This window comes from Streptomyces sp. NPDC088387 (genome assembly GCF_044753385.1).
Classification (GTDB): domain Bacteria; phylum Actinomycetota; class Actinomycetes; order Streptomycetales; family Streptomycetaceae; genus Streptomyces.
In genome coordinates this window covers 625126-681437 of sequence record NZ_JBIVNC010000004.1, presented here as the reverse complement: position 1 = coordinate 681437, position 56312 = coordinate 625126, and the positions used below count along the sequence as shown (strand labels likewise).

54 protein-coding genes and 3 pseudogenes (1 of these 57 running past the window's edge) are annotated in these 56312 nt (G+C 71.4%); 28 read left to right on the top strand and 29 right to left on the bottom strand.

All coding sequences use genetic code 11. The annotated features are described in order from the left end of the window. Positions 1-288, top strand: partial view of an ATP-binding protein gene (locus tag ACIQAC_RS14645; protein WP_402190550.1) — the final stretch only. 1146 nt of this gene lie to the left of the window's left edge; only the last 288 of its 1434 coding nucleotides appear in the window; the start codon falls outside the window, past its left edge; it ends in the stop codon at positions 286-288. A 338-nt stretch (positions 289-626) separates the two neighbouring features. Here ACIQAC_RS14645 and ACIQAC_RS14640 read toward each other — a convergent pair whose 3' ends face one another. The 3 genes from ACIQAC_RS14640 to ACIQAC_RS14630 are packed head-to-tail and all read right to left on the bottom strand — an operon-like array spanning position 627 to position 2390. Continuing rightward, positions 627-1274, bottom strand: coding sequence for a hypothetical protein (locus ACIQAC_RS14640; protein ID WP_402190548.1), 648 nt, complete (start codon positions 1272-1274; stop codon positions 627-629). Beyond that, positions 1274-1786: a SigE family RNA polymerase sigma factor gene (locus ACIQAC_RS14635; protein WP_402190547.1), complete on the bottom strand. Its 513-nt coding sequence runs from the start codon at positions 1784-1786 to the stop codon at positions 1274-1276. Before ACIQAC_RS14635 ends, ACIQAC_RS14640 begins: the two co-directional genes overlap by 1 nt. A 49-nt stretch (positions 1787-1835) precedes the next feature. Continuing rightward, positions 1836-2390, bottom strand: coding sequence for a hypothetical protein (locus tag ACIQAC_RS14630; protein ID WP_402190544.1), 555 nt, complete (start codon positions 2388-2390; stop codon positions 1836-1838). A gap of 272 nt (positions 2391-2662) precedes the next feature. Here ACIQAC_RS14630 and glgA point away from each other — a divergent pair, with 272 nt between their 5' ends. The 15 genes from glgA (at position 2663) to ACIQAC_RS14555 (ending at position 15371) form a co-directional block, all read left to right on the top strand. Beyond that, complete coding sequence (glgA, locus tag ACIQAC_RS14625) at positions 2663-3853, top strand: glycogen synthase (protein ID WP_402190760.1); 1191 nt, start codon at positions 2663-2665, stop codon at positions 3851-3853. A gap of 114 nt (positions 3854-3967) precedes the next feature. Further along, complete coding sequence (locus ACIQAC_RS14620) at positions 3968-5197, top strand: low temperature requirement protein A (protein ID WP_402190541.1); 1230 nt, start codon at positions 3968-3970, stop codon at positions 5195-5197. Continuing rightward, complete coding sequence (locus tag ACIQAC_RS14615; protein WP_402190538.1) at positions 5194-5664, top strand: nuclear transport factor 2 family protein; 471 nt, start codon at positions 5194-5196, stop codon at positions 5662-5664. The genes ACIQAC_RS14620 and ACIQAC_RS14615 overlap by 4 nt, the downstream gene beginning before the upstream one ends. Before the next feature lie 148 nt (positions 5665-5812). Further along, positions 5813-6259, top strand: coding sequence for a nuclear transport factor 2 family protein (locus ACIQAC_RS14610; RefSeq protein ID WP_402190535.1), 447 nt, complete (start codon positions 5813-5815; stop codon positions 6257-6259). Next, a complete protein-coding gene (locus ACIQAC_RS14605; RefSeq protein ID WP_402190532.1) occupies positions 6259-7293 on the top strand; it encodes an ankyrin repeat domain-containing protein in 1035 nt (344 codons plus the stop codon). Before ACIQAC_RS14610 ends, ACIQAC_RS14605 begins: the two co-directional genes overlap by 1 nt. 82 nt (positions 7294-7375) lie before the next feature. Further along, on the top strand, positions 7376-7684 hold the full coding sequence (locus tag ACIQAC_RS14600; RefSeq protein ID WP_402190530.1) for a muconolactone Delta-isomerase family protein: 309 nt from the start codon (positions 7376-7378) through the stop codon (positions 7682-7684). 52 nt (positions 7685-7736) lie between these two features. Next, positions 7737-8438: an SDR family NAD(P)-dependent oxidoreductase gene (locus ACIQAC_RS14595; RefSeq protein ID WP_402190527.1), complete on the top strand. Its 702-nt coding sequence runs from the start codon at positions 7737-7739 to the stop codon at positions 8436-8438. After that, complete coding sequence (locus ACIQAC_RS14590; protein ID WP_402190524.1) at positions 8432-8923, top strand: nuclear transport factor 2 family protein; 492 nt, start codon at positions 8432-8434, stop codon at positions 8921-8923. The genes ACIQAC_RS14595 and ACIQAC_RS14590 overlap by 7 nt, the downstream gene beginning before the upstream one ends. 52 nt (positions 8924-8975) lie before the next feature. Continuing rightward, on the top strand, positions 8976-9488 hold the full coding sequence (locus ACIQAC_RS14585; protein ID WP_402190521.1) for a nuclear transport factor 2 family protein: 513 nt from the start codon (positions 8976-8978) through the stop codon (positions 9486-9488). Between the two features lie 34 nt (positions 9489-9522). Further along, positions 9523-10767 carry an MFS transporter gene (locus ACIQAC_RS14580; RefSeq protein WP_402190518.1) on the top strand — a complete coding sequence of 415 codons (1245 nt, stop codon included), beginning with the start codon at positions 9523-9525 and terminating at the stop codon, positions 10765-10767. 203 nt (positions 10768-10970) lie between these two features. Continuing rightward, entirely contained in the window at positions 10971-12593 is a 1623-nt protein-coding gene (gene mdlC / locus ACIQAC_RS14575; RefSeq protein ID WP_402190516.1) for a benzoylformate decarboxylase, read from the top strand. Between the two features lie 53 nt (positions 12594-12646). Continuing rightward, the gene (locus ACIQAC_RS14570) at positions 12647-13162 is read left to right on the top strand and encodes a cupin domain-containing protein (RefSeq protein ID WP_402190513.1); all 516 of its coding nucleotides are present in this window, start codon (positions 12647-12649) and stop codon (positions 13160-13162) included. 46 nt (positions 13163-13208) lie between these two features. Continuing rightward, a complete protein-coding gene (locus ACIQAC_RS14565; RefSeq protein WP_402190510.1) occupies positions 13209-14147 on the top strand; it encodes an NADP-dependent oxidoreductase in 939 nt (312 codons plus the stop codon). Positions 14148-14177: 30 nt separating this feature from the next. Beyond that, a complete protein-coding gene (locus ACIQAC_RS14560) occupies positions 14178-15017 on the top strand; it encodes an NAD(P)H-binding protein (protein WP_402190507.1) in 840 nt (279 codons plus the stop codon). Positions 15018-15077: 60 nt separating this feature from the next. Continuing rightward, positions 15078-15371 carry an antibiotic biosynthesis monooxygenase family protein gene (locus tag ACIQAC_RS14555; protein ID WP_402190504.1) on the top strand — a complete coding sequence of 98 codons (294 nt, stop codon included), beginning with the start codon at positions 15078-15080 and terminating at the stop codon, positions 15369-15371. Between the two features lie 78 nt (positions 15372-15449). Here ACIQAC_RS14555 and ACIQAC_RS14550 read toward each other — a convergent pair whose 3' ends face one another. The 19 genes from ACIQAC_RS14550 to ACIQAC_RS14460 all read right to left on the bottom strand — a co-directional run bounded on the left by ACIQAC_RS14550 (position 15450) and on the right by ACIQAC_RS14460 (position 38410). After that, the gene (locus tag ACIQAC_RS14550; protein ID WP_402190501.1) at positions 15450-16442 is read right to left on the bottom strand and encodes an SMP-30/gluconolactonase/LRE family protein; all 993 of its coding nucleotides are present in this window, start codon (positions 16440-16442) and stop codon (positions 15450-15452) included. A gap of 510 nt (positions 16443-16952) precedes the next feature. Beyond that, the gene (glgB, locus tag ACIQAC_RS14545; protein WP_402190757.1) at positions 16953-19217 is read right to left on the bottom strand and encodes a 1,4-alpha-glucan branching protein GlgB; all 2265 of its coding nucleotides are present in this window, start codon (positions 19215-19217) and stop codon (positions 16953-16955) included. Further along, a complete protein-coding gene (locus tag ACIQAC_RS14540) occupies positions 19136-21169 on the bottom strand; it encodes an alpha-1,4-glucan--maltose-1-phosphate maltosyltransferase (protein ID WP_402190498.1) in 2034 nt (677 codons plus the stop codon). The genes glgB and ACIQAC_RS14540 overlap by 82 nt, the downstream gene beginning before the upstream one ends. Before the next feature lie 322 nt (positions 21170-21491). After that, positions 21492-22262, bottom strand: coding sequence for a P-loop NTPase (locus tag ACIQAC_RS14535; protein ID WP_402190495.1), 771 nt, complete (start codon positions 22260-22262; stop codon positions 21492-21494). A 57-nt stretch (positions 22263-22319) separates the two neighbouring features. Next, positions 22320-23573, bottom strand: coding sequence for a PP2C family protein-serine/threonine phosphatase (locus ACIQAC_RS14530; RefSeq protein WP_402190492.1), 1254 nt, complete (start codon positions 23571-23573; stop codon positions 22320-22322). A gap of 11 nt (positions 23574-23584) precedes the next feature. Further along, positions 23585-24157: an ATP-binding protein gene (locus ACIQAC_RS14525; protein ID WP_402190490.1), complete on the bottom strand. Its 573-nt coding sequence runs from the start codon at positions 24155-24157 to the stop codon at positions 23585-23587. 16 nt (positions 24158-24173) lie between these two features. After that, positions 24174-24485 (bottom strand): anti-sigma factor antagonist, encoded by a 312-nt coding sequence (locus ACIQAC_RS14520; protein ID WP_402190487.1) that lies wholly within the window; start codon positions 24483-24485, stop codon positions 24174-24176. Positions 24486-24520: 35 nt separating this feature from the next. After that, positions 24521-26626 carry a glycogen debranching protein GlgX gene (glgX, locus tag ACIQAC_RS14515; RefSeq protein ID WP_402190485.1) on the bottom strand — a complete coding sequence of 702 codons (2106 nt, stop codon included), beginning with the start codon at positions 26624-26626 and terminating at the stop codon, positions 24521-24523. Positions 26627-26637: 11 nt separating this feature from the next. Next, the gene (locus ACIQAC_RS14510) at positions 26638-26979 is read right to left on the bottom strand and encodes an STAS domain-containing protein (protein WP_402190483.1); all 342 of its coding nucleotides are present in this window, start codon (positions 26977-26979) and stop codon (positions 26638-26640) included. Further along, positions 26976-28823: an AGE family epimerase/isomerase gene (locus ACIQAC_RS14505; RefSeq protein ID WP_402190481.1), complete on the bottom strand. Its 1848-nt coding sequence runs from the start codon at positions 28821-28823 to the stop codon at positions 26976-26978. Before ACIQAC_RS14505 ends, ACIQAC_RS14510 begins: the two co-directional genes overlap by 4 nt. A gap of 3 nt (positions 28824-28826) precedes the next feature. Further along, positions 28827-29426: a DJ-1/PfpI family protein gene (locus ACIQAC_RS14500; protein ID WP_402190478.1), complete on the bottom strand. Its 600-nt coding sequence runs from the start codon at positions 29424-29426 to the stop codon at positions 28827-28829. Positions 29427-29429: 3 nt separating this feature from the next. Continuing rightward, positions 29430-31067: a thiamine pyrophosphate-binding protein gene (locus ACIQAC_RS14495; protein WP_402190476.1), complete on the bottom strand. Its 1638-nt coding sequence runs from the start codon at positions 31065-31067 to the stop codon at positions 29430-29432. Between the two features lie 86 nt (positions 31068-31153). Continuing rightward, positions 31154-31990: a type 1 glutamine amidotransferase domain-containing protein gene (locus ACIQAC_RS14490; protein WP_402190474.1), complete on the bottom strand. Its 837-nt coding sequence runs from the start codon at positions 31988-31990 to the stop codon at positions 31154-31156. 84 nt (positions 31991-32074) lie between these two features. Next, a complete protein-coding gene (locus ACIQAC_RS14485) occupies positions 32075-32776 on the bottom strand; it encodes an EthD domain-containing protein (protein WP_402190472.1) in 702 nt (233 codons plus the stop codon). Positions 32777-33092: 316 nt separating this feature from the next. Continuing rightward, complete coding sequence (locus tag ACIQAC_RS14480; protein ID WP_402190470.1) at positions 33093-34502, bottom strand: maltokinase; 1410 nt, start codon at positions 34500-34502, stop codon at positions 33093-33095. Continuing rightward, positions 34499-35701: an IS701 family transposase gene (locus ACIQAC_RS14475; RefSeq protein WP_402190468.1), complete on the bottom strand. Its 1203-nt coding sequence runs from the start codon at positions 35699-35701 to the stop codon at positions 34499-34501. Before ACIQAC_RS14475 ends, ACIQAC_RS14480 begins: the two co-directional genes overlap by 4 nt. 314 nt (positions 35702-36015) lie before the next feature. Then, entirely contained in the window at positions 36016-36717 is a 702-nt protein-coding gene (locus tag ACIQAC_RS14470) for an SDR family oxidoreductase (protein ID WP_402190465.1), read from the bottom strand. 57 nt (positions 36718-36774) lie between these two features. Further along, entirely contained in the window at positions 36775-38124 is a 1350-nt protein-coding gene (locus ACIQAC_RS14465; protein ID WP_402190755.1) for a sugar phosphate nucleotidyltransferase, read from the bottom strand. Positions 38125-38167: 43 nt separating this feature from the next. Then, positions 38168-38410, bottom strand: coding sequence for a hypothetical protein (locus ACIQAC_RS14460; RefSeq protein WP_402190463.1), 243 nt, complete (start codon positions 38408-38410; stop codon positions 38168-38170). 183 nt (positions 38411-38593) lie between these two features. Between ACIQAC_RS14460 and ACIQAC_RS14455 the strand changes: the two genes are divergently transcribed. Continuing rightward, entirely contained in the window at positions 38594-39469 is an 876-nt protein-coding gene (locus ACIQAC_RS14455; RefSeq protein ID WP_402190460.1) for a LuxR C-terminal-related transcriptional regulator, read from the top strand. A 60-nt stretch (positions 39470-39529) separates the two neighbouring features. Here ACIQAC_RS14455 and ACIQAC_RS14450 read toward each other — a convergent pair whose 3' ends face one another. Continuing rightward, entirely contained in the window at positions 39530-40423 is an 894-nt protein-coding gene (locus tag ACIQAC_RS14450) for a transketolase (RefSeq protein ID WP_402190458.1), read from the bottom strand. A 424-nt stretch (positions 40424-40847) separates the two neighbouring features. Here ACIQAC_RS14450 and ACIQAC_RS14445 point away from each other — a divergent pair, with 424 nt between their 5' ends. From ACIQAC_RS14445 to ACIQAC_RS14410, 8 genes and pseudogenes are all read left to right on the top strand, one after another. After that, on the top strand, positions 40848-41753 hold the full coding sequence (locus ACIQAC_RS14445; RefSeq protein ID WP_402190455.1) for a hypothetical protein: 906 nt from the start codon (positions 40848-40850) through the stop codon (positions 41751-41753). Positions 41754-42241: 488 nt separating this feature from the next. After that, entirely contained in the window at positions 42242-44185 is a 1944-nt protein-coding gene (locus ACIQAC_RS14440) for a helix-turn-helix domain-containing protein (RefSeq protein ID WP_402190452.1), read from the top strand. 157 nt (positions 44186-44342) lie between these two features. Next, complete coding sequence (locus tag ACIQAC_RS14435) at positions 44343-45140, top strand: hypothetical protein (RefSeq protein WP_402190450.1); 798 nt, start codon at positions 44343-44345, stop codon at positions 45138-45140. 228 nt (positions 45141-45368) lie between these two features. Next, positions 45369-45992: pseudogene (locus tag ACIQAC_RS14430) on the top strand (sigma-70 family RNA polymerase sigma factor); the annotation flags it as partial. A 378-nt stretch (positions 45993-46370) separates the two neighbouring features. Further along, positions 46371-46751, top strand: coding sequence for a sortase-dependent protein (locus ACIQAC_RS14425; RefSeq protein ID WP_402190447.1), 381 nt, complete (start codon positions 46371-46373; stop codon positions 46749-46751). Next, a complete protein-coding gene (locus ACIQAC_RS14420; protein WP_402190445.1) occupies positions 46748-47389 on the top strand; it encodes a class F sortase in 642 nt (213 codons plus the stop codon). Before ACIQAC_RS14425 ends, ACIQAC_RS14420 begins: the two co-directional genes overlap by 4 nt. 130 nt (positions 47390-47519) lie before the next feature. After that, the gene (locus ACIQAC_RS14415; protein WP_402190753.1) at positions 47520-48011 is read left to right on the top strand and encodes an RNA polymerase sigma factor; all 492 of its coding nucleotides are present in this window, start codon (positions 47520-47522) and stop codon (positions 48009-48011) included. Further along, the gene (locus ACIQAC_RS14410) at positions 47995-48504 is read left to right on the top strand and encodes a hypothetical protein (RefSeq protein ID WP_402190442.1); all 510 of its coding nucleotides are present in this window, start codon (positions 47995-47997) and stop codon (positions 48502-48504) included. The genes ACIQAC_RS14415 and ACIQAC_RS14410 overlap by 17 nt, the downstream gene beginning before the upstream one ends. 144 nt (positions 48505-48648) lie before the next feature. Here ACIQAC_RS14410 and ACIQAC_RS14405 read toward each other — a convergent pair whose 3' ends face one another. The 3 genes from ACIQAC_RS14405 to modA are packed head-to-tail and all read right to left on the bottom strand — an operon-like array spanning position 48649 to position 51496. Continuing rightward, positions 48649-49746, bottom strand: a complete 1098-nt coding sequence (locus tag ACIQAC_RS14405) for an ABC transporter ATP-binding protein (RefSeq protein ID WP_402190440.1) — start codon at positions 49744-49746, stop codon at positions 48649-48651. Beyond that, complete coding sequence (gene modB, locus ACIQAC_RS14400; RefSeq protein WP_402190437.1) at positions 49743-50654, bottom strand: molybdate ABC transporter permease subunit; 912 nt, start codon at positions 50652-50654, stop codon at positions 49743-49745. The genes ACIQAC_RS14405 and modB overlap by 4 nt, the downstream gene beginning before the upstream one ends. Then, a complete protein-coding gene (gene modA, locus ACIQAC_RS14395) occupies positions 50651-51496 on the bottom strand; it encodes a molybdate ABC transporter substrate-binding protein (RefSeq protein WP_402190434.1) in 846 nt (281 codons plus the stop codon). Before modA ends, modB begins: the two co-directional genes overlap by 4 nt. Positions 51497-51859: 363 nt before the next feature. Between modA and ACIQAC_RS14390 the strand changes: the two are divergent. The 3 genes and pseudogenes from ACIQAC_RS14390 to ACIQAC_RS14380 form a co-directional block, all read left to right on the top strand. Beyond that, positions 51860-52069, top strand: a pseudogene (locus tag ACIQAC_RS14390) (hypothetical protein); the annotation flags it as partial. A gap of 9 nt (positions 52070-52078) precedes the next feature. Continuing rightward, positions 52079-53026 carry a LysR substrate-binding domain-containing protein gene (locus ACIQAC_RS14385; RefSeq protein ID WP_402190431.1) on the top strand — a complete coding sequence of 316 codons (948 nt, stop codon included), beginning with the start codon at positions 52079-52081 and terminating at the stop codon, positions 53024-53026. 115 nt (positions 53027-53141) lie between these two features. Further along, positions 53142-54301 (top strand): annotated as a pseudogene (locus ACIQAC_RS14380) (NAD-dependent formate dehydrogenase). Positions 54302-54429: 128 nt separating this feature from the next. Here the strand turns inward: ACIQAC_RS14380 and ACIQAC_RS14375 are convergent. From ACIQAC_RS14375 to ACIQAC_RS14365, 3 genes are all read right to left on the bottom strand, one after another. Continuing rightward, positions 54430-54822: a molybdopterin-binding protein gene (locus tag ACIQAC_RS14375; RefSeq protein ID WP_402190429.1), complete on the bottom strand. Its 393-nt coding sequence runs from the start codon at positions 54820-54822 to the stop codon at positions 54430-54432. A gap of 75 nt (positions 54823-54897) precedes the next feature. Further along, a complete protein-coding gene (locus ACIQAC_RS14370) occupies positions 54898-55659 on the bottom strand; it encodes a formylglycine-generating enzyme family protein (RefSeq protein WP_402190426.1) in 762 nt (253 codons plus the stop codon). 118 nt (positions 55660-55777) lie between these two features. After that, positions 55778-56269 carry an NUDIX domain-containing protein gene (locus ACIQAC_RS14365; protein WP_402190424.1) on the bottom strand — a complete coding sequence of 164 codons (492 nt, stop codon included), beginning with the start codon at positions 56267-56269 and terminating at the stop codon, positions 55778-55780. Positions 56270-56312: the final 43 nt, after the last annotated feature.

Below are 56312 nucleotides of genomic sequence, written 5' to 3'. Positions count from 1 at the left end.
GGGAGTGAGCCGATCGAGATCTCCGTGGCTGGGCCTGCGCGGCGTGGGGCGATCAAGGTGGAGGTGCTTGATCGGGGGCCCGGGATTACTGAGGGGGATTTGTTGCGGGTGTTTGATCGGTTTTATCGGGCGCCGGATGCTCGGGCGTTGCCGGGGTCTGGGTTGGGGCTTTCTATTGTGCGGGAGGTTGCGATTGCGCATGGGGGGGCGCCGTTTGCGTATCGGCGGGAGGGGGGTGGGTCGGTTATTGGGTTCACCGTCGGTGGGGTGGGGCCTGCGGTCGGCTAGCGGAATTGGGTGCGGGTCGGTGGGGGGTTTTGCGCAGGTCCCCGCGCCCCTGAGAAGCCGTTCGGCTGCGGGCCCGGTGGGGGCTGGTCGCGCAGTTCCCCGCGCCCCTTAGAGGCGGCTTCGCCGCCATGGTGGTGGGGGCTGGTCGTGCCCGCGCGGCGGAGCCGCATATCGATACGGTCCCGCGTCCCTGAGAGGCGGCTTCGCCGCCATGGTGGTGGGGGCTGGTCGCGCCCGCGCGGCGGAGCCGCATATCGATATGGTCCCGCGCCCCTTAGAGGCGGCTTCGCCGCCATCGTGGTGGGGGCTCGGTACCGCCTTGTGTGCCTGGAAGCTTTCTATGGCGGGGTGGGGGTGAAGTGGGTTAGTTCTTTGCCCTGGGTGTTGTAGAGGGTGATTTTGTTGATGGTCAGGGTTTTGTGGAGGGGGAGGGCTGTGTACCAGGCGCCCCAGGTTGGGGTGCCGGGGAGGTGGATTGTTGATGCGGTTTGCTTGCCGGTGTTGGTGGTTACGACGATTCTGACGTCCTTTGTGGGTGTGGCGTAGGTGCCCGAGAGGAAGTAGTGGTTGCCCAGGGTTTCCATTGTTGCGCCGATGCTTGTGGTGCTCGGGGCGCTTTGGAACTGGTGGTCCATTTCCGGGGTGGACCAGTGTTTGCCCTCCTTGGTGAGCCAGAGTTCGACGCCCGCGCCGGCCGCGATCCGCTCACCCGGTGCCACCACCCGCACGGTGTCCAAGGGGGGCGGGGGCGTCGCGACCCCGGTCCGTTCCGTGGGGGTGGGTTCGGGGAGGGTCGCGCGGACGCCGGTCACGGCGAGGGGGGTCAGGAGCAGGGCGCAGGCGAGGGTCAGGGTTGTGGTGCGGCGGCGTTGTCTCGCCCGGCCTGTGCGTTCGATGGCCGCCAGCGGGGCGGGGGACGGGGTGATGGCCTGCGCCGCCTCGGTGAACGCCGCGCGCAGTTGCTCGGCCTCGGAAGTCCGGGACATCAGCGCTTCGCCTCCTGGAGGGTGAGGTGGGGATGGGCGCGCAGGGCCTCCAGCCCGCGCCGGGCATGTGTCTTGACGGTCCCGACCGAGCAGTTGAGCACCTCGGCGATCTCCTGCTCGGTCAGGTCCTCCCAGTAGCGCAGCACCACCACGGCACGCTGGCGCGCGGACAGCGCCGCGAGCGCCTGGACGAGTACCGCACTGCGCTCGACCGCCTCCGCGTGCCCACCGTGCGACCGGTGCACCGACTCCGGCAGGAACGGCATCAGCAGGTGCGCTATCCGTCTTTTGCGCACCCGGCTGATGTTGTTGTTCACCAGTGCCCGGCGCACGTAGGCGTTGATCTCGTCGCGCGGGATCCTGCGCCACCGCGCGTACACCTTGGCCAGCGTGGTCTGGACGAGGTCCTCGGCCTCGTGGAAGTCGCCGGTGAGCATATGAGCCGTCCGCACCAGGCGGGGCCAGGCCGCGGTGGCGAACTCGGTGAAGTCGGCCTGGCTCTCGTGCGTCACGACAACCGATCCTTCGAGGGGAGGGAGGGGAGAGGAGGAAGGGGAGGGGCTACGGGTGGCTCGGTGTGAACGTCGTGATCTTGTTTCCCTGCCTGTCGTAGAGCGTGATCTTGTTGATCGTCAGGGTGTCGTGGAGGGGGACGTCCGTGTACCAGACGCCCCAGCCCGGGTTGCCGGGCAGGCGGATCGCCGACGCGGTGACCCTGCCGTCGCTGGTGTTCACGACCACCCGGACCGCCTTCTGCCCGGTGACGTAGATGCCCGAGAGGAAGTAGCGGTCGCCCAGCGTCTCCATCGTCACGCCGATGCCGGGGGTGTTCAGGTCGATGTTGCCGTCGGTCACGCTCCGGAACTGGTGGTCCATCTCCGGCGTCGACCAGTGCTTGCCCTCCCCGGTCAGCCAGAGTTCCACGCCCGCCCCGGCCACGACCTGCTCACCCGGTGCCACCACCCGTACCTCGGTGGAGGGGGTTTGGGTCTGGGTGTGCGTGGTGGGCGGCGCCGGGTGTGATGCCACCGCGTGGGCCGTCGTCGGGGTCGCCGTCAGGGCTGCCGCGAGCAGTACGGCCGCCAAGGACTTCTTCGTTGCTGTCGTCCGGGTCATGGGTCTGGGGCTCCTTGTGGGTCGTTGCGAGCAGTGGACAGGGGGAGGGCGCCTCTCCACCCCTCGTAACCCCGTCCACCCCCGGTCCGGATGACACGGTTCCCCAGGTTTCCCCTAGCGTGCCCCTGGGGGAGTCGGCGGGAATGGCCCCGTCACCCCCGGCGGCGGCCGAATGCGGGCCGTCTCCCAAAGGAGTCGGGAATGGGTGCGGTTGACGCCGCCTTGAGGAAAAGCGCGGGCCGGGATCGTAGACCTCAGGAAGTCGGATGAAGATACGCGTCGATCTGCTCACCAAGGAGTATCCGCCGGAGATCTACGGCGGCGCCGGAGTCCATGTCGCGGAACTCGCGAGAGAAATGCGGGAATTGGTCGACCTGCGCGTGCGCTGTTTCGGCGCGCCGCGGGACGAGGGCGGTGTGTTCGCCTATCAGGAGCCGCGGTTGGGCGAGGGCGCCAATCCCGCACTGCTCACCCTCGGCGCCAATGTGGCCATGGCCGCCGGATGCGCGGGCGCCGAACTGGTACACAGCCACACCTGGTACGCCAACGCAGCCGGGGAACTCGCCAGGACGCTGTACGGGATTCCGCACGTCGTCACCACCCACAGCCTGGAGCCGCTGCGGCCCTGGAAGGCCGAGCAACTGGGCGGCGGATACGCGTTGTCCTCGCGGGTCGAGCGGACCGCGCTGGAGAACGCGGACGCCGTCGTCGCCGTGTCCGGGGCCATGCGGGACGACGTACTGCGTGTGTACCCGGCTGTCGACCCGGCGCGCGTGCACGTCGTGCACAACGGCATCGACACCTCCGTACACGGGCCCGACTCCGGCACCGACGCCCTGCTGCGGCACGGCGTCGACCCCGGGCGCCCCATCGTGCTCTTCGTCGGCCGCGTCACCCGGCAGAAGGGTCTGCCCCAACTCCTGCGCGCCGCCTTCGACATCGACCCGGGCGCGCAGCTCGTGCTGTGCTGCGGACAGGCCGACACCCCGGAGATCGCCGCCGAGACCGCCGTACTCGCCGACGAACTGCGCGACCGGCGTGGCGGTGTGGTGCGGATCGACGGCATGCTCGACGCCCGGTCGCTGCGGCAACTGCTCACCCACGCCTCCGTGTTCGTCTGCCCGTCCCTCTACGAGCCGATGGGCATCGTCAACCTGGAGGCCATGGCGTGCGGTACGGCGGTCGTGGCCACCGCCACCGGCGGGATACCGGAGGTCGTGGTCGACGGCGAGACCGGGCTGCTCGTGCCGATCGAGCAGGAGCGGGACGGCACCGGGACACCGCTGGACGAGAAGCGGTTCGCCGCCGATCTCGCCGCCGCCGTCAACCGGCTGCTCGCCGAACCCGAGTCGGCGCGGGCCATGGGCGCGGCCGGACGGGCCCGGGCCGAGCGGCGGTTCGGCTGGGACCTGGCCGCCAAGCGGGTGCACGAGGTCTACCAGGAGGTGCTGGCCCGGCGCTGACCGCGCGGGGCGTGGCGGCCCTGGCCGGATGAGTTCGTACGGACTGCCCCGACCTCAGGGAGTCCGTTCGAACTCTTTGACCTGCCCACCGGGGCGGCCGTTACGTTCGCGGACATGTCGGAAGCGCACTCCCCGTCGACCGCGCCGCACGGCGAGACGAGGGTCACCACCCTGGAGCTGTTCTTCGACCTCGCCTTCGTCTTCAACTTCACCCAGCTGGCCCGTCTGCTCAGCCGGGACATGACCCCACGGGGCCTGCTCCAGGTCCTGCTGATCTTCTGGCTGCTGTGGTGGATGTACGGCGGCTACGCCTGGCTGACCAACCATCTGCCGCCGCACCGCAAGAGCCACCGGCTGCTGCTCCTGCTCGGCATGTGCTCGTTCCTGGTGCTGGGCCTCGCCACGCCCAACGCCTTCCACGGCGACGGTGTCGCCTTCGGCGTGGGCTATCTGCTGATCGTCGGCGTGCACGCGGCGCTGTTCGCCTTCGGCGGGCCCAGCGCTGCCCGCAACATGCTGCGGATCGCGCCGTTCCACACCGTCGCCGCCGTACTGATCATCGTGGGCGGCGCCCAGGAGGGCCCGTGGGAGTACGCCCTGTGGGGCGGGGCCGTCCTGCTGGAGGTCGTCGCGCCGATCGTCACCGGGGTCTCCGGGTTCCAGCTGCGCCCCGGGCACTTCGTGGAACGCCACGGACTGCTGATGATCATCGCGCTCGGCGACGCGTTCCTGGCGCTCGGCATCGGCACCGACGGCGGCCAGGCCGGACTGTCGGTGCTCACCACCGCCGTACTGATCTTCATCATCCCGGCCTGTCTGTGGTGGGTGTACTTCGACGAGTCCGAGAAGGCCCGCCGCGCCGAACTCGCCCTGGAGAAACAGGCCCCCCACCAGCGCTCCCGGCTCGCACTGAGCGCGTTCTTCTACGCCCACGTGCCGATGCTGCTCGGGCTGATCCTGATCGCCGCCGCGGTGAAGAAGACCATCGCGCACCCCTACGCGCCGCTGGACGCCGCGCCCGCGGTCGCCCTGGCCGGCGGTGTCGCGCTCTACCTCGCCGGCATCGCCTGGTTCCACGGACTGCTGGGGATCGGCCCCCAGCGCTTCCACCTCGCGGCCTCCGTGCTCGCCATGGGCGCCGTCGCCGTCGGGCAGTACGTCTCCGCCGTCGCCGAGGTCGTCACCCTCGGCCTGCTCATCGTCGCCGCACTGGTCAGCGAGCACCGCTGGTCACGGCAGATCGACCGGTACGCGCCACACCTGGCCGCCGGCGAACCCGCACCGACCCCGTCCACCCCCCTGCCGCCGCGTATCGGCGCACAACCGGAGGTACACCGCTCATGAGTTCCGTGGCCGACCGCCTGGACATCATCGACACCTGCACCCGTATGGCCTGGTTCATCGACACCCGCGAATGGGACTCCCTGGAGAGCGTGTTCGCCGACGAGGTCACCCTCGACTACACCAGCCTCAACGGCGGCGAGCCCGCCGTCGTCACCGGCAAGGGCCTCGTCGGCGCCTGGTCGGGGCTGCTCGGCAAGTTCGACACCACCCAGCACCTGCTCACCAACTACCTCGTCGACGTCGACGGGGACACCGCGGTCGCCACCGCCATGTTCCAGGCCACCCACCGCATGCCGAACGACCACGGCGGGCCGCTGTGGACGCTCGGCGGCAAGTACCGCTTCGACCTCGTGCGCACCGCCGCCGAGGGCTGGCAGATCAGCGCCATCGTCATGACCGCCACCTGGGCCGACGGAAACCAGCAGCTGCTGACCCGCGCCGCACAGGCGCAGAGCGCCGAAGGCTGACGCGGGCCGGCCCGTATTCCACCGCGCCCGTTCTGAGGTCAGGAAGTCAACCATCCATTCCTTGCGGCCCGTCGGGCCGTCCGCGAATGATATTTCCGGGAATTCCTGCGCGGCCATTCGGCACCTCAGTACCTGTCGAGGAGACGTCATGAGCAATCCGACCGAAGAGACCAGGAAAGTCGCCCAGCAATGGTTCGACGCACTTACCGGCGGTGATTTCGAAACCGCGTTGAACACGCTGGACGAGAACGTCGAGTGGATCAACTACACGCCGATTCCCGGCTACAACGACGACATGAAGTGGATCGGCACGGTCCAGGGCAGGGAGGCCGTCCTCGGCACCCTCCAGATCTTCACCGGTGCCGTCGACGTCAAGTTCGAGAAGCTGGTCAACCTGGTCGTCGACGGCACCCAGGCCGCCGGTGTCATCCAGGAGGTCTCCGTCGTCAAGGAGACCGGCGTGGAGTTCCAGATCGAGTTCATCCAGTGGCTCACGGTGCGGAACGGCAGGATCGTGCGCTGGAAGTCGTACACCGACCCCTCGTCGATCATCCGTGCCCTGCGTGGCGACCACACCGGCGAGGTGGCGGCCTGATGAGCACCGAACTGATCACCGCCGTACGCAACCGCAACACCGCCGCCGCCGAGCGGCTGCTGTCGGCCGGAGCGAGCCCGGACGCCCGGGAGAACGTCTCCGGACTCACCGCGCTGATGATCGCCGCCGGCCAGGCCGACGCGCCGACCGTGCGGGCGCTCATCGGCGCCGGCGCGGACGTGCTGACCGCCGAGCCGCGCGCGGGCGCCACCGCACTGCACAAGGCGTGCCAGGGCGGCAGCCTGGACGTGGTGCGCGCGCTCGTGGAGGCCGGTGCCTTCGTCGACGCGGTCGCCCCGACCACCGGGCACACCGCGCTGATGGACGCCCTCTGGTACAAGTACCCGGACATCGCCGCGTACCTGCTGGACCAGGGCACCTCGCTGAAGGTGTACACGCACTACGGCTTCTCCCTGGAGGAGCACTTCCAGTACGAGCTGAACGTCAACACGTTCGGCAAGGACAAGCTCCTTGAGGCCGAGCGGCACCTGAAGGACCGGCGGGCCGGCGACGACGCCGCGATCGCCCGTCAGGAGCTGATGGCCGCGACCGCCGAGGGCGACACCGAGCGGGTGCGCAAGCTCCTGGACGACGGCGCCGAGGTCGACGAGCGCTACCCCAACGTCGGTGGCTTCAACGACAGTCACACCCCGCTGCTCGTCGCCTCCCGCGACGGCCACGGCGAGATCGTGCGGCTGCTGCTCGCCGCGGGCGCCGACGTCAACGCCGTCGAGCCCACCTTCGGCGCGGTGCCGCTGCACAAGGCCGTCTACAACGGGCACGCCGACATCACCGCCGACCTGGTCCGCCAGGACGGCATCGACCTCGACTTCGTCGGCGCCACCAACGGCTACTCGCCGCTGCACGACTCGCTCTGGCACGGCTACGAGGAGTGCTCGCGCACCCTCGTCGAGGCCGGCGCCCGGCTCGACCACGTCGCGCACGACGGCAAGACCCCGCTGGACCTGGCCGTCGAGGTGTTCGGCGACGGCCACGCGCTCACCACGCTGATCCGCGACCGCGCGGCCCAGTAGCCCCAGCAGTCCATCAGCTTCAGCAGCCCCCCACAGTCCTCGCACCACACCCCGAACGTCCCTGATTGACGGGAGTCGTCCCATGCTCTTCTACGTCCAGATGAAGTGGAAGCACGAAGGCCGCCTCACCCTCGACGAGCTCTGGGAGCTCGAACAGGAGGAGGCCGAGCACGCCCAGGAGACCCTGGACTCCGGTTTCTGTGTGGGCATCTGGAAGGTCGCCGCGCAGAAGCGCGTCATAGCGATCATCGAGTCGCCCGACGCCGAGGAACTGGACCGCACCGCGCTGGGCCGGCTCCCGATGCGCGAGTACCTGGAGTTCGAGCAGGTCTGGCCGCTGCGCGACTACCTGGGCTTCGCCGAGGACGTCAAGCAGCGCTACAAGGTCTGACCCGGCCCACCCCAGTCTCCGAACCCCGTACACAGCAAGGGAGTTGGCGCGCGTGAGCCGGTCCAGGACCCGCACCGCACTCGTCACCGGCGGCAACCGGGGCATCGGCATCGAGATCTGCCGGCAGCTCGCCGACGCCGGGCTCCAGGTCGTCCTGGCCGCGCGTGACACCACGCGCGGCCGGGAGGCGGCCCGCCGGCTCAAGGGCGACGGCGGCCGGGTCCGGGTCGAGGAACTCGACGTCACCAGCGGGGCGAGCGTCACGGCGTGCGCGGAGCGGCTCGCCGACGCCGGCATCGAGATCGACGTACTCGTCAACAACGCGGGCGTCTATCCGACGGACTCGTTCTTCGCGCTCGACGAGGCCGGCTTCAGGGACGCGCTCGACGTGAACCTGATGGGCGCCTTCCACACCAGCCAGGCCTTTGTGCCCGCGATGGCGAAGCGCGGCTGGGGACGGGTCGTCAACGTCTCCTCCGGGCTCGGCGCCATGACCGACAACGTGCCCTCGCCGCCCGCGTACGGCGTCTCCAAGGCGGCGCTGAACGCGCTCACCCTGGTGGTCTCGGCCGCCGCCGGGCCCCGTGTGAAGGTCAACGCGGCCTGCCCCGGCTGGGTGCGCACCGACATGGGCGGCTCCTGGGCGCCGGTGAGTGTGGAGAAGGGCGCGGACACCGCGGTGTGGCTCGCCCGGCTTCCCGACGACGGCCCCACCGGGGGCTTCTTCCGCAACCGCAGGAGGATCGCATGGTGAGCCTCGCCGTACGGCGCCCCACCCGGGGCCGGCTCATGGTCTACGCGCTGGTCGCGGTGGTCGTACTGGGCTGCTCGTTCGCCCTCACCGACGGCTATGTGCGCGCCGCCGCCAAGGAGGCGGTGCGGGCCACCCCCGACACGCACGACCCGGCGGCGTTCGACTCCCTGCACCCGGCGGTGCGCGGATACGTCACCGCCGTCGACGACCGGGACGTCGAGGCGCTCGTCGCCGCGTTCGCCCCGGACGCCGTGGTCAGCGACACCGGCCGCGAGTTCCGCGGCCACGACGAGATCCGGGCCTGGGCCTCCGACGAGGTCATCGGCGGCCGGGTCACCGTACTGGACAACACCCCCGGCAGCGGCGGCGGTTCGACCGTGCTGCTGCGCTTCGACCCGGAGGGCCTGCTCGTGGGCTTCCGGGCCACCTACACGTTCGACGTGGACGACGACCGGATCCGCCGGGTGTCCATGGCATACGCCTGACACCCCCGGGCCCGGCGGCCCGTCCGCACGCCATCGAGAGAGAAGGACAGCCGTGCGACACCGCATATACGTCCCCCTGGTCCTCGTCGCCGCCGCGCTGCTGACGGCGTGCTCCGACGGCGGCTCGGACGAGACCGCCGACCGGCCCACCAGCAGCGCCACCGTGGAGGCGACCCCGGAACCCTCCGCCACCACCGAACCCAGCCCGACGGAAGAGGAAGCAGACGTGTCCGGCGACGAGAACAAGAGCGGCATCGACGCGGCGGCCCAGAAGTACGTCGACGCGGTCGCCGACGAGGACCTGGACGCGCTTGTGGACGCCTTTCACGCCGACGCCCAACTCATCGACGTCGGGCGGGAGTTCAACGGCCACGACGAGATCCGGCAGTGGGCCGACAACGAGGTGATCGGCGGCAAGCTCACCGTCCTGGAGGACACGCCGAAGAGCGACGGCACCACCCTCCTGGTGCGCTTCGCCCCCGGTGGCACCGGCGGCTTCGAGGCCAACTACGAGTTCACCTCCCGCGACGGCCGCATCACGCACCTCGACCTCCAGTACGCGTGACCCGACCGACCCGTCCGACTAGAAAGGCCCGCCCATGAGTTCCACCACGGCGACGGGGCCCGGCAGCCGCAGCAGGCTGGCACTGGCCTCCCTCGGTCTGGGTGCCTTTGTCATCGGCACCGCAGAACTCGTCATCGTCGGCGTCCTCGAACTGATCTCCGACGATCTCGGCGTCTCCCTGAGCACCGCCGGTCTGCTGGTCACCGCGTACGCCCTCGGCGTCTCCATCGGTGGCCCGATCATCACCGCCGCGACGATCCGCATGCCGCGCCGGGCCCTGCTGTGGCTGGCCCTCGGCGTGTTCATCCTCGGCAACCTGGTCGCCGTGTTCGCCGGCGCGTTCGGGCTGCTGGTGGTCGCGCGGATCCTGTGCGGTGCCATCCACGGCCTGTTCCTCGGCGCCGCCTCCGCGGTCGCCACCGGCCTTGTCGCGCCCGAACACCGCGGACAGGCCGTCGGCCTGGTCTTCGGCGGTATCTCCGTCTCCACCGTCGTCGGTGTGCCGCTGGGCACGCTGCTCGGGCAGAACCTCGGCTGGGAGGCCACGTTCGCCGGGGTCGTGGTGCTCGGCGTGATCGCGCTCGCCGCGATCATGGCGTTCGTGCCGTCCGTGGTGCACGGCTCCGGGTCCGGCTCGCTCGCCTCGCAGGCCCGGCACGCCTTCCATCCCCGGGTGCTGGCGATGCTGGCCTCCGGCGTGCTGCTGATGGGCTCGCAGTTCATCGCGTTCACGTTCCTCGCGCCCTTCCTTGAGGACGTCACCGGTGTGAGCAGTGGCGCGGTCAGCGCGTTCCTGCTGATCTTCGGTGTCTTCAGCGCGATCGGCACCATCGCCGGTGGCCGGTTCGCCGACATCAACGCGTCCGCGACCATGTTCGTCGGCAACCTCGTGCTGATCGTGGCGCTGCTCGGGCTGTACGCGTTCCGGGGCAACCCGTGGCTCGTGGGGATCGCCCTGGCCGGCTGGGGCATCGTCGGTTTCGGTGTCACGCCCTCCTTCCAGCTGCGGGTCATCTCGCTCGCCGGGGAGGGCGGGGATCTGGCGGCGACGCTGGGCGCTTCCGCGGCGAACGTGGGGGTTGCGCTGGGCGCGGTGGTCGGTGGGTGGGCGCTTGATGAATTCGGCGTCGCCGATGTGCCGTTGGTTGCGCTGGTCGCCGCGGTGATCGCCTTGCCGGCGGTGTTCGGGACGCGGTTCCTGAAGTCGCCGGTCGTTTCCGACGGGTCGGCTGCTGATGCCGGGGCGGCGGAGAAGGCTGCCGTCGTTTCTGCTGGCTGATCAGGGGCTGCGTGGCTTGTGCAGGGGGCAGTCTGCGGGCTGTTCGTGGCTGGTCGCGCAGTTCCCCGCGCCCCTTAGGGCGTTGTTCGCGCCCCCCGTCGGGCGGTCCCGCGTCCCTTCAGGGCGCCACTGTTACCCCCGTTTCAAGTTGATCTCAGGAGAGTGAACCCGTGACCCCCGTGACCGGATCCGGTAGCCGGACCGTGCGTGATGCCACGCTGGATGTGCTGAAGCAGTTGGGGCTGACCACCGTGTTCAGCAACCCCAGCCACAGCGAGATGAAACTGTTCGAGAACTGGCTCGAGGGCGACTTCAAGTTCGTCATGGGCCTCCAGGAGGCGGCCGTCGTCGGGATGGCCGACGGGTACGCCCAGGCCACCGGCGAGCCCTCGCTGGTGATCATCAACGGCGGTCCGGGTCTCGCCAACGCCATGGGCGGCGTCTACACCGCCGCCTCCGCGAAGACCCCGATGGTCATCCTCGGCGGCCAGCAGGCCCGCAAGATGCTGCTCGGTGAGCCCTTCCTGTTCGCGAAGGACTCCACGCAGCTGCCGAAGCCGTACATCAAGTGGGCCGGTGAGCCCGCGCGTCCCCAGGACGTGCCGGCGATGATCGCGCAGGCCTACCAGATCGCCAAGCAGACCCCGCAGGGACCGGTGTTCGTCGCCGTGCCCGAGGACGACTGGGTACGCCCCGCCGACCCCGAGCCGCTGCGGATCGCGCAGGTCAACAAGGCCGTCGTACCCGACCCGGCGGCCCTTGAGCAGATCGCCGCCGCGCTGAACGGGGCCGAGCGGCCCGGTCTGATCGCCGGTGGCCCGGTGGACGCGCAGGGTGCGCGCGGTGATCTGATCGCGCTCGCCGAGAAGCTGAACGCGCGGGTGTGGGGCGCCCCGGTGTGGAACCGGGGGGCGTTCCCCGAGGACCACCCGCTGTTCGCCGGTGTGCTGCCGCCCATCCCCGAGCTGATCAACGAGCGGCTCTCGGCGCAGCACGACGTGGTCGTGGTCCTTGGCGGACCGGCGTTCACGCTGTTCACCGCGTGGGACCTGTTCTCCACCGCGCCCGCCGACCTCGACAAGTCGCCGCGGCCCGCGCTGACGGCGGATGTCGACTTCCTGCACGTCACCGACGACCCGCAGGCCGCCGCCGCGACCCTCGCCAACCGCAGCTTCGTCGCGCCGCCCGGCGCGGTGGTCAAGGCGCTGGTGCCGCTGGTCGAGCAGCGCGAGCGGGTCGAACTCGCCGCGGTGCGCGAGCCGGTGCCGGTCCCGGAGGCGTCGACGCCGCTGAGCCAGGCGTACCTGTTCCACCTGCTGGCCAAGGAACTCCCGGACGACGCCGTGCTGTTCGAGGAGCTGCCGATCGCCCGCGCGGACTTCCACGAGCAGATCCCGCTCGGCGCGGACAACGGCTACTTCGCGACCGCGAGCGGCGCGCTCGGCTTCCCGTTCGCGGGTGCCGTCGGCTACGCGCTCGCCCGTCCCGACCGCCGCGCGGTGGTCGTCGTCGGCGAGGGCTCCGCGCAGTACACCATCCACGCCCTGTGGACGGCGGCCCGGCACAACCTGCCGGTCACCTTCGTGATCCCGGACAACTCCGGCTACCTGTCGCTGAAGTACTACCTCCAGGACCAGAAGTCCTGGGAGGCCGGATACGACCTCAGCGGCGTCGACATGGCCCAGATCGCCCGCGGCTTCGGTGTGCGCGGCGAGCGGGTGGAGACCCCCGAGGGGCTCCAGGAGGCGCTGCGCGACGCGCTGACCGCCGAGGGGCCCGTGCTGCTCGACGTGATGGTGGCCGACCCGGGCCTGTTCCGCCTCTGAGGTTCCGCGGGCCCGCAGGGGCCCCCAACACCCCTCGTACGTCAGGAGGATCCATGACCACCACCGCGCAGCCGGGCGGCAGTGCCCCGGCCGTGAACCACCCCGAGGGTGCCGTCGTGCACTACCCGGCGGGCACCGGGCCGAGCTACTGGTTCGGCGACGCCATCTACACGTTCAAGGCGACCGCCGAGAACACCGGTGGCAACCTGACCCTCGCCGAGGCGACCGTGCCGCCCGGCGGCGGGCCGCCCCCGCACATCCACCCGCACGCCGACGAGGCCTTCTGGATCCTCGGCGGGCAGCTGGAGTTCCTCAACGGAGAGAAGACGTTCGTCGCCGGAACGGGTGACTTCGTGTTCGTGCCGCGCGGCACCCGGCACCGGTTCCGCAACGTGGGTCTTCAGACGGCGCACATGCTGTTCATGTTCACCCCCGCCTACCTGGAGAAGTTCTTCATGGAGATAGGCGAGGAGGCACGGGCCGGCGAGGCTCCGCCGGCGCTGACCCCGCAGCAGAAGCAGATGATCGTGGAGCTCGCTCCGAAGCACGGTCTGACGCTCGCTCCGTAGGAACACCGAGCAGGCACCGAGGAACACGGAAAGAGGCTGGAGAAGCGTGGAACACAGGACCATGCGCGCCGCCGTCATCGACGGACACGGGCCCGCCGACACCCTGCGGGTGGACCGGCTGCCGGTGCCCGAACCAGGCCCCGGCGAGGTGCTGGTACGGGTCGGCGCGGCCGGGATCAACGCGATCGACTGGGCCACCCGGGCCGGGCAGGGCGTCGGCGTGCCGTCGTTCCCCGCCGTACTGGGCTGGGACATCGCCGGCACGGTCGCCGCGGCCGGTCCCGGCGCCGGGCGGTTCGCGGTCGGTGACCCGGTCTACGGCATGCCACGCTTCCCGGCCCTGGCCGGCGCGTACGCCGAGTACGCGGTCGCGCCGGAGCACGAACTCGCCCCGATTCCGGCCGGGTTGGAGCCGGTCGCGGCCGCCGCGCTGCCGATGGTGGTGCTCACCGCCTGGCAGACCCTGTTCGGCATCGGCGGGCTGAGCGCCGGGCAGCGGGTGCTGGTGCCCGGTGCGGCCGGCGGGGTCGGGCACATCGTGGTGCAGCTCGCGGCGGACGCCGGCGCCGAGGTGATCGGTACGGCGTCCGCCCGCAACCGGGACTTCGTGCTGTCCCTGGGCGCCAAGGAGGTCATCGCCCACGACATGGTCCGCGACGTCAAGGACGTGGACCTGGCCGTGGACCCGATGGGCGGCGCCGAGTTCTTCCGGCTCCTGGACGTGGTCCGGCCCGGCGGCATCGTCGTCACCCTCAAGGGCGAGGGCCCGGACCACCGCCGGGTCGCCGAGCAGCACAAGGCGCGCGCCGGCTTCACCTACGTACAACCGGACGCGGCCGTCCTCGAACGGGCCGCCCCGCTGCTGGCCTCCGGGCGGCTGCGGCCGGCCGTCGAGCGGGTCTTCCCGCTCGAAGAGGCGGCACAGGCCCACGCACTCGGCGAACAGGGCCATGTGCGGGGCAGGCTGGTCCTTGACCTGTCCTGAACGGACGGGCGAGAACATGAGGGAGACACGATGATCCTGGTGTCGGGAGCGACCGGAAACGTCGGTGGCGAACTGGTCGCCGAACTCGCCCGGACGGGACGGCCGGTACGCGCGCTCGTCCGGCGGGAACCGGCCGCCGGCACACTGCCGGAGGGCGCCGAGGCGGCCGTCGGCGACCTCAACGACCCCGCGTCGCTGCGGGGTGCCGTCCTGGACGGTGTACGCGGGGCGTTTCTGCTGCCCGGGTACGCCGACATGCCCGGTGTGCTCGCCGAGCTGCGGGCGGCCGGGGTGGAGCACGTGGTGCTGCTGTCCAGCATCGCCGCGCCGGACGGGGACCTGGAGAACGCCATCTCCCGGTTCATGATCCACTCGGAGGCGGCGGTACGGGAGTCCGGCGTGCCGTGGACGATCCTGCGGCCGAGCGGGTTCATGTCCAACACCTTCCAGTGGAAGGGCCAGTTGGCGGCGGGCGACGTCGTCGAGGACGCGTTCGGTGACGTGGCCGTCGCCAACGTGGACCCGTACGACATCGGCGCGGCGGCGGCGCGGGTGCTGCTCGACAAGGAGCACACCGGGCAGGCGTACGCGCTCAGCGGGCCGGCCGCGCTGCTGCCCGCCGACCGGATCCGGATCCTCGGCGAGGCCCTCGGCCGGCCGCTGGCCTTCGTCGGCCTCAGCCACGAGGAGGCCCGCCGGCGGATGGAGGGGACCATGCCGCAGGAGTACGTCGACGCCTTCTTCCGCTACTACGCGGAGGGCACCCTCGACGACTCCGTGGTGCGGCCCGGGGTGCGGCAGCTGCTCGGCCGCGAGCCGCGCACGTTCGAGCAGTGGGCGAAGGCGCACGTCTCGGACTTCACGAACTGAACGACTGCTGGGGTCACTCGACCCAGAGATTCCTCCTGACCCAGAGAAGGGCAGAACGTCATGAGCACTGTCGAGACGGTCCGTTTCAAGCTGATACCCGAGATCGACACCGACACGTTCGAGCGGCTCGACGAGAAGGTCGAGAGCGACTACATGGCCCGGCGGCCGGGCTTCGTCTCGCGTGAGGTCACGCGCAGCGAGGACGGCGAGTACCTGGTCATCGTTCACTGGGCCACTCCCGAGGAGGCCGACGCCACCATGCAGGGCTTCTTCGGGGCGGCCGAGACGCAGGACTTCCTGGCCGCGATCGACAAGTCCACGGTGGTGTCCGGCCGGTACGCGGCGGTCCGGTAGTCCATCGGCTCGTTCCCCCCACGGGAGCCCGCCGTGCCTCGCAGGCACGGCGGGCTCTTTCGCGTTCACGGACGTCGCTCAGATACCGCTCAGCTTGGCCACGCTGAAGGGCAGCGTCACGGGGGTCAGCCCGAACTGCGACCGGATGACGTGGATGGAGCCGGCCCGGCGCACCAGGGTCGTCGGGTGCAGCAGGCTCTTGTCGACGACGTGGTCCTCGATCGTCGCCGTCATACCGTTGTCGGAGAGGACGAGGCGGCTGACGCTGTCGGTGCCGAAGTGGGCCATCCAGAGCTTGTCCTTCTCCAGCAGCAGCCCGTCGGCGGAGATCAGGGAGGGCGCGTCACCGACGACCTTGACCTGGTGGGCCTTGCCGGTCTTGGTGTCGAGGCGGAAGAGGTCGCCGCTGGACATGTCGACGGTGATCAGGAAGCTGCCGGTCTCGTTGGACTCGATGCCGTTGAGCGCGATCGTGCCCTCGGGGTACGGGTCGACCAGGCCGGTGAGGTCGTACGCCGTGGTCAGCGTACGGCTGGGAAAGCCATGGGTGATGGCGTCGTCCAGCTGTATCTTGCTGACCCGGTACACCTTCTGCCGGGTGGAGTCGGTGATGTAGACGCTGCCGTTCGGGGTGAAGTCGAGGTCGTTGAGGACGGACTTGCCGGGCGTCGGCGTCACGAACCGGGCGAGCCGGGACTTGGTGGCAGTGTCGTACACGGTGACGCCGTCGCTGTCGGTCACCCAGATCCGGCCCTGCGGGTCGACGTCGGTGCCCATCGCGGCGGTCCGCCCGTCGGTGCCGCCCGGCAGCCAGAGCTGCGCCTGGGTGGCGCCGGCCGCCGCCTTGAACACCGCGCCGGTCTGGAAGGACGTGATGTACGTGTCGCCGTTGCGCGCGTCGACGGCGATGCCCTCGGGATAGGCGTCGTCACCGGGCAGCGCGATGGCGTCCTGGACGGTGACGCCCTGGACGGCGGCGGTGGCGGACGGGCCGCCGGAGAGCGCGGTGAGCAGCCCGGCTGCGGCGAGCCCGAGGGCGGCGAGGCGCCGATGCATACGGATGGAACTCATGGAGGGTTTCCTCTCGGCACGGGTGCGCGCACGCACCTACGACGTGGCCGAATGTGTTCGGCCAGCTGGGCGAGAGGACCGTATGGCTGGAATCCCTCCGTCCGATCACCCCAAATCCCCTGCCGGGCAGGTGAGTTGTGACGATTCGGTGTGTGAGCTGCACGAATCCAGCCGGTAACCGGCCGAGACTGTTCGGTCGAAAGCACGGACTTCCGCATGTGGCTGGCCGGATTCCGCATGGTGGGGCGGGGGCTGTTCCAGGTCCGCGGCGGGTTGCCGACGCCAGTCCCACTCCGGGTGGTGGTCCATCAACCGGAGGAACTCGCTCGCGGGCAGGATGTCGAAGTGGTTGATGTCCAGGAGCCCGTCGAAGCCGTCACCGACGGCCGGCCCACCCCATCACCCCCGACGAGACGGTAGCCGGACAGCCGGCGGTGCGCGGCGAGAAAACGGCCCCGGAGTGCTTTCGCACTTCGGGGCCGTCGGGGCAGGGGCGGGTCCCTGCGGGAGCTACTGGGCCGGGCGGAGCCAGATGGCTGCCAGGGGTGGGAGTGTCACTGTTGCGCTGGCCGGGAGGCCCTGCAACGGGGTGTCCGTGGCGTGGATGGGGGACGGGTTGAGGGTGCCTGTGCCGCCGTAGGGTCGCGCGTCCGTGTTGAGGACCTCTTCCCAGGGGCCCGGTTCCGGGAGGGCCAGGGGGTAGCCGTGGCGGGGGGTGGGCTGGAAGTTGTAGACGCAGACCAGGAGTTCGTCGTTCTCGCCGCGGCGGACGAACGAGTAGACGTTGTCCTGGGCCGCGTCCGCGTCGATCCAGGAGAAGCCGTCGGGGTCGCTGTCCTGGCCCCACAGGGCCGGGTCGGACTGGTAGGTGCGGTTGAGGTCGCGGACCAGGTCGCGGATGCCCGCGTGCGGGGCGTGGGAGAGGAGGGGCCAGTCCGGGCCCCGGTCGTGGGACCACTCCGTGTCCTGGGCGAACTCCTGGCCCATGAAGAGGAGTTGCTTGCCGGGGAAGGCCCACATGAAGGCCAGGTACGCGCGGAGGTTGGCGAACTGCTGCCAGCGGTCTCCCGGCATCTTCGCCAGCAGCGAGCCCTTGCCGTGGACCACCTCGTCGTGGGAGATCGGCAGGAGGTAGTTCTCGGCGTACGCGTAGACCATCGCGAACGTCATCGCGTGGTGGTGGTACTGGCGGTGGATCGGGTCCTTCGCCATGTACGACAGCGTGTCGTGCATCCAGCCCATGTTCCACTTCAGGCAGAAGCCCAGCCCACCGTGGTCCGTCATCCGGGTCACGCCGTCCCACGCCGTGGACTCCTCGGCGATCGTCACCGCACCGGGGCAGCGACGCGGCACCGTCGCGTTGAACTCCTGGAGGAACTCCACCGCCTCCAGATGCTCCCGCCCGCCGTACGCGTTCGGCGCCCACTGGCCCTCCTCGCGCGAGTAGTCGAGGTAGAGCATCGAGGCCACGGCGTCCACCCGGATCCCGTCGACGTGGAACTCCTCGCACCAGTACAGCGCGCTCGCCACCAGGAAGTTGCGGACCTCGTCGCGGCCGTAGTCGAAGACGTACGTACCCCAGTCGGGATGTTCACCACGCCGCGGGTCCGGGTGCTCGTACAGCGGGGTGCCGTCGAAGCGGGCCAGCGCCCAGTCGTCGCGCGGGAAGTGGGCCGGCACCCAGTCGACGATCACACCGATGCCCGCCCGGTGCAGCGCGTCGATCAGGTGGCGGAAGTCGTCCGGGGATCCCATCCGGGCCATCGGCGCGTAGTACGACGTCACCTGGTAGCCCCACGAGCCGCCGAAGGGATGCTCGGCGATCGGCAGGAACTCCACATGGGTGAAGCCCAACGCCTTGGCGTACGCCGGGAGTTCGTTCGCGAGTTCGCGGAAGCCCAGTCCGGGGCGCCAGGACGGCAGGTGGAGTTCGTAGATGCTCATCGGGGAGCGGTGGGCGGAGAAGTAGGCGCGGTTCTCCATCCAGGCCGCGTCCTGCCACACGTGCTGCGGCTCGAAGACGATCGACGCCGTGCCGGGGGCGGCCTCCGCGCGGGTGGCCAGGGGGTCGGCCTTCTGGATCCAGCGGCCGTCGGGCGTGAGGATCTCGTACTTGTAGTGGCAGCCGTCGCCGACACCGGGCACGAAGAGTTCCCAGACGCCGCTGATACCGAGGGAGCGCATCGGGTGGGCGCGCCCGTCCCAGTAGTTGAAGTCGCCGATCAGGCGTACGGCCCTGGCGTTCGGCGCCCAGACCGCGAACGCCGTGCCGGCCACCCTGCCCCAACCCGACGGGTGGGCACGGACGTTGGCGCCGAGCACCCGCCACAGCTCCTCGTGCCGGCCCTCGCGGATCAGATGCAGGTCGAGGTCGCCGGGGACCGGCAGGAAACGGTACGGGTCGTCGTAGACGTGCACGTCGTCGCCGTAGCGGACCGATACGCGGTAGTCGGGGACCTCGGGGCCGGGCAGCAGGCCCGTGAAGACGCCCTCGTCCTCGTGGGTCAGCTCAAGGAGCGGGACGCCGTCGGGGGTGGTGAGGACGACGGCGTCGGCCAGCGGGCGGAAGACGCGGAAGGTGACGCCGTTCTCGCCGGGGTGCGGGCCGAGCAGGGCGTGCGGGTCGCTGACCTCGCCGGTGACGAGCCGCTTGAGGTCGGTGGCGGGCAGGGCCGGGGCAAGGGGGGCGGTGGTCACGGCTGCGGGTTCCCGTCGGTGAGAATGTGGGCCACTTGGACGTGCGGATCGAGCCGTACGTAGTTGTCGCGGCCCCAGTGGAACGTCTGGCCGGACAGGGCGTCGTACACCTCCACGGAGTCGGAGCGGTCCAGGCCGAGCGCGGGCAGGTCGAGGGAGACGGTCGCCTCGCGGACGCTGTGCGGGTCGAGGCTGAGCACCACCAGCACCCAGTCGGTGTCGTCGCGCTTGGAGAAGCAGACGACGGCGTCGTTGTCGGTGCGGTGGAAGCGCAGGTTGCGCAGCTGCTGGAGGCAGGGGTGGGCGCGGCGCAGCTCGTTGAGGGTGCGGACGAGGGGGGCGAGCGAGTCGCCCGCCGCCTCCGCGGCCTCCCAGTCCCGCGGGCGGTACTGGTACTTCTCCGAGTCCAGGTACTCCTCGCTGCCGGGCCCCGCCGGCACGTTCTCGTACAGCTCGTACCCCGCGTACATGCCCCACGACGGGCCGGCCGTCGCCGCGAGCACCGCCCGGACGGCGAACGCGGGCCGGCCGCCGTACTGGAGGTAGGCGTGCAGGATGTCCGGCGTGTTCACGAAGAGGTTCGGACGCAGATACGCCGCCGACTCCTCGTCGCCCAGCCCGGCCAGCTCCGACAGGTACGACTCCACCTCCTCCTTGGAGTTGCGCCAGGTGAAGTACGTGTACGACTGGTGGAAGCCGACCCGGGCGAGCGCGTGCAGCATCGCCGGGCGGGTGAACGCCTCGGCGAGGAACAGCACGTCGGGGTCGGTGGCGTGCACCGCGGCGATCAGCCGCTCCCAGAAGCCGACCGGCTTGGTGTGCGGGTTGTCGACCCGGAAGATCCGCACGCCGTGGGCCATCCAGTGCCGCAGCACCCGCAGGCACTCGTCGTGCAGGCCGTCGGGGTCGGTGTCGAAGTCGATCGGGAAGATGTCCTGGTACTTCTTCGGCGGGTTCTCCGCGTAGGCGATCGTGCCGTCGGAGCGGTGCCTGAACCACTCCGGGTGCTCGGTCACCCAGGGGTGGTCCGGGGAGCACTGGAGCGCGAAGTCGAGGGCGACCTCCAGGCCCAGCTCGGTGGCGCGGGCCACGAAGTGGTCGAAGTCGTCGAGCGTGCCGAGGCTCGGGTGGATCGCGTCGTGCCCGCCGGCGGGGGAGCCGATCGCCCACGGCGAACCGGGGTCGTAGGGGCCCGCGTTGAGGGTGTTGCCGGCGCCCTTGCGGTGCGAGGTGCCGATCGGGTGCACCGGTGGCAGGTATACGACGTCGAAGGCCATGTCGGCGACGGCCTCCAGGCGTTTCGCGGCCGTGCGCAGGGTGCCGGGGTGGGGTGGTTCGAGGATGCCGTCGGCGCCGGGGGCGGTGGGGACGGTGGCGCCCTCGGAGCGGGGGAAGAGCTCGTACCAGGCGCCGTACAGGGCGCGCTTGCGGTCGACCCGGAGCGGCAACTCCTGCGAGTGGGTGACGAGTTCGCGCAGCGGGCGGGCGTTGAGGAGGGCCGTGACGATGGGGTCGGCGGCCGCGGCGAGGCGTTCCTCGGGGATCAGGGTGGTGTCGCGGAGCGTGCGGGCCGCGGTGACCAGGCGGGTGCCCTCGCGGGGGGCGAAGGCCTCGGCGGCGCGCTCCAGGAGGGTGGCGCCGTCGGTGAGGACGAGTTCCACGTCGATGCCGGCGGGGATCTTGACGTCGGCGGTGTGGCGCCAGGTGGCGAGGGGGTCGGACCAGGCCTCGACGCGGTAGGTCCAGTCGCCCTCGTGGTCGGCGGCGACGGTGGCGGTGTAGCGGTCCGTGCCGGGGGCTTGCAGCCGCATGGGGGTCCACTCGGCTTCTGTGCCGTCGGGGGCGACGAGCACGACGTTCGCCCCTACGGCGTCGTGGCCCTCCCGGAAGACGGTGGCCGAGACGTCGAACTGCTCGCCGGGGACGGCTCGGGCGGGGCGGGTGCCGTCCTGTACGCGGGGGCGTACGTCGGTGATGGGTATGCGCCCCACGGTCGGCGCGAACCGCCTGGCGGCGGGGTGGTGCGGCATCGGGTGCCTCCTCTGGGGTGCGGTGGGATGTACGGAGCCCGGCGTCGGGGTGCGGGTCGGGGGGCGTTGCGCAACCCGGCGCGACGGGGGTGCCGCCGCGCCCACCCGTGCCGCCCCAGCGGCACGACTGCCCGCGGCTACGGCGAGTGGGTGGGCGGGGTGTTGCGCAACCCGGCGCGACGGGGTGCCGCCGCGCCCACCCGTGCCGCCCCAGCGGCACGACTGCCCGCGGCTACGCGGAAGGGGGCGCGGCGAAGCCGCGCACTAAGGGGCGCGGGGAACTGCGCGACCAGCCCCCACCGGGCCGCGGACGAATTTCGGCTCACCGGCGGAGCCCCGTCGTGCCGTTGCTCACTGATGTGATGATGCGGCGGAACCCCGCTACCAGGGGGTGGTGGGGATACGCCGTGCAGAAGAGGCGTTCTCCGGCGAGGGAGGCCATTTCCGGGGCGTAGGGCAGGACCGCCGACACCTGGGTGTCGTACGCCCGTTCCACCTCGTCGTGGAGGGCCCCACGGACCAGCCCGTCCGGCGCCATGTTGACCGCCACGGTCAGCGGCAGCCCGCCGAGCCGTTCCGCCAGGGACACCGTCTCGCGGGCCCCGGCGAGGTCGAGCCGGTCCGCGCGGGTCACCACGACCAGCGCGTCCGAGCTGGCCATCGCCGTCACGGTCTCGTTGTTGAACCCGGCATGCGTGTCGAGCAGCAGATAGTCCAGCGCGAGCGCGTCGATCAGCCGGTCGAACCCCTCCCGCAGCAGCCCCACGTCGTACCCCCGCCCCAGGATCTCCGCGGCGGCCGCCGACCGGCTGCGGGCCGGGATCAGGAAGAACCCGTCGTGCCCCCAGTCGCCGTCCGCCCGGTACACCGCGTCCTCGATCTCGCAGCGGCCGATCAGATAGTCGGTGAGTGAGCGGCGCCGCGTCTCGGCCACCGCTCCGCCGAAGATCACGTCGAGGGCCGGCGTGTGGATGTCGGTGTCCACCAGGGCCACCCGGTGGCCGGACGCGGCCAGCAGCAGCGCCAGGTTGGCCGCCGTGCTCGACTTGCCGGTGCCCCCTCGATAGGAGTGCACCGTGATGATCTGCGACATGGTCTCCACCCCGTGGTGTTCGGATCGGTCCGCCGGGCGCGGCGGGCTGGTCGTCGATCAGTCGTCCGGGACCGTGGCCGGCGGCCGCCAGTGGACGGCCATCATGGTGATGTCGTCGGACTGTTCGGCCGAGCCGACGAACTCGCTGAGCGCGCCGTCCATGTGGTCGAGGAGCTCCTCGCCGCGCACGGCGGCCTCGGCGAGGCGGCGCACCATCTCGTCCTCGCCGAAGAAGTCGCCGTTGGCCGCGCGGGCCTCGGTGACGCCGTCGGTGTAGATGAAGAGGGTGTCGCCGGGGGAGATCCGGGCGTAGCCGAGGGAGAACTCGACGTCCGGGATGACTCCGACGGCCGGGCCGGTCGGCGCCAGCAGAACCGGTTCTGCACCGCTTGCGCTCACCAGGACGGGCGGGTTGTGACCGCCGTTGATGTAGACGAGATTGCCGGTGACCGGGTCGAGGACACCGAAGAACAGCGTGGCGAAGTAGCCCTGCCGGATGTGGTTGCGGGTCAGGTAGTTGTTGGTGCCGGCCACCGCGTTCAGCAGCGGCGTCGCCCCCACCACCGGGATGGCCCGGCTGTGTTCGGACCAGCCCGCGTCCTCGCCCATCAGCTCGGCCGCGATCAGGCTCTGAAGGCCGCTCTGCTCGGCGGTGTGCCGCAGCAGGGAGCGGATCAGCGCCATGAACAGCGCCGCCCCGACCCCCTTGTCGCACACGTCGGCCACCACCAGCGCCAGGCGCCGGCGGTTGACGATCTCGAACACGTCGTAGAAGTCGCCCGCGACCGTGCGGGCCGGCCGGAAGCGGACATGGATCTCCCAGTCGTCGGGACTGGGCAGCGCGTCCGGCAGGAAACCCAGCTGGATCTCCCGGCCGATCTCCAGCTCCCGCTCGTAACTGAGGAGTTCGGCGTGTGCGGCGACGTCCTCGATGGTCCGGCTGAACTCGGCGCGCTCCTGGCAGCCCCGCAGCCGCGCCCGCACCAGATGGGTGTGGAACGGCGGCACCAGATAGTCGGCGCCCGCGTGCACATGGCTGTCGAGGAGATGCAGATCGTGTTCCGCGAACGCCACCACCGACGGCTGGAATCCCTCGTCGACGAGTCTGCGGGCCACCGCGCGCACGGTGTGCGGGGTCAGTTCGGCGTGCGCGAGCACCACACTCACCTCGGGCAGCCGCCCCGGCGAGGTGTTGAGCACCTCGCCGGGGCTGCGCATGAGGACTTCCGCGCCCACGCGCTTCAGCGCCCGGTGCAGGTCGGGCGGCAGACAGCGCCGCTCGCCCAGCACCAGGACCTTCGTCTGAGCCATGTCAGCCTCGTCTATTCCGTCGCGGGCTTGTCGCCCGGGTCCCGGGGTCCGGGGGGCCCGCCGCCCGCGGGGCGGCGCTGCATTTCGAGCGTGCTCACATTGCGGCCGGCGACCAGTTCGTACCGGAAGGCGTCCACCGACGTGCAGGCGAGGAAGACGCCCAGACCGCCGACCTGACGCTCGGACAGCGGCGCGTCCAGTGCGGGGGCGCGCATGCCCTGCCGCGGGTCGAACGGGGGCGCGTCGTCATGGAAGCGCACCCAGACCCGCTGGCTCTCCACCGCGCCCTCGACGACGATCTCGCCGGGGGCGCCCCGGTAGCCGTGCATCACGATGTTGGTGGCCAGCTCGTCCGCGGCCAGCCGCAGCCGGTACAGGCCGCTGGAGGACAGCCCGCCGCGCCGGCCCAGGTCGAGCACGAACTGCGCGACCTGGTCCAGCGCTTCGAGTACCGCGGGGATCCTGATTCTGGCCGGGCCGCTCACCGCGGACTCCGCGGTGAACCGGACGGCCCCGTTCGGCGGCCCGCCGCGGGCGACCCCGGCTGAGGTCCCGGCGGCGGCCGACCGGTAGTCGAACGCCATCCGTCTGCCCGCCCCCTCACACGTCGACGAGGTCGATGCTGTGGTCGAAGCCGGCCAGGCGGATGGTCCGGGCCACCGGCTCCGGCGCCCCGACCACCGCGATCCGCACGTCGTCGCCCATCTTCTGGCGGGCGAAGACCAGCGAGCGCAGTCCGGCGCTGGACAGGTAGGACAGCTTCTCGGCGCGGATCACCAGCTCGACCGCGCCCGCCGCGGCGGCCTCGTCGATGGTGTCGTGGAACTGGCCGGCCGTGGCCGCGTCCAGCTCCCCGATGGTCTCGATGGTGGCGACCCGTTCGTTGACCCTGAGCTTCACTTCGAAAGACACGGTGGACTCCTTGCGTGGCGCGGGGTTGGGATGGTTCAGCGGCCGACGAGTACGACCACGGAGTGCGGTCCCAGGTCGTAGCGGCCGGGATCCTGAAGCGGCGGCTCGGCGCCGAGTCGCTGCGCGCTGTGCGCCGAGGTGTCCGCGAACAGGTGCCAGGACTGGCCCTCGGGCAGCCGGGGCAGCTCCAGTTCGTGCTGCTCCCAGTGCGCGTTGACGGCGACGTACACATGGTCGTCGGGCATGCTGCCGCCCTTGGCGTGCCGGCCGCAGCGCATCAGACCGAGCACCCGGCAGTGGCTGGACCAGTCGGGCGCCCAGGCGCGCACCCCGTGCCAGCTGATGTCGGGGTAGCCGCTGCCGACCCGGTCGGCGCCGGTCGGGTGGACCGAGCTGCGCAGCACCGGATGGGCGTGCCGGAACGCGATCAACGACCTGGTGAAGTCGAGCAGTTCGGCGTTGCTGCCGACCTGGCCCCAGTCGAACCAGGACAGTTCGTTGTCCTGGCAGTACGTGTTGTTGTTGCCGAGCTGGGTGCGCCCGACCTCGTCGCCGGCCACGAACATGGGGACGCCCTGGCTGGTGAGCAGGATCGCCATCAGGTTCTTCATCTGCCGCATCCGCAGCTCGCGGACGTGCGGGGAGGTGCTCGGCCCCTCCTCGCCGCAGTTCCAGCTGTTGTTGTCGTTGGCGCCGTCGCCGTTGCCCTCGCCGTTGGCCTCGTTGTGCTTGTCGTTATACGAGACCAGGTCGTTCAGGGTGAAGCCGTCGTGGGCGGTGATGAAGTTGACGGACGCCGAGGAGGTACGGCCCTGGTAGAGGTCCGGCGAGCCGGCCATCCGGGTCGCGAGCTCGCCGACGAGACCCGGCTCGCCCTTGACGAAGCGCCGTACGGTGTCGCGGTACTTGCCGTTCCACTCCGACCAGCGGCCGTAGTTGGGGAAGTTGCCGACCTGGTAGAGGCCGGCCGCGTCCCACGCCTCGGCGATCAGCTTGGTGTGGCGCAGGACCGGGTCGGCGGCGAGCTGCTCCAGGAGCGGCGGGTTGGGCAGCGGGGTGCCGTCCGGGGCCCGGTCCAGGATCGACGCGAGGTCGAAGCGGAAGCCGTCGATGTGGTACTCGGCGACCCAGTACCGCAGGCAGGACAGCACGAAGTCGCGCACCACGGGGTGGTTGCAGTTGACCGTGTTGCCGGTGCCGCTGAAGTTGTAGTACTCGCCGCGCGGCGTGAGCATGTAGTACGTGGCGTTGTCGAGGCCGCGGAACGAGATGGTCGGACCCATCTCGTTGCCCTCCGCGGTGTGGTTGAACACCACGTCGAGGACGACCTCGATGCCCGCCCGGTGCAGCTCCTTCACCAGCGACTTGAACTCGTCCGCCTGCATGCCGAAGCGTCCCGTGGCCGCGTAACCGGCCTTGGGCGCGAAGAAGGAGACGGTGTTGTAGCCCCAGTAGTTGTGCAGCCGCTCCCCGGTGACCGGGTCGGTGCGCGGGTTGTCCAGCTCGTCGAACTCGAAGATCGGCAGCAACTCGACGCAGTTCACGCCCAGTTCGCGCAGATACGGGATCTTCTCGCGCAGGCCCGCGTAGGTGCCCGGCGCGGACACCCCGGAGGAGGGGTGCCGGGTGAAGCCGCGCACATGGGTCTCGTAGACCACCAGGTCCTCGGTGGGGATACCGAGCGGGGTGTCGTCGCCCCAGTCGAAGTCGTCCTCCAGGACCCGCGCCCGGTACTGGTACGGATCGCTCCAGTCGGGCTCGGCGCCCCACACGTCACGGCCCGCGATCAGCCGGGCGTACGGGTCGCTGAGCACCCTGGTGCGGTCGAACCGGTCGCCGGCCGCCGGGTCGAAGGGGCCGTCGGCACGGAAGCCGTACTCCAGGTTCTCGGCGTCCAGGCCGAACACCGTCATGGCGTACACGCTGCCGATGCGGAACTCGGGCGGGAACTCCAGCTCCACCAGCGGCTCCCGGGCGCCGTTCTCGAAGAGCACCAGGCTCATCGAGGTGGCGCGGTCGGAGTACACGGAGAAGGTGATCCCGCCCGGCACCGGGTGCGCGCCGTACGGGAAGGGATGTCCCGCGCGCACCCGGTAACCGGAGATCCGGCGCGTCGGAAAACCGTCGACGCGCTCTCGCATGTCCTGGACGGTCATCGGCCCGCGCGTTCCAGTGCGGAGCCGAGATCGTCGGCTATCTCGAAGAAGTCGAGGAAGCCGGTCGCCGACATCACGAACCGCACCTCGTCGGAGAGACCCACCAGGGTCACCGTGGCCTCCAGCTGCTGGGCCCTGCGGTGCACGATCAGCAGGGTGCGCAGTCCGGCGCTGGAGATGTAGCTGATGCCGGTCAGGTCGACCAGGACCCGCGAGTCCTGGCCGATGAAGGGCAGCAGCTGGGCCTGGAGGCCGCCGGAGGTCGACGAGTTGATCTCGCCCTCCAGGGCCACCACACAGCAGGTGCCCTCCATCCGGGACGTGAGCTTCACGGTCATGCCGTCACCTCCGTCGGGGTCTTCGGCGTGAGCCGCACCCTGACCTTGACGCGGCCCGAGGTGTCGGGCAGGCGCACCGTCAGGGCGCCGGCGTCGAAGTCGGTGTGCTCCTCGCCGTCGATCTCGACACTCTCGATGCGGACCGCGCCGGGCGGCAGCAGGTCGGGCGCGACGCGCAGCAGCCGGTCGGGCAGGTCGGACGGGTCGGGCTTGAACCAGAAGTCCATCGCCTTGCCGTTGATCAGCAGGTTGTTGTAGACGGCGGCCAGGTAGCACAGCTCGGCCGAGTGGTACATCGACATCGAGTGGCTGCCCTTGAGCCGCTCCACACCCAGCAGGTACGGCAGCCCGTTGGCGAGGGTGTTGAAGTAGACGGCACCCTCGTCGTGGTCGAGGAAGAAGGCGTTGTAGAAGGACTGGGCGTCCCGCGCCTCGGTACGGAAGTCCTCGCGGCCGGTCAGGCCGTGCAGGATCAGATAGGCGAGGATCGCCTGCTCCTGCTGCCACCAGGCCTTGCGGTCGTGCCAGGCGAACCGGAACCGGTCCTCGCCGTCGGCCTTCAGCCGCTCCACGACGTCGTACCAGCCGCCGCGCTGGCGGTCGCTGCCCACGTCGGGCATGGTCTCGCCGATGCCGGACGCCAGCTTCAGGTAGTCGTCCTTGGGGCGCAGCGAGTGCATGCGCATCAGGTTCCAGGCGATCTTCAGGTTGTGGCCGACCACCGCCCGGTTCTGCTGCCAGCCGTGGGTGGTGTCGTGCGACCAGTCCTGGTGGAACCGCTCCTGGACGAACGGGCTGGTCTCCGGGTCCGGGAAGTGCTCGGCGATGGTGTCGAAGGTGTACTCCAGCATGTCGGCGTACGCCTTCTCGCCCGTCGCGAGGTACAGGTTGATCAGATAGGCGGGGGCGTGGTCGCCGACCGAGTTCCAGTTCTTGCGGGCCCGGTTGGGGCCGAGGGACTCGTGGTCGGGGGAGAGCAGGATCGGGTCGATGTGCGAGTAGTAGCCGCCCTGCTCCGCGTCCAGGTAGAAGCGGTCGAACAGCCGGATGGTGGCGTCCGCGTCGGACTTGATCCGCGGGTCACCGGTGATCCGGTACGTCTGGATGGGGCCGGCCAGCGCGTAGATCTGCTCGTAGGCGGGCAGCGCGTCGTAGTCGTCGGAGAACTCCGAGGTGAACAGCTTCTTCTCGGTGTCGCCGTCGACCTTCAGGCCGTGGTACCAGTACACGACGTTCTCGTCGGTGTCGACGAACCGCATGTGCTGGCGCAGGTACTCGGTGCCGCGCTCGGCGACCTCCAGGTACTCGTCCTCACCGGTCAGCAGGAACGCCGACGCCATGCCGTACACCAGCCGGGAGATCGTGTCGGTCTCCTGGATGTGGCTGGCGGTCTTGTCGCCGCTGAGCCGGATCTCGGTGCGGTACTCGCTGAAGTCGACCGGCCCGTCGCCGAACTGGGCCCTGCGGTAGAAGGCGGCGATCTCCTGGATCTGCCGCACCCACCAGCCGCCCTCCTCGAACCGGAAGTCGTCCGTGTCACGGCCGGTGAACACCAGACGCTTGGCCTCGAACCGCAGTCCTCCGCGCTGCGGGTAGAAGACTCCGTACGCCAGCAGGAAACGGCCCTCGGTGAGCAGGTCGTCTATGTGGCCGGAGGCGTCCTGGTAGGGCTCGCCCAGGTTGTGCAGGAGCTCCGCGCTCGGATCGCCGTCCAGGCCGATCACGAAGGAGCGGCCGTCGGCGGTGACCACGGTGACCTCGCGGGCGGCGCGGTCGAACGCGGTGACGCGGCCGGCGATGGTGTCGGAGAAGGTGAAGTCCACGGTGCCGGGGTTGCTGGTCATGTGTCACGCACCTCGCAGCACGAGTTCGTCGATGATGGTCCTGGCGAAGAGATGGCAGTGGTCGCCGGTGCGCCCGGTGATCAGGTCACCGTCCACGACGACGTCCTGGTCCACGTAGTTGGCGCCCATGTTGCGCACGTCGCCGATCAGGTTGTTGTGGCAGACGACCTTGCGGCCGCGCACCACGTACGGGATCGAGGCGGCCAGCCACATGCCGTGGCAGATGATCCCCTTGACCACCCCGGACCGGGCGAACGCCCGGCGCAGCAGGTCGGTCGCGGGGGCGAGGCGCTCGATGTCCTCGGTGTAGCGCAGCCGGTCGGCGACCATGCCGGAGGGCACGATCAGCGCGCTGTACTCGCGCAGCCGGCGGTCGTCGAGGTCTTCGAGACTCCGGTCGACGACGAGCGGCGCCCGGTACTCGTGGCCGGAGAAGGTGATCGCCTTGTTGCCCCACAGGCGGGTGACGAGGTGGACCTCGGCGCCCTCCTCGGCGAACCGGCGCTGGTAGTAGGAGATCTCGGGCTCGTAGAAGTCGCTCTCGGTGAGGACCGCTATCCGGCGGCCGGAGAGGATCCCGTCCCGGGACGGTACGGCGGACATGGCTCAGGCCCCCTCGGTGGTGCGCAGGTCGACCAGGAACGGGCGGTCGTCCGCGAGCATCCGCTTCACGGCGTCCGTCACCTGGCTCTTGTCGTCCACCCGCACCCCGTCCACGCCGAAGCCGCGGGCGATCTCGGTGAAGCCCAGGTCGGGGTGGGAGAGGTCGAACGGGGTGGGGTAGCCGTGCGGCTGGACGCCCCGCTCGCGCCAGTACTGCTCGATGTTCAGGTCGAGCAGCTTGTAGCTGCGGTTGTTGCAGATCACGAACTTGGCGCCGATGTTGTGCCGGACGGCCGTGTACATCGCCTGGAACGTGTACATCGAGCCGCCGTCGCCGGTGAAGCCGATGACGGTCTTGTCCGGGTGGGCCAGCTTGATGCCCAGGGCGCCCGGGATGCCCACGCCGAGCGAGCCGCCGCGGGTGGAGAACCAGTGGCCGGGCAGCCGTCCGGGCAGATGCGCGTTGAGCGGTCCGGACGCGGTCAGCGCCTCGTCGAAGACCATCAGGTCCTCGGGCGCCTCGGCGGCCAGCTGCCGCAGGAACGTGTTGAGCAGCGAGCCGTCGTCGGCGGGCAGCAGCGGCTGCTCGGCGCGCCGGCGCTGGAGATGGGCGGTGGCCCGGGTGCGGTCGGCGCCGGAGAGCCGCACTTCGAGCTGGTCGGCGAGGGCACCGAGGGTCGCCTTCGGGTCGGCGACCAGACCGAGGCTCACCGGGTGGTTCTTGGCGATCTCGTAGCCGTCGAGGTCGATGTGGACGATCCGTGCGTCCTTGCGGAACGGCGTCCCGGTGTTCGGGAACACCTCCGGGAAGACATACGTGCCCACGATGAGCACGGCGTCCGCGTCCCCGACGATCCCGGTACTGACCGCGCCGAACATGTGGCCCAGTTGTCCGCGGTAGAGCGGGTGGCGGGCGTCGAGGTTGACCTCGGAGTAGTCCACGCCCCAGATGTCGGCGCCCAGTTGCTCGGCGACCCGGGTCAGTTCGGCCTGGCCGCCGGAGGCGGAGACGCCGTCGCCCACCAGGACCAGCGGCCGCTCGGCACCGGCCAGCAGGGTGGCGGCCTGTTCGAGCAGCGCCGGCACCGGGACGGCGGCGGTGTTCAGGAACGAACTGGGCACCACTGGTTCGCTGTTGGGCGCGTCCAGTACGTCCATGGGAAGGGCGACGAAGACCGGGCCCCGGGGTGCGGTCATCGAGATCTTCATGGCCCGGCGCAGCACCCGCAGCACGGAGCCGGGGTCGGTGACCCGGGTCGCGTACTTCGTCACCGGGCGGGCCATCGCGACCAGATCGGCCGCCATCTGCGCGTCCATCGACTCGTACTGCACACCGGACTCGCCGGCGATCACCACGAGCGGGGTGTGGCCGCGCTTGGACTGGTACAGCATGCCGATCGCGTTGCCGAGACCGACGCCACTGTGCAGCTGCAACAGGGCGGGGCGGCCCGTGGCGCGGGCGTACCCGTCCGCGATGCCGGCGGCGACCGTCTCCTGGAGGGTCAGGACGTACTGGAGCTCGTCGTAGTTCTCCAGCGCGTCGAGAAAGCCCTGCTCGACCGTTCCTGGATTGCCGAACATATACGGAATTCCGTCGGCGATGAACTGCTCGATGATCGCCGCGTTGCCCTGCCTGGCCATTTCTTCCTTCTCTCGCTGGGACCTTGGGGAATTCCCACGGGCGGCCGGAATACCTGGCCGGCCGCGCGTGGGAGATTCGCGGCCGTTTACCAGCCGAAGCGGCGGAGATCGTCCTCTAGGACCTCGACGATCTTCTCGCCGGTCAGATAGGAGTCCGGGGTGGAACGGCCCGTGATGAACGGGTAGTCCACGATCACCGAGGTCTCCTTGCCGAAGTTGCCGTGGTAGCGGCCCTCCGGACCGGTGGCGTCACGCAGGATGTACTCCAGCGGGTACGGCGGCGGGCCCATGTTGAAGTCGGTGCCCAGGAAGCCGGTGCCGTCCTTGTAGTCGTACTCCTTGCAGTGGCCCGTGATGTGCTTGCCCCAGACGATCGACTTCCGGTCCTCCCAGTCCCGCGCGAACGCGAGAGCGGTGACGCCGTAGCACTCCGCGGCGATCGGCTTGCCGGCCGCCAGGAACGCGAGGATCAGCGCGTGGACCCGCTCGTTGTTGCCGAGGTCCACGACCGGGCCGGAGCCGCCGACCAGCAGGATCGCGTCGTAGTCCTCGATCTCCTGGGCCACGACGTCGAGCGCCCGGTGGTAGGCCTCCAGCTTGCGCAGATAGTCGTCGTCCGCGGTGTACGGGCGCTCGGGCACCCAGCTGGAGATGTCGATCGGGTTGTCGAGCCGGTCCGACTCGTCGATCTCCTTGGTCAGTTTGGCGACCCGCTCCGAGGTGACGGAGCGGCCGAGCGGCGGGTCGATGTACTCGGGGTCCATCGACGGCGGCAGGGCATGCGCCCGCTTGCCGGTCGGGGTGGCGAAGACGACCTCGTAACCGCGCAGGTCGAAGTGGTGCAGCGGCCCGACGAGTTCCTCGCCCCAGTAGCCGTACTCCGACAGGATCACGAGTATCTTCCTGGCGTTCCTCCTGGCCACGCCTGCTCCTTGGGTAGTAGGTGCGGGGTCTGCTGCCGCTTCCGGGCGGCGCAGCCACCGGAAAGGGCGGATGGGCACGGGGGATCAGCGGGCCTCGGGGCCGATGATCCAGTTCTCCTTGGCGGCGATCGAGAACACGTACTTCGGGTCCGCGATCTCGTCCCGGGCGGCCGTGATCCGCTCGGTGAAGTACGGCGAGCGCAGGGCCGCTTCGAGGGCCGGTACGTCGTCGAACCACAGCTGCTCGACCGAGTCGAAGGCCGACTCGCCGAAGACGTAGGCGCCGTCGACGGTGTGCGCGTGCAGGTAGCGGCGCAGGCCGGGCAGCTCCTTGACGGTGCCGGCGTAGCCGTCGAGGCTGCGCTTGCGGTAGTCGGCCAGGTCGAGGCCCGGGCGGCGCTTGAGCAGCACCGTGAGCTTGACCCAGTCCTGGCCCTTGGCGAGCGGGGGGCCCGCGACGATCTCGTGCGCGGTGGTGTCCACGACGAGGGTCATCCAGAACGCGGCCCACTTGGGCTCGTCCAGGCGGGCGCCGTTGAGGAACTCGTCCGTCTGCAACGAGGCGATCTGCTCCTCGGGGTTCAGCCAGATCTCGGCGATGCCCTGGTGGGGGAGGGCGGGTGTGCCCAGGTTCCCCTCGATGTCGACGACGGTGTCGACCATGTACTTCCGGATCTGTGGGATTTTCGCGGCGTACTGCACCGCGTGTGTGTTTACCCAGTAATCCTGGAATTCCTGTGCGGTCATGCCCGGCTTGGGCGCCGCCAGAATGAACTGGTGGATCATCGAATTTCTCCTGTTCCACACCGGTCCGGACGATATGAATCGTGGCCATGGGACCTGGTTGGGGGCAATGAAGTGTTGGCGACTATCTGACGTGGGGGGTGGCTGGACTTGTTCCTTCGTGTGCAGCAGCGAAGTGGCTGATCGCGCAGTTCCCCGCGCCCCTAACAGCCTCTTCACGTAGCCGCGGGCAGGCGTGCCGCAGGGCGGCACGGGTGGGCGCGGCGGCACCCCGTCGCGCCGGGTTGCGCAACGCCCCCGCAGTCACTCTCACGCCGGCACACCGGCAACGCTTGGCTGCGCGGCGCAACGGCCGGGGTCACCCCCGGGACGTCAGGCGGCGGATTGCCGTTAGGGGGATCGGTAGCCACTCCGGGCGGTTGCGGGCCTCGTACACGGCCTCGTAGACCGCCTTGTCCGCCTCGAAGGCGCGGAGGAGGACGGGGGTGCAGCGGGGATCCGTGCCCCCCGCGGACGCGTAACCCTCCATGAACGCCCGCCGGTTGTGCGCGGCCCACGCGGACGCCCGCCGCGCGTACCGCCCCCCACGCACCCCCGCCTCCGTCAGCGCATGATGCGCCGCGTAGTCGAAGGACCGCAGCATCGCGGCGACATCCCGCACCGCGGGTTGCAGCCGGCGGCGCTCCGCGAGCGGATGCCCCGGCTCACCCTCGAAGTCGATGAGCACCCAGCCGGTCTCGGCACACAGCACCTGCCCGAGGTGCAGATCGCCGTGGACCCGCTGCACGGGCAGCGGATGCCCCCGCTGGGCGATGCCCCGCAGATCGTGGTGGATGTCGCGCAACTCCCGCGCGAACGGCAGGAGTTCCGGGACCTCGTCCAGCGCGGTCTCCAGCCGGCGCGACAGTTCCGCCGCCAGCTCACCGACCTCCGCCGCCGCCAGGTCCCGGCTCTCCAGCTGCTCCGCCAGCGCGCCGTGCACCTGCGCGGTGGCCCGCCCCAGCGCCTGCGCCTCGTCGGCGAAGCCGCCGAGCGGTGTCACCGAGGCGCACTCGCCGGTGATGCAGTCGGCCGCCTCCGCGGTGGCCAGCGCCCAGCCGTCCCCGCGCGAGGGCACGAACCGCTGGAGGATGGCGAGCGTGGTGCGGCCCGCCGCGAACCCGTCGGACGTCTGCATCCAGGCCAGCGGATGCGCGCTCGGCACGTCCCCGGCGCGCTGGAGCGCGGTCAGCATCTCCAGCTCGGGGTGGGGGCCGGGCTGGAGCCGGCGCAGCACCTTGAGGATGAGCCGGTCGCCGTAGGCCACCGAGGTGTTGGACTGCTCCGCGGTGAGCACCCGCGCGGGCAGCCCGGCCGGGATGTCGGCGCCGGCCACCCGGTGGCACTCGACCACCCCGTCGGCGTCCTCGGCCGCCAGATGCGCGAGCAGCCGGGACATCAGCTCCGGGTCACCGGTCGCCTCGTACAGCACCGGGCCGGAGTCGGAGACCCGGCCGATGACCGCGTCCGGCGGGGGCGGCGGGCCCGAGTCCCGGACGCCGACGAGGAGTTGGTACCACTCCTCGTGCCCCGGCTGCCCGGCCCGCACGATCAGCTGGAGCAGCGCCGGGTCACCCTCGTGGATCAGGTCGACGAGGACCGGTTCGACGACCGGGGCGGCCGTTCCCTTGCCCGCGAACCAGCGCCGCCCGGCGATCCAGCCGGGCAGCAGGGCGCGCAGTTCGCCGGTGAGACGGGCCGCGTCCGCCGCGTACACGGGCGCGTTCACGCCGGCACCCGGGTGCGGTCGGCGGACACGGTGGCCGTCCGGCTCGTACGGGACAGCATGCTGACGGCGTGCGCGACGGTCACCATCGTCATGTGGTGGTGCCAGCCGCGGAACGAACGGCCCTCGAAGTCCCGGGCGCCGAGCCGGTCGGTGACCGAGGACAGGTCGTCCTCGACGCGCCGCGAGAGCATCGCGGTGCGGTAGACCGTGCCGAGCTGCGGCCGGGACAGGTTGGACAGCCAGTACTCGCCGGGCGTCCGGCGCCCGCGCGCGGTCCAGGCGCCGAGCAGCACGAGTTCCTGCCGCTCGCTCGGCGAGGCGACTCCCGCGCGCCGGCGCCGCATCCGCACCCGGGTGGTGCCGACCGAGGTGGCCCGGACGGTGTCGGTGGTGTGGTCGTACCACTCCACCGGCATGCTGGTGCGGCTCAGCGCCGAGGTCAGCGCGTCGGCGGTGCCCGTCTGCTCGGCGCTCTGGGCCTGCGGGAACGGCTCCAGGAGCGCGAACCGCGAGGCCGGGTCGATGCGGACCACGAACGGGATCTGACGGGCGTTGAGGTCGGCGCAGACGGCGTACGGATCGGCGTCCCGCAGATCCATCACGACCGGACGGCCGGGCAGCCGCCACTCGGTCGCCATCCGGTCGACCGAGCCGATCGCGCAGATCTCGGGCGGGCAGGCGTCGACGTTGCGCGGAATGGAGGCCCGCCGGCGCCGCTCGGGCTGGTCGGTCCAGCACTCGGGCAGCGCGAGCCGCCAGTCGACCGGACAGCTGCCCTGCTCGGAGACCAGCCAGATGCCGGTGGCCTGCTGGCAGTTGACGATCCGTCCGATGTGCGGCACCCACTGGCGCTCCACACCCACCGAGTGCTCACCGATCTTGGTGATGACCAGTGGATGCGCCACCCACGCGCGCGGGTTGAGGCGTTCGGTGAGGAGTGCGGCCACGGCCCGCCGGACCGGTCCGCACTGCCAGGTCGACTTTGTGATGAACTGATAGAGACTCTGCTCCACGCTGTTGCCCGCGCCACCCGCGAGACCGCGCATGGTCTTCTTTCCCTCGACCGTGAGCAGGCCCCGTACATAAAGCTCTGCCCAGCGTCTCTGGTCGCTGCGTGGAATGGACTCGAAGGCCCGGTCGAGAACCTCGGAGAATATTTCCTCGGTGATTTCGCCGGGCAGATTCTGCCGCTGTTCCATGGCCATTGTTGGGGCCCTTCTGAAAGTCAAGCTGATTTCCCGCCGTGGCACCTGCGGAACAAGCCCGTCCGCCGCGTTTCCGGGCGCATGCGGGCGCACCGGACCCGGTCCGGAGAGCGGTCGCTCATCCGGAATGCCGAATTCGGTTGTCGTCAGGTGTCGTACGGAGGGGGCAGGGGGACCCGGGACCGGGCGGCGGGGCGCTGCCGTCAGGTCCGGTCCCGGGTCCTTGCGGTGCCCGCCGGTCCGGGGGATGGAAGTCCGGCGGGCGAGCGGGGCGGCCTACGCCGTGGCCGGCCCCGCGGGCCGTGCCGTCAGCCGCCGCGGCCGGACCAGGCGAGCATCCGGTCGGGGGTGAGACGGCGGAACAGCGGGGACCAGTCGGAGGGCGCCTCGCCGGGCTCGTTGTAGAGCTCGAAGGTGCGTCCCGAGGCTTCCGGGACCCGCAGCGCCTGCACACAGGCCTCCGCCACGGCTCCCCGGGAGACCCAGCCGTCCCCGCGGTCGTCCTGTTCGAGGCGTACACCGCAGCCGGCGAACGAGTCGTCGGTCAGCCAGCTCGGCCTGATCACCGTGTACGGCAGCCCGGCGGCACGCACGGCGTCCTCGCCGCGCAGCCGCCAGTCGAGCAGCCGGCCGTACGCGTTCATCGGGTGTTCGCGGCGGGTCACGAAGATCTGGCTGACCAGCACCACATGGGGTCGTTCGCCGTGGTCCGCGAGGGCGGCGAGCATGTTGCGCACCCCGTCGTACATGGTGGTCTCCGGGCTGTCGGGCCCCGAGTTCGCCGTGCCGGGTTCCACGCTGAACACAACGCCGGCACATCCCCGCAGTGCCGGTGCCAGAGTGTCGGCGTAGCGGACGTCGGCGCGGTGCAGTTCCACTCCGAGCGGCAGCCGGCCGGCCTGCGGCCGGCGACTCACCACCCGTACCTGATGGCCCTGTTCGATGAGGCGTCGGGTGACGCGCGTGCCGAGTCGGCCCGCTCCGCCCACGACGGCGATGGGGTTCTCCATGGGATCCCCTCCTGGTCGCTCCTGGTCGAAACGTCGAACGTCGAAGAGCGCCGCGCTTCACATCCAGCGCAGGATGTCCTCGGCGCTCCTGAGTTCGGTCCTTGCGGGCAGACCCGACAGTGCGGGCACCCTGAGGCGCGGGTACACGGTGACCCCGCAGTAGCGCGCACCCGGCCACAGGACGGCTCCGTCGCCGACCGCCGAGTGACGTTCGAGCCGGATGGGCCGGTCGCGCTCGGAGCGCAGCTCGGCCATCGGGCCTATGTAGCTGTCGGATATGTCGGCCCAGCGGCCGATCACCGCGGATTCGCCGACGGTGGACCGGACCAGGGTGGTGCCCTCGCGGATCTCGGCCCCGTCGCCGACGTCCGCGTGTTCCAGGCGTACTCCCCGGCCGATCTCCACGTCCTGGCCGATCCGGACGCCGGCCCCGATCACCACCGAGCCCTCCTCGATCTTCTGGGCGAGGGTGGTGCCGGTGACGTCGTCCTTGGTGCGCAGGCTGGACTCGTGGATCCAGCGCCGGCCCGTGGCGGCGGCACCGCTGTCGGGCGGGTCCATCAGCCGGTTCATCTGCTCGTACGCGCCGTTGAGCACGAGTCGTACGGTGTCCAGGTAGTCCGGCACGTTTCCCAGGTCGCCGAGGCGTCCGATGGTGTGCGTGGCCACCGGGTGGCCCTGTTCGACCAGCCAGGGGAGCAGATCGCTGCCCCAGTCGAGGCGTTGGTGGGAGCGCCGGAAGAGCTCCGGTTCGCGGGCGAGCAGTCGCAGCCGGCCGCAGTCGACGAGGTACATGCCCGCGTTGGTGGGCAGTACGGCGTACGGATCGCGGTCGATGTGCGGGAACAGCTCGCTCAGTTCCGTCTCGGCGGGCTTCTCCACGAAGCCGCGCACCAGACCCGTCTCCCCGGTCCGCATCACCCCGTACTTGTGGGCGATCTCGGTGGGGGTGCGGGCGACGGAGGCGATGGTCACCAGGGCGCCGCGCTCGTCGTGGGTGCGCTCCATCTCCGAGAGGTCGAAGTCGAAGAGCGAGTCGACGGGCAGCACCAGGGCCGGTCCTTGCAGGTCCCACTGCTCCAGGTTGTGGAGGGTGGCGCCGGCGGATCCGACGTTGTAACGGTCGTAGCGGGAGCGGGAGTAGGTGATCTGCACGCCGTGGCGTTCGCCGTGGCCGAGCAGCAGCTTGATCTGGTTGCGGTTCTCCAGACCGTGCGTCACCACGTAGAAGCGGCGGATGCCCTGCTCGCGGCAGGCCTGGAGCACCCACTCGACGAGGCGTCGGCCGACGAACGGGATGAGTGCCTTGCTCCTGATGTAGTCGGCGGACTCCAGGGTGATCGGCTTCGCCCGTTCTCCACGACCGCCGGCCAGAATGATGCCGACGATTTCGCGCTTCGTGCTCATCACGCCCCCAACGTGTTGAGATTTTCCGAGGTGTGTTTCGCGATTAGGGCCAGTTGCTGTCGTCCGGGTCGTCCGTCGTGTGGATGATGCTCGTCACATGGGACGCCTGGGCGGGGTATACGCCGGCCTGGGTCGAGATCTCGCCATTCGGTGAAATGTATACGGCGCCGATCGCGGTCATGGCGGGCAACATGGCTGCCGCGAGAACCTTGACGGTTCGATTGAATTCCATTTTCTTTCCCTCCCGTTGGCCGAAAGCGGATGCCGCTTCGACATGCAGAATCATTACGCACCGAAGACCCGCAATGCGGGTTTGGGTAGCATCGGGAAGGTGCAGTGCAGAAACCGGAAGGGGGGTTAGATGTGTAGAAACCCGGACATAAGTCCACAGTCCAACGTTGTCCGCGTGTGCGACAGGGGTCTGGATGCCTACCGCCGCGCGTTAGCCAAGGGCCCCATACGCGGCGAAGTGCCGGAATGCCTCCTGGAGTTGGGGCTGCTGCGGCCGTTGGCCGAAGACCCCGCACTCCTCGGGGCGGTACCGCCCGACATCGCGAGCAACGAACTGCGGCGTCCGATCGAGCGGGCGGTGCTGGTTCAGCAGCACACGATCGCCGCGATCCACGACGCGCTGATCGCCGCGGAGGACGTCTACCGGGAGGAGAGCCGCGGGTCCGGCACGGCGGTACGGCTGCTGCGCGGCCCGGACATCATCGACGCCGCGATACAGAAGGCCCGCGACGCGTGTGTGGAGGAGATGCTGACCGCCAAGCCCGGCGGGCCACGAGAGGTGAACCACCTCGCCAGGGCGCTGCCGCACGACCTGATGATCGGCGCCCGGGGCGTCAAACAGCGGACGCTGTACCAGCACACGGTCCGCACCCACGGACCCACGCTCGCCTACATCGAGCAGGTCACCGCGGCGGGCGCCGAAGTACGCACCCTGGACGAACTCTTCGACCGGCTCATCATCTACGACCGGAGCGTGGCGTTCATCCCCGATCCGCTCATGGACGTCAACACCACCGCCCTGGTGATCGAACACCCCGCGATCGTCCACTACCTGGCCGGTGTCTTCGACAACGCGTGGGAGCGTGCCCAGCCGGTGAACATGTCCCAGGACCACGGGCGGCCCCCGCTGCTCACCGACGAGACCCGTCGAGCGGTCCTGCGGCTGATGATCGAGGGCCACACCGACTCCGCGATCTCCAAACGGCTCGGCATCAGCACCCGTACGGTCTCGGCGCACATCAAGAAGGCGTCCGAGGCCCTCAACAGCCGCAGCCGCGCCCAACTCGCCTACACCCTGGCCAAGTCCTCCCTCGTCGACGACGCCGGCCCCTGAGCCGGCCGGCCGGGGCGGCCGCACACCACCACCCGCACGCCGTACGGCCGGCCCGTACGGTCAACCGGCACCTCCCACCCCCCACCACAGCCCCTTCGCCGTCCGCAGTACCGCCTCCACGTCCGCCGAGGCGCCCGAGCCGTACCGTGGTGCGCCGCCCGTCACAGCGGTCACCGTGCGGCCCGGCAGCAGGCCGGCGAGCAGGTCGGGCACGCCGCCGGCGGTCGGGCGGACGCCGGTCACCACGAACCCGCCCCGTCGCAGGGCGAGTTCACCGGCCGCCGCCTTCAACTGCTCGTCGTCCCGGTACACGAGATGCGCGTGCGCGAGCCACGGTGCCGCCGCCCGCGCGGCCCTCGCGACGCCCGTTCCGTAGTCGCCCACCGAGACCAGGCACACCGCACTCTCGCCCACCCCGGTGGACTCCCAGACGAGCGGCGGCAGTGCCGCGCCGGAGCCCTGGTCGGGGCGGGGCCAGTAGGAGCGGGGAGTGCCGCCGACCTCTATGTGGAAGGGCCGGTCCACGGCCGCCGCGGCCCGGATCACGGCCCGGGTCTCCGCGTCCCCGCACGGCTCGGCGAGCGTCACGCCGCCCAGGTTCCGCAGCACCGGATCGTCGTCGAGGAGCCCGGCCGCCGGGGCGACCACGTGGGCGCCGGCCGCGAGATAGCGGGCGCGCAGGGCGGCGGGCGTCCGGCCGGGCCCGGTGCACACGAACGGCCGGAAGCCGGCCGCCACCAGACCCCGGACGACCTCGACCATCGCGGAGGAGACGCCGGACAGCGCGAAGAACCGCTCCGGGTGGGCCCGTTCGAAGGGGTGGCCCGCGTGCCGGCCGACCGTCGTCGCCAGACAGACCAGACGCCCGTCGAACGCGGCCAGCGCGTTGAGTTCGGCGCAGTACGCCTCGAATCCCGACAGCCCGATCCGCGGGCCCGCCCGACCCCCGCTCACCACCCCCACACGCCCCTTGTCATCGTGTCCCCCACCCGAGCTGTCCTGCCCGGTCGGTACGGCGTCTGCGTCCTGCCCGATCGGTACGGCGTCGGCGTCCCGGTCGGTTGGTGCGGCGTTGGCGTCCCGACCGGTTGGTGCGGCGTCGGCGTCCCGGCCGGTCGGTACGGGCGTGGCGTGCGTCGGTGTCGGGGCCGTGTCGGGGGTGTAACCCCGGGGCTCCGTCTCCTCGTTCGTCGTCGGTTGTGGTGCGGCGGGCCGTTCGGGCCCGGATCGCCGTGGGCTCGTGGCCCCGGCGGACGGGGACGGGGGCGGTGTCCGGTCGCATACGGTGCCCTCTTCTCGGGTCCGGCGGCATCCCGCCCGAACTGTGCGTGCCGTGCGGCCTGGTTCAGCCGGTGTCACTGCTCTACGCTCCCTTCGCATGTCCAGCCGATCCGCGGCCTCCGTACGGGCCGAACTGGCCGCCGAAGGCGTGGCGGTATGGCTGGCGGAGGACCCGGGTGACCGGGTGCCCGGCGCGACGCTGCGCCGGCTGGTGACAGGTGCGCCGGAGGCCTTCCAGGGCCTGGTCGGCGCGGCCGGAACGGCGGCCGAGGCGCGCGCCGCCTGCGACGAACTGCTCCCGGCCCATCTGTCCGGCGACGGCCGCACCGGTCTGGTGTCGGCCGCACTGGACCCGGCCGAGGCGGCCGCCGTACGGCGCCCCAACCTGCTCGTGCGGATCGTGCCGGACCCCGCCGGACTCGCCGCCACGGCCGAGGCGCTGGGCCGCGGGCTGCGGGTCGACATCGGTCCGGTGACCACTCCCGAGGCGTACCGCCGGGTTCTCGACGCGTACTTCGCCGGTCTGGAGCGGGCGCTGGCCCGTGGGGTGCCGCTGTCGCTCTGCACGGCCGTGACCTCCGTGCCGGTGGGCACGGTCGACGCCGCCGTCAACGCCCGCCTCGACGGGCGCGGCGCGGGTGGCAGCCGGGTCAGGACATCGTTGGCACTCGCCCGGGTGCTGTTCCGCATCCGTGAGGAACGCCTGGGGGACGAGTGGTGGACCGTGCTCCGCGCGGGCGGCGCCCAGCCGCCCCGGCTGCTGTGGACCCACTCCACCCCGAGGCATCTGACCGCGCTGGTCGGCTGGAACACCGGACACACGGTGCCCGCCGCGCAGGCCGAACGGGCCTGTCCGGGGCCGGGGCCCCGCGGTGACACCCTGCTCAACCAGTACATCCGCGGCCGGGCCGAACTGGACGCCCTGCGCTGTCCGGGCATCCGGCTGGACCGGCTCGGCACCGGTGCGCGCGACCGTGCGCTCACCGGCGACCGCGGCGGCTGACCCGCCCGGCGTCCGTCAGGGACCCGCCGGACGCGGCCCGTTCCGGGCGGGCCGGAGCCCGTGGCCCGGCGCGGGCGCGCGGACCGCCCGCCGGTCCGGCGGGACCCCTCGACATCGCCCCGGCCGTCCCGGCGGGGAGCCTCCGCCACCCGCGGGACGTCTGCGCCGCGTGCGAACTCCGCTGTCGTAGGACATGTTCGTCCTCCCCCCGTCGTGGACGTGCGGCGGCGCCTGCCCGGACACCGCCCCGCACCGAGGCTGCCCCGCGGGGCCGTGCGTACGGAAGGTGTTCGGACAACAACGTTGCGCGGCTGGGCGGTGGTTGGATCACCCACCCCCCGTGTGAGCTGGGACGCCGTGGTCCGACAACAGATCGGAATGACTGATTCCGCCCGTTGTTGACGCTGGTGGCGAGGTCCCTCTAGGTTCGCGGGAGCTCATGGGGGATCCTCGGTGTTCCCCAGAGCGCGGTCGGGGGGTGACGCGCGGTGCCGGACGAGGATCGTCTCCACGAGGACGGGCTGCTCGGACTCATCGAACTGCTCGCCGTCGAGACCACCCCCCGCCACCAGGGCGAACCGCCGGAACCCGCGACGCGCACGACCCCGGAGGAACCCGCCCTGCGCGAGCGCGCCAGACGGCTGGCCCAGGACGCGCACGCCCTGGCCGCCGACCGCCGGCAGCGCGAGGCCGGCCTCGACGCGCTCGCCGAGACCGCCCGCGAACTCACCCTGCCCTACGACCTGGAGACGTTCCTCGGCGTGGCCGTCCGGCGCGCCCGGCACCTCCTCGGCTGCGACGTCGGCTGGATCAACCTCGTCGAGCCGGTCACCGGCCACGCCCGCACCCACGCCGTCGACGGCCTCGACAACCCCCTGTCCGAGGGCTTCCGGCTGCCCGCGTCCGGCGGCGCGGTCACCGCGGCCGCCGCCACCTCCCGGCCCTTCTGGACCCCGGACTACCTGACGGACGAGAGGTTCCCGCACGTCCCGGTCGTCGACGGCATGGTCCGCGAGGAGCGGCTGCACGCCGTCCTGGTGGTCCCGCTGAAGTCCGGCGACACCATGACCGGCGCGCTCTACGTCGCCGACCGCGCCGTCCGGCACTTCGGCGCCGCCGAGATCGCCCTGCTGACCTCCCTCGGCGACCTCGTCACCGTGGCCGTGGAGAAGGCCCGGTTACTGGGCCACGCCCCCCGGGACGCCACCGCGCCCGCGGCCACCGCGCCCGACGCCCGGGCCCCGGACCACGACCGGCGCGTCAACCAGCTGCGCACCGGTCTCATCGACACCGTGCTGCGCGGCAGCGGCCTGGACGAACTCGTCGCCGGCGCGGTCACCGACCTCGGCGGCCCGCTGATGGTGCGGGACTCCGTGGGACGGACCCTGACCAGGACGGACGGCTTCCCCGACGCCGACGAGGCGGAACTCTTCCAGCGCACCCTCGACGCCCACGCCGAACGCGCCCCCGTCCGGACCGCCGACGGTCTGTGGCTCTGTCCGGCCCACGCCGGCCAGGTCATCCTCGGCACGATCGTGCTCGCCCCCGGCGACCGGCCGGGCCCCGAACCCGAACCCCTGCTCCAGGCCCTCGCCCAGGCCGTCTCCGTACTGCTGCGGATGCGCGCGGGCGCCACCGCCGCCGAGGGCTCCAGCCGCGACGAACTGCTCACCGAGCTGATCGCCCCCTCACCGCGCTCCATCGACCAACTCGCCGTGCGCGCACGCCGGTTCGGGGTCGACCTGGAAGAGCCGCACGTCGTCCTCGTACTGCGCCCGGAAGGCGGACCGCAGGGCCGCGCCCTCGTCTGGTCCTCCTCCTACGCGCACCGCCACGCCGGTCTGAAGACCACCGACGAGGAGCGCCTCGTCCTGGTGCTGCCCGGCAGCGACGCCTCCCACGCCGCCCGGGCCGCCGCCGCGGCGCTGAGCGCGGCCATCGGCCACCCCGTCACCGCCGGCTCCGCGGGCCCGGTGAGCCACCCGCGCGGAGTCCGCCGCTCCTACGCCGAGGCCCGGCGCTGCCTGGACGCCCTCACCGCGCTCGGCGGCACCGGCACCACCGCCACCCCGCGCGATCTCGGCTTCCTCGGCCTGCTGCTCGCCGACAGCCCCGACACCGCGGCCTTCATCGCCGGCACCATGGGCCCCGTACTCGAATACGACGCACGGCACGACACCGAGCTCGCCCGCACCCTGGAGGCGTACTTCGCCGCGGGCGGCTCCCCGCGCCGGGCCGCCGAGAGTCTGCACGTCCACCCCAACACCGTCTCCCGCCGCCTGGAGCGCATCACCGAACTGCTCGGCCCCGGCTGGCAGGAGCCCGTCCAGGCCCTGGAAGTCCAGCTCGCGCTGCGGCTGCGCCGCACCCGGCACGCCCTGCGCGGCCAGGCCGTACCCCTGGTGGGCACCTGGACCCGGCACCGGCCCTGAACCACAACTCGCCCTTTCTCAGGTGTCGCAGGGGATTCCCGTGGGGTTCCGGTGGGCAGAGGTGTCCTGGATCACAGCCGTTGGGTTGAGTGCCGGGGCGGGGCGAAGTCCGTACCCACGCATGACGACCTCCGAGCGGATGCGAGGATGAGGCGCCATGGCCGCAGGGTGGTGTTCTCGCACGGTACGGGCCGCGTTGTTCGCGGCCGTCTGTGTGCTGCTCGCCGCCGTGGGCCACGTGATGATGTCCGGCACCGACGTACCCGCCCCGATACTCGCGGCCGGAGTCGGCGGAACCTTCGCCGCGGGGTGGTGCCTCGCGGGCCGCGAACGCGGACTCGCGGTCGTCGTCACCGTCGCCGTCGCCGCCCAGACCCTGCTCCACTCGGCCTTCTCCCTCGCGCAGTCGACGAGCGGACGGGGCGCGGGCGGTACGGGCCCGGGTGGCATGGGCTCGGGCGGCATGGACATGGGCGGCCACGCGCAGAGCATGCCGTCGATGTCCCACATGTCGATGGGCGGCATGGGCGGCATGGGCGGCATGGGTGGGGCGGGCGGCATGGCCGACATGCCCGGGATGTCCCATGCCGAGCACGCCGGCGCGCTCGCCGGAGACGTCGGCGGCCCCGGACTCCTCGGTCTGCTCGGCCTGTTCGGTCACATGGGCCACTCCATGGACGGCTCGTCGTCCCTCGGCATGCTCGCCGCGCACCTGCTGGCCGCGCTGCTGAGCGGACTCTGGCTGGCCTTCGGGGAGAAGGCCCTCTTCGGCCTCCTGCGGTCCGTGGCCGGCCGGCTCGCCGCGCCCCTGCGGCTGCTGTTCGCCGTACCGGTCGTACCGGACCGGCCGCGCGTCCCGGGCCGCCGCCGCGAGACCGGCCGCGCGCCACGGCTCCTCCTCCTCGTCCACGCGATCACCCTCCGGGGACCGCCCGCGGGAACCGCTGTCGCCTGACGACAGCCGGTTGACCCGGGGCTGCCCCCAGCGCGCCCCGGGCTACGGCCGTACACGCACGCCCCTGACCGGGCGGCGGTCCGGACACCCCCGTAGCGGGTGATCCGCGCACCCCCGCGCGTCCACCAGCGGCGTCCCACGGCCGACTCCCGCTCACCACACCGGACCGCCCGCGCCCTCGCGCGCCGCGGCGGCCCGGTGCACGGTCGACCCCGACAAGGACACCAGGTGATCACCTCAGCGCAGCCCGCTCCGCGCGGCCCGAGCGAGGACAGACACGGCAGGACCCAGCAGATCGACGACGCCATAACGGCCTGGGCGCTGGCCGCCCGGGGCGGGGACGCGGAGGCGGTGGAACAGTTCGTGCGCGCCCTGCACCGGGACGTGCTGCGGTACGTCGCCCATCTGTGCGCCGATCCACAGGCGGTGGACGATCTCGCGCAGGACACGTTCCTGCGGGCGCTCGGCAGTCTGCACCGGTTCGAGGGACGGTCCTCGGCGCGGGCATGGCTGCTGTCCATCGCCCGCCGGGCCGTCATCGACAGCTACCGCTACAGCGCCGCCCGCCCCCGGATCGCCGACACCACGGACTGGCAGCTGGCCGTCGAACTCGCCCAACCGCGCGGCCTGCCCGGCTTCGACGACGGGGTCGCGCTGCTCGACCTGCTCGCGACGCTGCCGGAGGAGCGCCGCGAGGCGTTCGTCCTCACCCAACTCGTCGGCCTGCCTTACGCGGAGGCCGCCGAGGTCAGCGACTGCCCGGTCGGCACGGTCCGCTCCCGCGTGGCCCGCGCCCGGGCGACGCTGACCCAACTGCTGGCGGAGGCGGAGGGATCGGCGGCGGGACCGGCGGGATCGGTGGCGGGATCGGCGGGTTCGGTGGCGGGATCGGTGGGTTCGGTGGCGGGATCGGCGGTGGGGTCGGTGGCGGGGTCAGTGGCGGGGGAGGCGAAGGCGGAGCACCGGCGGCCGACGGAACTGACGGCCGCCTGACGCCACTCGACGCCCCAGGGGTGCCGGCCGACACCGGCACCCCGGCCCCGGGGGCGCGGTTGGGATCGGCACCCCGCCCCCGGGGGCGCGGTTGGGATCGGCACCCCCTGCGACTTTGCCATCTCTTTACAACCCGCCTCCCCCCTGCCTCGTCTCTCCGCTCGATCCGTCACACGGTCCGCCTCCGCCGAACTCATCGCCGGCGGGCCGGGCGGTCCGACGAAAGAGAGCGATCCGATGCGCCGAACTGTCCTCAGTGTCCTGGCACTCACCGCCACCGCCGTGCTCGCGGGCACCGCCCCCGCGCTCGCCGACAGCACGACCCCGGTCCCCAGCCCGCCCCGGTCCGAGCAGAGCGCCGCGCCCACCCGCGCGCCCGCCGAGCCGAGCGTCGTCCCCTCCAAGGAGGAGTCCCGCCCCGCCCCGGCCGAGAGCGCCGCGCCCACCCGGGCCCCGGGTCAGGTCCCCGTCGTCCCGAACGGCGCGCCCGACACCGGTGTGCCGACCGCCTCGGACCCGGGTCCGTCGGCCGGTCTCCTCGGTGGCGGCGCCGCCGCGGTGTTCGCCGCCGGTGCGGCGGTCTTCGTCGTACGGCGCCGGCGGGCGTCCGGGGTATGACCCCGTCGCTCTCCAGGCGGGCGTTCGCCGCGGGGGTGACGGCCGCGTTGCTCACGGGCTGCGGCGCCGGCGGCCAAGGGGATCAGGCGGACCGGGGGAACCAGGGGGCCTCGGGAGCCGGTCGCGCCTCTGGCAGCCCCGCGCCGCGGTCGTCGTCGGACTCCGTGCGGGCCGTCGCCCGCTCGGTGCCCGTCCGGCTGCTGATCCCGTCGATCGGGGTCGACACCCCGGTGATCCGGCTCGGCCTCGCGGCGGACGGCACGGTGGAGGTGCCGCCGGTCACCGAGCACGACCGGGCGGGCTGGTACGGGCACTCGCCGACGCCGGGACAGCTCGGCCCGTCGGTGCTGCTCGGCCATGTCACCGTCGGTCAGTTCGGCGACGGCGTCTTCCGCAACCTGTCGCGGCTGCGCCGCGGCGACCTGATCGAGGCCCGCCTGGGGAACGGCACCACCACGGAGTTCGCCGTCACGTCGCTGCGGACGGTCGCCAAGGCCGACTTCCCGACGGACGACGTCTACGGTGACGTGGACCGCCCCGAGCTGCGGCTCATCACCTGCGGTGGCCCCCGTACCGGCGACGACGAGTACCGCGACAACGTGATCGTCTTCGCCGGGCTGCGCTCGGCCACCCCCTGACACACGGGCACGGAGTCCGGACCGGCCCGGGCCGGTGGAACGCCGGCCACCGGTTCGGACTCTTGGTCTGTGAGTCAGTCATGAGTCAGCCATGAGTTCCCCCCCCCACGATCCACGATCATGGAGCGCGTTGAAACGGTCCCGTGACAGGGCGGCGTCGGAGCTGTTCGCCGCCCTCTACCCGCGCCTGGCCGGCTGGTGCCGACGTCTTGTCGACGACGACGAGACGGCGCACGAGATCGCGTCGGAGGCCTTCACCCGCCTGTGGGCCCGGTGGACGAAGGTCGAGGAGCCGCGCGGTTTCCTCTACGTCACCGCGGCCAACCTGGTCCGGGACCACTGGCGCAAAATGGAGCGGGAACGGCGGGCGGTGCGCCGCGTCACCCACGAGGCCGCGGTGCGCCCCCACGAGGAACAGAGCGATCCGTCCGTACGGCTGCTGGTGCAGTCCCTGCCCGAGCGGCTGCGCGTCCCGATCCTTCTCCACTACTACGCCGACATGCCGATCCGGGAGGTGTCCGCGCTGACCGGGCGCAAGGAAGGAACCGTCAAGGCCGATCTCCACGCGGCCCGCGAACTGCTCCGCGTCCATCTGAGGAGAAGCCTTGACCACACGCGTTGACGAGGACCCGGAGTTCGCACCCGACGACCCCCTCGCGGTGATCCTGCGTCCCGCCGCCGACCGGCTCGCCCCGCCGTCCGGCAGCTACGAGACGATCCGCCGTACGGCCGCCCGCCGCCGGCTGCTGCGCGCCGCGTCCGGCGCCGGTCTGGTGTGCGCGGTCGCCGCGCTGATCGCCGTACCGCTGACCCTGACCGCCGCCCCCGACGCACCGAGCCGGCCCACGGTCCCGCTGGCGCCGCCCGTGGTGAGCGACACCCCGGCGCCGACGCCCACCCCGCGCCCGACGAGCGAGCCGACGGCGGAGAAGACCCCGTCCCCGGCCCAGACCCCCTCCCGCCCGTCACAACCGGCCGACCCCGCCCGCCCCGACGACGACGTCTCCCGCATCCCCTCCACAGCAGTGGCCTCACCCCCACGCTCCACCCACCAAACCACCCCCTCGGAACACGCGACGGTCGTCCCCACCCCGCGCACCCCTACGGCCCGCTGACGGTTGCAGGCCGACGACCACGCCCGGCCGCCGGCCGTCGAGCATCGCCGCCGAACGACGGCCGCCGCCCCGGCCGGCCGTCGGCCTCCTTCTCCGGCCCCGCCGTCCCACGGGTGCCATCGACCGGCGGACGTCGCTGAAGCGTCAGGCCGGATACGCGTGGGTCTGGGTCGCCTTGACCGTTGCCCAGATCGTGCTGCCGGGGTGGAGGTCGAGTTCGGCGGCGGCGACCGTGGTGAGGTCGGCGGCCAGGGGGAGTTCGCCGGTGAGGGCCGCCCGGATCTGATCGCCGTGGGTTTCGAGGCCGGCGACCTCGCAGCGCCAGAGGTTGCGGGCGCTGGACCCGGTGGGCCGCTCCCGGTGGAGGGTGACCGCGCCGGGCGGGAAGGCGACGTAGACCGGACCGGCCAGGTCCTCCGTGGTGGTGATCACCGGACCGTCGTCCACCCGGACCGTGTGCCCGTCCGCCCGGCCCCGGTAGAGGTTGAGCCCGACCAGATGCGCGATGTAGTCGGTACGCGGCCGGCGGGCGATGTCGGACGGGCCGCCCTCCTGCACGATCCGGCCGTCCTCCACAACGACCAGGTGGTCGGCGAGGACCATCGCGTCCAGCGGATCGTGTGTGACGAGTACGGCGACCGCCTCGAAGTCGGCCAGATGGCGCCGGAGCTGGGCGCGGACGTCGAGCCGGGTACGCGCGTCCAGCGCGGCCAGCGGCTCGTCGAGCAGGAGCAGCCGCGGCCGGGTCGCGAGCGCGCGCGCCAGCGCGACCCGCTGCGCCTGACCGCCGGAGAGGTTGCGCGGCCTGCTCCCCGCGTGCGCGGCGAGCCCCATCCGCTCCAGCCACCCGGCGGCCACGGCCCGCGCCTGTGCCTTGCCCACCCCCTGGCAGCGCGGCCCGAACGCCACGTTGTCCAGCGCGGACAGATGCGGGAAGAGGAGGTAGTCCTGGAAGACCACGCCCACCGGGCGGGACTCCGGCGGCGTACGGTCCAACTCGGCCCCGTCCAGCCGCAGATGGCCGTCGCTGAGCGGGACGAGACCGGCGAGCGCGCGCAGGGCGGTCGTCTTGCCGGCGCCGTTCGGGCCGAGCACGGCGACGACATCGCCCGGTGCGGCGGCCAGCGTGATGTCGAGCCGGAAGGACCCGCGTTCGACGACGAGCCGCGCGTCGAGCCCCTCGCCGGTCACGGTCGTCGTCTTCTTCGTCGGGTCGCTCATGTTCTTCGTCAGGTCGGTCATGCGGTCGTCATCCAGCGGTCACGCAGTCCCGCGAGGACCGCGACGGACACGGCGAGCAGCACCAGACTGAGGGCGATCGCCGCCTCCGGATCACTCTGCAACGCCAGGTACACGGCCAGCGGCATGGTCTGCGTACGGCCGGGAAAGTTGCCGGCGAAGGTGATGGTCGCGCCGAACTCGCCGAGCGCACGGGCCCACGCCAGCACGGCCCCGGCCGCGATACCGGGCGCGATCAGCGGCAGCGTGACCCGGCGGAACGCGGTGAACCGGGACGCGCCGAGGGTCGTGGCGGCCTCCTCGTAGCGCGGATCGGCCGCCCTCAGCGTGCCCTCCACACTGATGACCAGGAACGGCATCGCGACGAACGCCTCCGCGATGACCACACCGGTGGTGGTGAACGGCAGCGTCACCCCGAACCAGTCGTCCAGCCACCGCCCCACGACCCCGTTGCGGCCCAGCGCCATCAGCAGTGCCACACCACCGACGACGGGCGGCAGTACGAGGGGGAGGGTGACGAGCGCGCGGACGAGACCGCGGCCGGGGAACTCCACGCGCGCGAGGAGCCAGGCCAGCGGCACCCCGATCACCAGGCACACCAGCGTCGCCACCGTCGCGCAGATCAGCGACAACTGGAGCGCCTGCCACACCTCGGTGCTGGTCAGCAGGTCGGGCATACTCCGCCACGGCGTCCGGATCAGCAGCGCCACGAGCGGCAGCACGAGGAAGACGAGCCCGATCAGTGCGGGCAGCAGCAGCGGCAGGGGCGCACCCCGCCCGACGGTCCGGCGCCGGCGCTTGCGGCCCCCGCCGAAGAGCCGGGACCCCCTGCCCCCGCCAACGCGGCGGCGCCGCGGGCCACCGGTGAGGGTGTCCGCGGCGCCGGCCTGTTCCGGGGCGGGATCGGTCACGGCTGGAGGAACCCGGCGCCGGTGAGGACCTTCTGGCCCTCGGCGGACTGCACCAGCTCGATGAACGCCTTCGCCGCGTCGGCGTTCGGGGCGTCCTTGAGCAGGGTGATCGGGTAGTCGTTGACGGCCTCGGCCGACTCGGGGAAGTCCACGCCCTCCACCTTGTCACCCGCGGCCTGCACATCGGTCTTGTAGACGACCGCCGCGTCGGCCTCCTTCAGCACCACCTTGTTCAGGGCGGACTTCACGTCCTCCTCGTAGGAGACGGGCGTCAGCGACAGCTTGCTCGCCTCCAGGGCGGTCTGGGCGGCGGCACCGCACGGCACCGTCTTGTCGCACAGCACGACCTTCAGCCCGGACTTGGTGAGGTCCTTCAGCGAGGCGATCCTGTCGGGGTTGCCCGGCAGGGTGGCGATCTCCAGCTGGTTGCGGACGAACGTCGCGGGTGTGCCCTCGGCGTCCCCGGCATCCGTGACGATCTTCATCGTCTTGGGGCTGGCGGACGCGAACACATCGGCGGGGGCACCGCCGGTGATGCTCGCCGCGAGGGCGTCACTGCCGCCGAAGCTGAAGGTCACCTTCGTACCGGGGTGGGCCTTCTCGAAGTCCTTGCCGAGCTGCGTGAAGCTCTCCTTGAGGGAGGCGGCGGCGAAGACGGTCACGTCGCCGGAGACGTCGGCCGAGGCCGTCGCCGACCCCGACGCCGCGGCGGCGTCCGAATCGCCGGAGTCGCCGGAGTCACCGGAGTCGTCGGAGGAGCAGCCGCTCAGGGCCAGCAGCGCGGCGGCCGCCACGCCGGTCACGTGCAGCGTCCGACGGGTCCGGCGCGCGGAACGGGTCATCACGGGTCCACTCCCTCTGGTCCTGACGGACCCACCTCATCGTGCTGGTCACTGTCTGCTGGTCACTGTCTGGAGCTCGATGTCTGATGCTCACTGTCTGCGCCGATGATACTTCCGCATCTGCCAGGGAAAAGTCTCCTGTCGCATCGCATGAGCCATAGCAACCATCACCTGCCCTCGCATGTGCGTTTGTACGGAAACCCCTGTCGCCCTGCCGGCCTCTCCGACGCAGCCGCGGGCAGCTGTGCCGCTGGGGCGGCACGGGTGGGCGCGGCGGCACCCCGTCGCGCCGGGTTGCGCAACGCCCTGGGGCCGGCCCCGCCGCCGGGAACGGCTCAAGGCACCCCACGCCAAGGCAGCCCCGCCGTCCGCGGCGACGGCCACCACGCCCTGCTGTCCTGGGCCGAGATCGACCCGGACTTCGGCCGCGCTCCCGTCCTGCTCGCCGTCACCCTCGACACCGGCCCCCTGGACCACGTAGGCCCTCAGCTCGTGCTGCCCCAGGACCGCTGCGGAGCCCGTCACATCAGCGGGATCGACGGGATCAGGGTGGACGGCGGATACCTCGCATAGGCTCCGCGTATGCTGCTGCGCCAGCTGGAGTACCTCGTCGCGCTCGCCCGGGAACGCCACTTCGCCCGCGCGGCCGCCGCCTGCTATGTCTCGCAGCCGTCGCTCTCCGCGGCGATCCGCAGACTGGAACAGGACCTCGACGTGCCGATCGTGCGCCGCGGCCGGCGCCGGTACGAGGGGCTGACGCCCGAGGGCGAGGTCGTCCTGGCCTGGGCGCACCGCATGCTCGCCGAGCAGGACGCGCTGCGCCAGGAGCTCTCCGCGCTGCGCGGCGGCCTCACCGGCACGCTCCGCCTGGGCGTCGTACCGACCGCACTGCCCGTCGCGTCCCTGCTCACCACCCCCTTCTGCGAACGCCATCCCGGCGCCGGGGTGAGCCTGGAGTCGCTGTCGTCGGCGGAGATCCGGCACGGCCTCGCGGAGTTCGAGCTGGACGCGGCGATGACGTACCTGGAGGACGACAGCCTGCGCCAGGTCCGCCGCCTCCCGCTCTACGAGGAGCGGTACGTCCTGCTCACCCCGGTCGACGGCCCGCTCGCCGACGCCGGGACGGCCCGCTGGTCCCAGGCCGCGACCCTCCCGCTCTGCCTTCTGTCGCCGCGGATGCGCAACCGCCGGATCATCGACGAGTGCTTCGCCGCCGACGGGGCCGTGGCGGCCCCCGCGATCGAGTCGGACAGCGTCGCCGGCCTCTACGCCCACCTCCCCGGCGGCCGCTGGTCCAGCGTGATCTCCCACGCCTGGCTGCACATGTTCGGCGTACCCGACGGTCTGCGGGTCGTCCCGCTGGAGGGCCCGGCGAACGGTCCGCGGGTCGGCCTGGTGGTGGCCCGCAGCGAACCCCAGTCGGTCCTCGCGGAGGCACTGCTGAAGGTGGCGAGGGAGGCAGGCGTACGGGACGCGCTGGACGAGCTGCTGCGGACGTACCTGGGCCGGTCGGCGGCCCCGCGCGGCTGATAGCCAAAGCCTATGTCCCCATAGCAAGGATCGCTTTGACCTGGGGCGATGACCCCGAGGATCGTGAACGGCACCTTCCCGCACAGCCAGTTGCAGCCAGTTGAGGAGCCGGGACATGGCAAAGGTGCTCTGCGTCCTGTACGACGACCCCACCGACGGATACCCGACCACGTACGCCCGCGACGACGTTCCGACCGTCGACCGGTACCCCGGCGGCCAGACCACCCCGACGCCCGGGGCGATCGACTTCACCCCGGGACAGCTGCTCGGCAGCGTCTCGGGCGAACTCGGCCTGCGCTCCTACCTGGAGAAGGCCGGCCACACCCTCGTCGTCACCTCGGACAAGGAGGGCCCGGACTCGGTCTTCGACCGTGAGCTGCCCGACGCGGACGTCGTCATCTCCCAGCCGTTCTGGCCCGCGTACCTCACCCCCGAGCGGATCGCCGCCGCGAAGAACCTCAAACTGGCGATCACCGCGGGCATCGGCTCCGACCACGTCGACCTCGACGCGGCCGTGGCGGGCGGGGTGACGGTCGCTGAGGTGACGTACTCCAACAGCATCAGCGTCGCCGAACACGTCGTGATGATGACCCTGTCCCTGGTCCGCAACTACCTGCCGTCCCACCAGGTGGTGCTCGACGGCGGCTGGAACATCGCGGACTGCGTGGCCCGTTCGTACGACCTGGAGGGCATGCACGTCGGCACGGTCGCCGCGGGCCGGATCGGGCTCGCGGTGCTGCGCCGCCTCGCCCCCTTCGACGTGCACCTGCACTACACGGACCGCCACCGCCTGCCGAAGGCGCTGGAGGACGAACTGGGCCTGACCTGGCACGAGTCGACCGAGGACATGGCCCCGCACTGCGACGTCATCACCATCAACGCGCCGCTCCACCCGGAGACCGAGGGCCTCTTCGGCGACGAGCTGCTCGCCACGATGAAGCGCGGCGCCTACCTCATCAACACGGCACGGGCGAAGATCGTGGACCGTGACGCGGTGGACCGCGCGCTGCGCGCCGGCCATCTCGCCGGTACGCGGGCGACGTCTGGTACCCGCAGCCGGCCCCCGCCGACCACCCCTGGCGCACCATGCCGCACCACGGCATGACCCCGCACATCTCCGGCTCCTCCCTCTCCGCCCAGGCCCGCTACGCGGCCGGCACCCGGGAGATCCTGGAGTCGTGGTTCGCGGGCCGCCCGATCCGCGACGAGTACCTGATCGTCGACGGCGGGGCGCTGGCGGGGACGGGGGCGCACTCGTACTCGGTCACCAAGTGAGCGGGTCCGCGGTCACGGTGTGACCGGTGCAGAACGATGGAGGCCACCGCCCGACGGGCGCGGTCAGGGAGAACCGGGGTGCACGGCGACGCTCGCACGCGATCCCGTACCCGCAGGGGTATGTGATCTCATACGCGATCGATGTGCACGTTCGTCGACTTGACCCGGGCGGTGGCCTCCATCCCCACCTCAAGACCCAGTTCCTCCACGGCCTCCCGGGTGAGCAGCGACACCAGCCGGTGCGGCCCGGCCTGGATCTCCACCTGGGCCGCGACGTCGCCGAGCTTGATGGCGGTGACGATGCCGGGGAAGGCGTTGCGCACCGACGTGTAGGACACCTCGTCCTCGCCGCCGCCCTTGGCGAGCTCCACGGAGAACGCGGCCAGGTCCTTCCCGTCGACGAGCCGCCGCCCGCCCTCGTCCCGATGGGTCGCCACCCGCCCGGCGTCCGCCCACCGCCGCGCGGTGTCCGGGCTCACCCCGAGCAACCGCGCGGCCTGACCGATCGTGTATGCCTGCATGCCCGCCAAGATAGGCCAGCGACCCCCGGCGGGCGCGACGGTGGTGGGGGCGGTGTTGCGGTGACGCTCCCGGCGTCAGGCGGACATGGCCGGCCGGAAGCCCACGCCGATGGACCGCAGGTCCTTCTCGTAGGCGCCGTGTCGGCGGGCGCAGCGGGCCAGGTCGCGGTCGTGGCGGAAGGCGCCGCCGCGGGTGATGTGCGGGTCGAACGCCCAGTCCTCGACGAGGGGTACGTCGTCGGGGGCGCCGGGGTAGGGGGCGTACAGCGTGGATGTCCACTCGTCGGCGTTGCCGGCCATGTCGAGGACGCCGAAGGGGCTGGCGCCGTCGGGAAAGGAACCGACCGGCGTGGTGGTGCCGAGGCCGAGGTCGACGAGGTTGGCGAGCCCGGTCCGGTACTCCGGTCCCCAGGGGAACTCCCGGTCGTCGTCGCCCCGGGCGGCCCGCTCCCACTCGTCCTCGGTGGGCAGCCGTACGCCCAGGACACCGTGCCGTTCGCCGAGCCAGTGGCAGTAGGCGACGGCGTCGTCCCAGCGGACGCCGACGACCGGGTGGTCGTCGGGCGCGTCGGTGGCACCCGGCCTCCCGGTCTCCTCGGCGAAGGGAGCCCACTGACCGACGGTCACCTGCGTACGTCCGATCCGGAACGCCGGCACGTGGACCCGTCTGCGCGGCGCCTCCTTGCGGTACCACTCCACCGGCACCCCGGTATCGGCGTACCGGCGGACGAGACCGTCCATGTCGTCGACGGGAGTCCCGCGCAGCAACTCCCCGGCCGGCACATCCACCCAGTCCACAAGCTCCACGTGCGCGCTCCCCTCGAACCGATCGGACACCACCATCCTTGATCGGAGGAGGGCCCGAAGACCTCGGTCCACAGCCCTGAAACGACACCGACCTTGGGACCAGGACCAGGACCAGGACCAGGACCAGGAGCGGGGCGGTCGTGGCGGGTTACTGGCGCCAGCCGCCCAGCGAGATGTCCGGGCCGCCGAAGAGATGGCTGTTGAGCGCCTTCGCCGTGCTGCTCACGAAGTTCGACGGGACGGCGTCGGCGTCGACCCAGCGGACCTGGGCGTGTTTGCCGGGTTCGCGGTTCTGCGGTTCGCCCGTCCACGCGTGGGTGACGAAGACGACGGTGAGCCAGCCGTTGGGGGCCTCCACACCATGGGCGCCATGGATGACGTGGGCCAGCGCGAGGTCCTCCGGCCGCACGGTGAGCCCGGTCTCCTCGTACAACTCCCGCACCGCGGTCGCCGTCACCGGCTCACCGGGCTCGCTCTTCCCGACCGGCAGATCCCACATCCCCTGCGCGAACCTGGAGTTCGGCCCACGCTGGATGAGCACCACACGATGCGCCGCCCGGTCGTGCACGATCACGGCGGCGACCAGCAGGGTCATGGAACCGAGGGCGGGCGACGGGGAGTCGGAGGTCGGCTGCGCCACTGATGAGGTATCCCTTCGTGCCGGTCCGCACGGACCGTTGCTC

Excerpts from the sequence above, each read along its gene's own strand:
- ACIQAC_RS14640 (WP_402190548.1), bottom strand. The coding sequence starts at position 1,274 with ATGTCCCGGACTTCCGAGGCCGAGCAACTGCGCGCGGCGTTCACCGAG.
- ACIQAC_RS14630 (WP_402190544.1), bottom strand. The coding sequence starts at position 2,390 with ATGACCCGGACGACAGCAACGAAGAAGTCCTTGGCGGCCGTACTGCTC.
- ACIQAC_RS14620 (WP_402190541.1), top strand. The coding sequence starts at position 3,968 with ATGTCGGAAGCGCACTCCCCGTCGACCGCGCCGCACGGCGAGACGAGG.
- ACIQAC_RS14615 (WP_402190538.1), top strand. The coding sequence starts at position 5,194 with ATGAGTTCCGTGGCCGACCGCCTGGACATCATCGACACCTGCACCCGT.
- ACIQAC_RS14610 (WP_402190535.1), top strand. The coding sequence starts at position 5,813 with ATGAGCAATCCGACCGAAGAGACCAGGAAAGTCGCCCAGCAATGGTTC.
- ACIQAC_RS14605 (WP_402190532.1), top strand. The coding sequence starts at position 6,259 with ATGAGCACCGAACTGATCACCGCCGTACGCAACCGCAACACCGCCGCC.
- ACIQAC_RS14600 (WP_402190530.1), top strand. The coding sequence starts at position 7,376 with ATGCTCTTCTACGTCCAGATGAAGTGGAAGCACGAAGGCCGCCTCACC.
- ACIQAC_RS14590 (WP_402190524.1), top strand. The coding sequence starts at position 8,432 with ATGGTGAGCCTCGCCGTACGGCGCCCCACCCGGGGCCGGCTCATGGTC.
- ACIQAC_RS14580 (WP_402190518.1), top strand. The coding sequence starts at position 9,523 with ATGAGTTCCACCACGGCGACGGGGCCCGGCAGCCGCAGCAGGCTGGCA.
- ACIQAC_RS14570 (WP_402190513.1), top strand. The coding sequence starts at position 12,647 with ATGACCACCACCGCGCAGCCGGGCGGCAGTGCCCCGGCCGTGAACCAC.
- ACIQAC_RS14560 (WP_402190507.1), top strand. The coding sequence starts at position 14,178 with ATGATCCTGGTGTCGGGAGCGACCGGAAACGTCGGTGGCGAACTGGTC.
- ACIQAC_RS14555 (WP_402190504.1), top strand. The coding sequence starts at position 15,078 with ATGAGCACTGTCGAGACGGTCCGTTTCAAGCTGATACCCGAGATCGAC.
- ACIQAC_RS14550 (WP_402190501.1), bottom strand. The coding sequence starts at position 16,442 with ATGAGTTCCATCCGTATGCATCGGCGCCTCGCCGCCCTCGGGCTCGCC.
- ACIQAC_RS14540 (WP_402190498.1), bottom strand. The coding sequence starts at position 21,169 with ATGCCGCACCACCCCGCCGCCAGGCGGTTCGCGCCGACCGTGGGGCGC.
- ACIQAC_RS14535 (WP_402190495.1), bottom strand. The coding sequence starts at position 22,262 with ATGTCGCAGATCATCACGGTGCACTCCTATCGAGGGGGCACCGGCAAG.
- ACIQAC_RS14530 (WP_402190492.1), bottom strand. The coding sequence starts at position 23,573 with ATGGCTCAGACGAAGGTCCTGGTGCTGGGCGAGCGGCGCTGTCTGCCG.
- ACIQAC_RS14525 (WP_402190490.1), bottom strand. The coding sequence starts at position 24,157 with ATGGCGTTCGACTACCGGTCGGCCGCCGCCGGGACCTCAGCCGGGGTC.
- glgX (WP_402190485.1), bottom strand. The coding sequence starts at position 26,626 with ATGCGAGAGCGCGTCGACGGTTTTCCGACGCGCCGGATCTCCGGTTAC.
- ACIQAC_RS14510 (WP_402190483.1), bottom strand. The coding sequence starts at position 26,979 with ATGACCGTGAAGCTCACGTCCCGGATGGAGGGCACCTGCTGTGTGGTG.
- ACIQAC_RS14505 (WP_402190481.1), bottom strand. The coding sequence starts at position 28,823 with ATGACCAGCAACCCCGGCACCGTGGACTTCACCTTCTCCGACACCATC.
- ACIQAC_RS14500 (WP_402190478.1), bottom strand. The coding sequence starts at position 29,426 with ATGTCCGCCGTACCGTCCCGGGACGGGATCCTCTCCGGCCGCCGGATA.
- ACIQAC_RS14495 (WP_402190476.1), bottom strand. The coding sequence starts at position 31,067 with ATGGCCAGGCAGGGCAACGCGGCGATCATCGAGCAGTTCATCGCCGAC.
- ACIQAC_RS14485 (WP_402190472.1), bottom strand. The coding sequence starts at position 32,776 with ATGATCCACCAGTTCATTCTGGCGGCGCCCAAGCCGGGCATGACCGCA.
- ACIQAC_RS14475 (WP_402190468.1), bottom strand. The coding sequence starts at position 35,701 with ATGGAACAGCGGCAGAATCTGCCCGGCGAAATCACCGAGGAAATATTC.
- ACIQAC_RS14470 (WP_402190465.1), bottom strand. The coding sequence starts at position 36,717 with ATGGAGAACCCCATCGCCGTCGTGGGCGGAGCGGGCCGACTCGGCACG.
- ACIQAC_RS14465 (WP_402190755.1), bottom strand. The coding sequence starts at position 38,124 with ATGAGCACGAAGCGCGAAATCGTCGGCATCATTCTGGCCGGCGGTCGT.
- ACIQAC_RS14460 (WP_402190463.1), bottom strand. The coding sequence starts at position 38,410 with ATGATTCTGCATGTCGAAGCGGCATCCGCTTTCGGCCAACGGGAGGGA.
- ACIQAC_RS14445 (WP_402190455.1), top strand. The coding sequence starts at position 40,848 with ATGTCCAGCCGATCCGCGGCCTCCGTACGGGCCGAACTGGCCGCCGAA.
- ACIQAC_RS14435 (WP_402190450.1), top strand. The coding sequence starts at position 44,343 with ATGGCCGCAGGGTGGTGTTCTCGCACGGTACGGGCCGCGTTGTTCGCG.
- ACIQAC_RS14425 (WP_402190447.1), top strand. The coding sequence starts at position 46,371 with ATGCGCCGAACTGTCCTCAGTGTCCTGGCACTCACCGCCACCGCCGTG.
- ACIQAC_RS14420 (WP_402190445.1), top strand. The coding sequence starts at position 46,748 with ATGACCCCGTCGCTCTCCAGGCGGGCGTTCGCCGCGGGGGTGACGGCC.
- ACIQAC_RS14405 (WP_402190440.1), bottom strand. The coding sequence starts at position 49,746 with ATGACCGACCTGACGAAGAACATGAGCGACCCGACGAAGAAGACGACG.
- modA (WP_402190434.1), bottom strand. The coding sequence starts at position 51,496 with ATGACCCGTTCCGCGCGCCGGACCCGTCGGACGCTGCACGTGACCGGC.
- ACIQAC_RS14385 (WP_402190431.1), top strand. The coding sequence starts at position 52,079 with ATGCTGCTGCGCCAGCTGGAGTACCTCGTCGCGCTCGCCCGGGAACGC.
- ACIQAC_RS14375 (WP_402190429.1), bottom strand. The coding sequence starts at position 54,822 with ATGCAGGCATACACGATCGGTCAGGCCGCGCGGTTGCTCGGGGTGAGC.